A 57671-nucleotide genomic window follows, 5' to 3' on the forward strand; every position below is an offset into this window, starting at 1 on the left:
CCGGGATTTAATCATTTCATCGTTTAATTCGGTGCTGAAACGGAAGTTGAACTGGATAAACAGTTCGCCTGGAATGACATTGTTGCTGCCGGTTCCCGCCTGAATATTGGCAATCTGCATGCTGGTAGCGGGGAAAAACTCATTGCCCTGATCCCATTCGATAGTCACCAGTTCATTCAGCATTGGCGCGGCGCGGTGTACCGGGTTATCGGCCAGATGCGGGTAGGCGACGTGACCCTGCACGCCGTGAATGGTCAGGTTGCAGGTCAGTGAACCCCGACGCCCATTTTTAACCACGTCACCAACGATTTCCGTACTGGACGGCTCGCCGACCAGACAATAGTCCAGCCGCTCGTTGCGGGCCATCAGCGCTTCGACCACCTTAACGGTACCATTTTTAGCGCTGGCTTCTTCGTCTGAGGTGATTAAAAACGCCAGACGGCCTTTGTGGTTAGGATGCTGGGCGACGAAGCGCTCGGCTGCGACAACCATCGCCGCCAGCGAGCCTTTCATATCGGCAGCGCCACGCCCGAACAGCAGGCCGTCGCGGATCGTCGGTTCAAATGGCGGATTAATCCAACGATCAACATCGCCGGCAGGCACTACGTCAGTGTGACCGGCAAATGCCAGCGTCTCACCTTGTCCGCGCCATGCCCAAAAATTCTGTGTGTCACCAAAATCCATACGCTCAACGGTAAAACCTACCGCGCGCAGGCGTTCAATCATTAACGCCTGGCACCCGGCATCATCCGGGCTCAGGGAAGGACGGCGAATAAGCTGCTGTGTCAGCTCAATAACCGGGCACGACATAGACTACACCTCATTAAAAAACTGCATATAACTGGATTCACTGAAACCAAGCAGCATAGGCTTACCCGGCGCGCAGAGCAATGGGCGTTTGATAATTGCTGGCATTTCAATCATCAACGCAGCGGCGGAAGCTGCATCGGTGATTTGGCTGCGCGTGGATTCATCCAGTTTACGCCAGGTTGTTCCGCGCGTATTGAGCAGCGGCTCCCAGCCTAACTCGTTGATAAAGGACTGTATGAGCGCGTTGTCCAGACCGTCAACGCGATAATCATGGAAGCGGTAGTCAATACCGCGTCCCTCCAGCCAGCGTCGGGCCTTTTTAATAGTATCGCAGTTTTTAATGCCGTAGAGGGTGATCATTTGAATCCTTATTGACGTAAATTGAATATTTATTCTTGATGTGTGTTATTCCAGATAATACATATTGTCACGCAAGCGTTATAGAAAAATATAACATTGTTGAACAACAGTGAATAATGATTCCTGAAGGTTCCAAAACTTCCGCATAAATGAAAATCAGAATTTACCTGCTTGCATCAGCCTGTTTTTCCTTCAAAATTGCAAAAGTACTAGATGATGTATGAATATTTCAAAATATTGCCGTAAGTCACATAAAATTTATGGGTATAGCGCATAGTAATCACATTGACCCCACACACTAGAGGATGCAATCACAACCATCGGTTAAATGATCTTCTTTTAATGATGATGATTTCGTAGAATACCCATAATAATAAGAGAGGTTGTTATGATTGAACGTGAACTGGGGAACTGGAAAGACTTTATCGAAGTGATGCTTCGTAAATAAATTTCTGGCAGATATCCTGATCCCGCAAGGGATAATAAAAAGGCGACTCATTGAAAGTCGCCTTTTTTGTTCCTTTTTTGTGCCTTATTCAGGCTTCGGCTTCAACGGGAAGCGCCTGCGCACCAGCACAAAGAACAGTGGAACGAAGTAAATTGCCAGAATGGTGGCGGATATCATCCCACCCATTACGCCGGTCCCTACCGCATGCTGACCGCCGGAGCCTGCACCGCTGCTGATGGTCATCGGCAACACCCCGAAGATAAATGCCAGTGACGTCATCAAAATCGGACGTAAACGCTGGCGACAGGCATGTAGCGTAGCATCGAGCAGATCGTGCCCTTTCTCGTTCATCTCATTGGCGAATTCAACAATCAATATCGCGTTTTTGGCTGAAAGCCCGATAACCGTTAATAACCCGACCTGGAAATAGACGTCGTTTTCCAGACCGCGCATCCAGGTCGCCAGCAGCGCGCCAATGACCCCCAGCGGCACGACCAGCATAACAGAGAAAGGAACCGACCAGCTTTCGTACAGCGCTGCCAGGCACAGGAACACCACCAGCAGCGAAATGGCGTACAGAGCAGGGGCCTGAGAGCCCGAGAGCCGTTCCTGATACGACATTGCCGTCCATTCGAGGCCAAACCCGGTCGGTAGCTGATGCACCAACGACTCCATCACGTCCATTGCCGTACCGGTACTGATGCCGGGCGCAGCTTCACCGACGATCTCGACGGCAGAGTAGCCGTTATAGCGTTCCAGACGCGGTGAACCGGTTTCCCAGCGCGAGGTGGCAAACGCGGAGAACGGCACCATACCGCCGCTATTATTGCGCACATACCACAGGTTGATATCGTCAGGGAGCATGCGATATTTCGCCGCCGCCTGCACGTAGACCTTCTTCACGCGACCCCGGTCCATAAAGTCATTGACGTAGCTGGAGCCCCAGGCCGTCTGCAGCGTGTCGTTGATATCATCAATAGACACACCCAGCGCCTGCGCTTTGCGCTGGTCGATATCGATTTGCAGCTGTGGGCTGTCGTCCAGACCGTTATGGCGCACGCGGGTCAGGGAACCGTCCTTTCCGGCAAGCTCTATTAGTTTGTCCCGTGCGGCCATTAACGCGTCATGGCCTGCACCGGCGTGATCCTGCAACTCCATATCAAAACCGGCAGAGCTACCCAGGCCGCTGATAGCCGGAGGACTACTGGCGAAGACGCGAGCCTCTTTAATCTGGTTAAAGGCTTTGGTGGCGCGTTCGATAATGGCAAATGAGGTGCCGGTGGTGGCGTCACGATCGTCCCAGTCTTTTAAGCGGACAAACATGCGCGCCACGTTCTGCCCGTTCCCGCCAGGGCCGGAGCCGACAGTCGAGAAGACCGACATGATGTTGTCTTTTTCATGGGTGAAGTAATACTTCTCGACTTCTTCCACCACTTTTAACGTCTGCTGCTGGGTTGAACCGCTGGGCAACTGTACCGAGGTGGTGAACATGCCGCGGTCTTCCAGCGGCAGGAAGGAGGTTGGCAGTCGCAGGAACAGGAACACCATGCCGCCGAGCAGCAGGCCGTAGATCAGGATCCAGCGCAGGCTGCGATGCAAAATTCGGGCAACGCCTTTTTCGTAACGTTCAGCGTTGCGGTTGAACATCCGGTTAAACCAGCCAAAGAACCCGGTCTGACCGTGATGTTCGCCCTTATGCAGCGGCTTGAGTAGCGTGGCGCACAGGGCCGGGGTCAGGATCATCGCCACCAGTACCGAAAGCACCATTGCCGAGACAATGGTAATCGAGAACTGGCGGTAAATGGCCCCGGTGGTGCCGCCGAAGAAGGCCATCGGGATAAACACCGCCGACAGTACCATGGCGATACCCACCAACGCGCCTTGGATCTGCCCCATTGATTTACGCGTGGCTTCACGCGGCGAGAGCCCTTCCTCGCTCATGATGCGCTCGACGTTCTCCACCACCACAATGGCGTCATCAACCAGCAGGCCGATTGCCAACACCATCGCAAACATCGTTAGCGTGTTGACGCTGTAGCCAAAGGCGTAGAGCACGGAGAAGGTGCCCATTAACACCACCGGTACGGCGATGGTCGGGATAAGCGTGGCACGGAAGTTTTGCAGGAACAGGTACATCACGAGGAAGACCAGCGCGATGGCTTCCAGCAGCGTTTTTACCACGTCGATAATCGACGCTTTGACGAAGGAGGTAGTTTCATACGCTACCTTGTATTCCAGCCCGTGCGGGAAATATTGCGACAACTCATTCAGGCGATTAATAACCAGATTTGCCGTCGCCATTTCGTTGGCGCCAGAGGCTAATTTAACCCCCAGTCCGGAGGCAGGATTGCCGTTAAAGCGGCTGAGGTAATCATATTTCTCCGCGCCCATTTCGACCGTGGCGACGTCACCCAGTTTGACTTCGGAACCGTCCTGATTAACGCGCAGGGTAATCGCTCGGAATTCATCTGGCGTTTGCAGCAATGACTGAGCATTGATCGTCGCATTCAGCGCCTGTTTGTCTACTGAAGGCGTGCCGCCGAGTTGGCCAACCGCAATTTGCGCATTCTGTGACTCGATAGCGTCGGTCACATCTTTGGCGGTCATCTGGAAGCTGTTCAGCTTGGCCGGATCGAGCCAGATACGCATGGAGTATTGGGAACCGTAGGCGTCAATATCCCCGACGCCGTTAATCCGACTGAGCGGGTCCTGAATATTACTTGCTACGTAGTCGGCAATGTCCTGCTTGTCCATGGAGCCGTCGGTGGAGACAAAGGCGATGGTCAGGATATTGGTGTCCCCGGTTTTACGTACCGTCACCCCCTGATCCTGTACCGCCTGCGGCAGCTTACGCATTGCCGATTGCAACTGGTTTTGCACCTGTTGCACGGCTTCGTCAGGATCGGTTCCGGCCACAAAGCTCAACGTAACTGTCGCCTGGCCGGTCCCGCTGCTTTGCGAGGACATATACATCAGATTATCGAGGCCGGTCATGTTTTGTTCGATAACCTGGGTCACGGTGTTTTCCAGGGTTTGTGCCGATGCACCAGGATAGTTCGCGGTGACACGGACGTTTGGCGGTGCCAGGTCGGGATATTGCTCAACGGGCAGCGAAAAAATAGCCAGGGTGCCTGTGAGACACAACAGGATAGCTAACACCCAGGCAAAAATGGGGCGATCGATAAAAAAATTCGCCATTAAAAGGGGACCTCGTGTTTCTGCATATATTTATGGGTATGACCTGCTTCACTGTAGCGGCAAGGTACGAGCCAAACGTGGAGAAAAAAAGAAGATAATGTAAATTATCATACGCAGTTACAGCGTACCTTTCGTGCCAACCCTGTCTGGCCTGGATACATGCTCTCCGGCACTTCACCGTTCTTTACGTTAGCTGACTTTCTGTCTCTGCCGATCGAAAGCTGATGCTTACCAGCGTTCCGCCGCCGGAAGGTTGGGAGAAAGTCAGCGTACCACTGAGTCTTTCCGCACGCTCACGCATAATATTTAAACCATAGTGCCCAGCGGGTTCTTGCGGTTCACCTATACCGACGCCGTTATCGCGGATATACACAGTATGGTTACCGTCCGGCGCGGTCACGCAACTGACGGCAATTTCGCTCGCACTGGCGTGTTTGATGGCGTTCAACACCGCTTCACGGATGATCTGCAACAGATGTACCTGCATTTGTGCATCCAGCGCCAGCGTCGGTAATCGGCAATCGAGCGTCAGTTTAGCCGATGTTTGATTTTGCAGTGTTTCCAGCATTTCATGCAGAGCAGAAGGCAGATCTGCCTGCTGTAAGGTCAGGCGAAAGGTAGTGAGCAATTCGCGCAACTGACGGTAAGCATCGTTCAACGCCTGGGAAAAATCGGTCATGATGCGTTGTGCCGGAGTGTTATCTTCGGGAATCGAACGTTTCAGCAGCGTTAACTGAATGCGTAAATAGGAAAGCACCTGCGCCAGCGAGTCATGGAGCTCACGCGCGATGGTCGCCCGCTCTTCCATTAACAACAGCTGCTGAAAATGTTTTTGCGCCTGATTGAAGTACAGGCCGCGTCCCAGCATGGACGACACGCTATTGAGCAGCGGCGTGGAAGCACCCACGTTGGGGCTTTGCCAGTGTAGTTCACCATAAACGGTCTCCTGCATCGTGACCGGCAGGATCTGCATGGGCAGGTCGGAACTTTTCGTCCCTTCGCTGATGCGCCAGTTATCGCCGACGGTAAGCTCCAGAAACCAGGCGGCGTCATGTTCGCGGACGATTTGTAAAATATGGCGGAAGCAGTGCACGTCAATCTGGCTGGTATTCAACGCCTGAGAGCACTGATAAAGCACCTCCAGGCGACGATTGGCTTCGTGGAGATCGTGCGTTTTTTCCGCAACGGAGGCTTCCAGCGATCGGTACAGTTTATGCAACTCACTCGACATCTGGCTAAACGTCTTCGCCAACAGCCCCAGTTCATTGGGCAAGCCGGTATCCAACGCCGGGATATCAAACTGACCGTGTTCAATTTGCTGGCTGGCCATCACCAGCTTATTGAGTGGACGTACCACCTGCTGGCGAATACGCCGCAGAGTAAAGAAGACCAGGGTGAATATACCAATCCCGCCTGCCAGAGAGATGCCAAACACCAGCATCACCTTGCGTTCAGCATAATGCTGTAGCGCCAGCACGAAGAGGTCAATTTGGTCGACATAATTGTTGATATTGGCCTGATACCATTGCAAATCGCCGCTTATCAGTCGGAAGTTCATTTCCAGCCAGTTCGCATGCAGTTGCCCATAGCGGCTTTTGACCGCTTCTGGAACATACCAGGCGTTCAGATTTTGTAATGCTGGTGCGTTTAACGCCTGCTGGAAAAGCTGGCGGTGGGCGTTGAGCTGCGGGCTTTGGCTTTGCAGGTCATAACCCAGCCGATAGCTTTGCATACGCAAGGAACCGGCAATATTAATCGCCTCAGCGTCGCGCAAACTGCTGGTTAGTGTAAGCAGCGCAATACCCGTAGAGAGAATTGACAGCAGCACGATGTAGAAAAAAGCTTTGGCTAAACTGGCCGAGACAGGACGCTTTACCGTCACTCGCACATCCTCACACAATACGCGTCGCGCCTGAATGCAGCCCGAACGACTCAGTGTAGTTGATAAATGTTAATAAAATCGCCATGAAACAGGATGGTAACTGAAACGCAATTTCATATGCGATGAAATAAATTGATCTGCCACAGGTTCTGGATAAATAGTTGTGCTTCCTGGGCAAATGGACATTGCCGCTCTCTTCAGGGTCGGTTAATAACAACAGTCATATAAAGAATAAGGTTTTTGCAACCAAAAAAGAAGGAAGCCATGAATCGTTTTATTATGGTCAATAGCCAACAGTGCCTGGGATGCCACGCCTGTGAGGTCGCCTGCGTCATGGCCCACAATGGCGAGCAACATGTCCTGAGCCAACGGCATTTTCAGCCCCGAATTACCGTCATCAAGCATCAACAACAGCGCAGTGCGGTGACCTGCCACCACTGTGAGGATGCACCCTGCGCCAGAAGCTGCCCGAATGGTGCAATCAGTCATGACAATGACAGCGTACAGGTGAACGCGCAAAAGTGTATTGGATGTAAATCCTGTGTCGTTGCCTGTCCTTTTGGCACGATGCAAATCGTACTCACTCCTGTGGCGAAAGGAAAGGTGAAAGCGACCGCGCATAAATGCGATCTATGCCAGGGGCGGGAAGCGGGACCGGCCTGCGTCGAGAATTGTCCGGCGCAGGCGCTACAACAGGTGACGGAAACGTCGCTTACCGGTCTGTCAAAAGCGCGCAGGCTGCGCGCAGCCAGTCAGGAGTGTCAACCCTGGCATGCTATTGCTACAGAAATGACGCCGCATATCACCAGCAAACGCGAACAAATGCAGGCCACTCCTCCGCGTGGTGAGCCAGATAAACTGGCAATTGAGGCGCGTAAAACCAGCTTTGATGAAATTTATTTGCCGTTTCGCACGCTACAGGCTGAACGGGAAGCTTCCCGTTGCCTGAAGTGCGGAGAACACAGTATTTGCGAATGGACGTGTCCGCTGCACAACCATATTCCGCAGTGGATCGAACTGGTGAAGGCCGGAAACATTGATGCGGCGGTCGAACTTTCCCACCAGACTAACTGCCTGCCGGAAGTTACCGGACGCGTCTGCCCACAGGACCGCCTCTGCGAGGGGGCCTGTACGGTGCGTGATGAACACGGTGCGGTCACGATTGGCAATATCGAACGTTACATCTCTGACCGGGCGCTGAGCAAAGGGTGGCGACCAGACCTAAGCCACGTACAGAAAGTCGATAAACGTGTTGCTATTATCGGTGCCGGTCCGGCGGGACTCGCCTGTGCGGATGTGCTAGCCCGCAACGGCGTCAGTGCCACCGTCTTCGATCGCCATCCTGAAATTGGCGGTTTACTGACATTTGGTATTCCGGCTTTCAAACTGGATAAATCATTACTTGCGCGCCGTCGCGAAATCTTCAGTGCTATGGGTATTCATTTCGAGCTGAACTGTGAGGTCGGCAAGGATGTTACGCTGGCAGCATTACTCGAAGATTACGATGCCGTGTTCGTCGGTGTCGGTACCTATCGTTCGATGAAAGCGGATCTGCCGAACGAAGATGCGCCCGGCGTGTATGACGCGCTGCCGTTCCTGATTGCCAACACTAAACAGGTGATGGGACTGGATGAACTGCCGGAGGAGCCGTTTGTTGATACTGCCGGACTGAACGTGGTGGTGCTCGGCGGGGGCGATACAGCCATGGACTGCGTGCGCACTGCGTTGCGCCACGGTGCAAGCCAGGTGACCTGCGCTTACCGGCGTGATGAAGCCAACATGCCCGGCTCGAAAAAAGAGGTAAAAAATGCCCGCGAAGAGGGGGCAAACTTTGAATTTAACGTTCAGCCGGTGGAGTTGGTGCTGAATGCCGAAGGTCGCGTCAGCGGCGTACGTTTCTTACGTACACAGCTTGGTGAGCCTGACGCACAAGGGCGTCGTCGTCCGGTTCCCATCGCCGGGAGTGAATTTGTGATGCCAGCAGATGCGGTAATTATGGCGTTTGGTTTTCATCCCCACGGAATGCCGTGGCTGGAGACTCACGGCGTGAAGGTCGATAGCTGGGGGCGTATCGCTGCTGATGTTGAGAGCGCTTACCGTTATCAAACCACTAACCCGAAGATTTTTGCCGGAGGAGATGCGGTGCGCGGTGCCGATCTGGTGGTGACTGCCATGGCGGAAGGGCGTCATGCTGCGCAGGGGATCATCGACTGGCTGGGCATAAAATCAGTCAAATCTCACTAACTAGGGATCAAGACAAACCCGGTTTCACGGCGTAGTATTATTGCTCACTTCTCGCCGTGGAGCCGGTATGTCGCAAAAATTTACCCTCATCAAAGACAAAATCCTTTCCGATAACTACTTCATCCTGCGCAATATCACCTATGAACTGACCCGTAGCAATGGCGAGGTTATTCGCCATAAACGCGAGGTTTACGATCGCGGCAACGGCGCCACCATTCTGCTGTATAACCCGGACAAAAAGACCGTGGTGCTAATCCGTCAGTTTCGCGTCGCCACCTGGGTCAACGGTAACGAAAGTGGACAGCTGATAGAAACCTGTGCCGGACTGCTGGACAACGACGAACCGGAAGCCTGCATTCGCAAAGAGGCGATTGAAGAAACCGGTTATGAAGTGGGTGAAGTGCGTAAACTGTTTGAGCTGTACATGTCGCCGGGCGGCGTGACGGAATTAATCCACTTTTTTATCGCGCAGTACAGTGACAGCCAGCGCGCAAACGCGGGTGGTGGTGTGGAAGATGAAGATATTGAGGTTCTGGAGCTGCCGTTCACGCAGGCGCTGGAAATGATTAAAACGGGTGAGATTCGTGACGGTAAAACGGTGCTGTTGCTTAATTATCTGCAGTCGTCGCATCTGATGGATTAGATAGCGCAGTTTATATTTCTTTACAAATTTACGGCCAATCCGACGATTCTGATTGAGCCACATCAGTCGCGCAAGGAAGATACCGCTTAGGCTGTGTGTTTTGACTTCGGGGTTGTACCGTCCATGCGCTATCGCGTTATTTTCATCTTCCTGCTCGGTTTGCTGCCGGTTCGCTTTCTGTGGGCGGCTCCTGCGCAGCAGGCGTTTTCCGACTGGCAGGTGACCTGCAATAACCAGAACTTTTGCGTAGCGCGCAATACGGGCGAACATCACGGCCTGGTGATGACCCTGAGCCGCAGTGCCGGGGCGCATACCGACGCGGTATTGCGTATTGAGCTGGGCGGTCTGGATTCCCCTGATGCCAAAGAGGCGGAGATTGCACCGCGTCTGCAGCTCGACGGCGTGCCGCTGCCGCTGACCGGCGAGCACTGGCGCATTACGCCCTGGCATCTGATGACCGATGACCCAGCCACCATTAGTAACTTTTTACAGACCGTGCAAAACGCGCAGGCGATCACCCTGCAAAAAGGTGTGCAAACCCTGTCGCTGGTAGGACTGAAAGCCGCTCTGCTGTTCATTGACGCGCAGCAAAAACGCGTAGGCAGTGAAACCGCATGGATCGAAAAAGGTGACGAACCGCCGCTCAGCGTGCCTCCGGCGCCTGCCCTGAAAGGCGTAGTCATCGTTAACCCAACGCCAACGCCACTGTCTCAGCAAGAACGCAGCGATCTGCTGGATTACGGGAACTGGCGGATAAACGGTATGCGCTGTTCGCTCGACCCGATGCGCCGTGAGGTGCGGGTGTCTGCGTTGACGGACGACAAAGCGCTGCTGATGATCGGCTGTGAAGCCGGGGCGTATAACACCATCGATCTGGCATGGATTGTTTCTCGCAGTAAACCGCTGACCTCCCGCACCGTACGGTTAAGTCTGCCGTTTAAGACGGATGCAGAAAGCAATGATATGGAGTTGACCAATGCCGCGTTCGATGAAAAATCACGCGAGCTGATTACGCTCGCCAAAGGCCGTGGATTGTCGGACTGTGGGATCCAGACGCGCTGGCGTTTTGACGGCCAGCGTTTTCGTCTGGTGCGGTATGCGCAGGAGCCAAGCTGTGATAACTGGCATGGGCCAGATGCCTGGCCCACGCTGTGGATCACGCGTTAAGCACTTTATGCGCTTTTTCGACGATGTTCTCCACCGTAAAGCCGAAGAAAGGGAACAGCTTGTCCGCCGGGGCGGATTCCCCGTAGCCGGTCATGCCGACAATGGCCCCTTTCAGCCCGACGTATTTGTACCAGTAGTCGGCAATACCCGCTTCGACCGCCACCCGTGCGCTGACGTTTGCCGGCAGGACCGATTCCCGGTACGCCTCGTCCTGGGCATCGAAGATATCCGTTGAGGGCAGGGAAACCACGCGGACGTTACGACCTTCTCCCGTTAGTTTCTCCGCCGCCAGCAGCGTGATTTCCATTTCTGACCCGGTGGCAATCAGGATCACATCCGGCTTACCGCCGCTGTCTTTTAGCACGTAGCCGCCGCGGGCAATCTCTTTTACCTGCTCAGGCGTGCGTTCAACCTGCGCCAGATTCTGCCTGGAGAGGATCAGCGCCGTAGGGCCGTTATGACGCTCTACTGCTAGCTTCCAACCCACTGCCGCCTCAACTTGATCGCACGGACGCCAGGTGCTGAAATTTGGCGTCAGGCGCAGGCTGGCGAGCTGCTCAACCGCCTGATGGGTAGGGCCATCTTCCCCCAGTCCAATCGAGTCGTGGGTATAGACCATGATCTGTCGGGCCTTCATCAGCGCTGCCATGCGCGCGGCGTTACGGGCGTATTCGACAAACATCAGGAAGGTGGCGGTATACGGAACAAAACCGCCGTGGTGGGCGATACCGTTGGCAATGGCGGTCATGCCAAATTCGCGCACGCCGTAGTGAATATAGTTGCCTGCCGGGTCATCTTTCAGGGATGTTGATCCTTTCCAGATAGTCAGGTTGCTGGGGGCGAGATCGGCGGAGCCGCCAAGCAGTTCGGGCAGCATTGGGCCATAGATGTTGAGAGTGTTTTGCGATGCCTTACGGGTGGCAATTTTGGCCGGGTTGGCCTGCAATTCGCTAATGTATTTCTCGGTACTCTTTTCCCAGTCGCCAGGCAGTCCGCCGCTCATTCGGCGAGTAAATTCTGCTGCCAGCTCCGGGTACGCTTGTTGGTAAGCTGAGAATTTCGCTTTCCAGTCCTGCTGGGCTTTTTCTCCTTTTTCCCGCGCGTCCCAGGCCCGGTAAATGTCTTTGGGGATCTCAAAAGCCGGATGATGCCAGCCCAGCTTCTGGCGGGTCAGCGCCACTTCTTCTTCACCCAGCGCTGCGCCGTGTGCCTCTTCTTTTCCGGCCTTATTCGGTGAGCCAAAGCCAATCACCGTCCGACAGATAATCAGCGATGGCTTATCGGTTACGCTTTGGGCTTCAAGAATGGCTTTCTTCACCGCCTCAGGATCGTGGCCGTCTATTTCGTGCACCACATGCCAGTGATACGCTTCAAAGCGTTTCGCGGTATCGTCGGTAAACCAGCCTTTGGTCTCGCCATCAATAGAGATGCCGTTGTGATCGTAAAAACCTATCAGCTTGCCCAGTCCTAGCGTCCCCGCCAGCGAACAGACTTCGTGGGAAATCCCCTCCATCAGGCAGCCGTCGCCCATAAAAACATAGGTGAAATGGCTGACAATCTCATGGTCCGGCTGATTAAACTGCGCCGCCAGTGTGCGTTCGGCGACCGCCATCCCGACGGCGTTCGCCAGGCCTTGACCCAGCGGTCCGGTGGTGGTTTCCACGCCCGGCGTGTAGCCAAGTTCCGGGTGGCCGGGCGTTTTTGAATGCAACTGGCGGAAGTTCTTTAACTCCTCCAACGCCAGGTCATAGCCGGAAAGATGCAGCAGGCTGTAAAGCAGCATTGAGGCGTGGCCGTTGGACAAAATAAACCGATCGCGATCGTACCAGTGAGGATCGCTCGGATTATGGCGGAGAAAATCGTTCCACAGCACTTCGGCGATATCGGCCATGCCCATCGGTGCGCCGGGATGGCCTGAGTTGGCTTTTTGGACGGCATCCATACTCAGCGCACGAATTGCATTGGCAAGCTCTTTACGGGTCATAGGAAATACTCCTTGAAAAGTAAAGCGTTAGAGCGTGTGTTAATTCACACTTTTGGAGAATTTGCAGGCGTTGTCAGCAAAAAGCATAGCAGACAGGCATGGTATTGCTGGCTTAAGCAGGTAACATGGCTGTTATAAATTGATAACAAATTCTTTCTTTGAGTAGTGAGAGTTTGGGGACCTTCAAAGTTTGTGCTGCTGACTGAGGTGATAATGTGCGGCTCAATATACCCGTCATACTTCAAGTTGCATGTGCGTTGGCTACGCTCGCTCACCCCAGTCACATAGTTCACTATGCTCCTGGGGATTCACTCCCTTGCCGACTTCATGCAACTCGAATTATTTAGGGTAGAGAAGGGTTACCTGCGACACTTTTTGATCGACACGTGAAAGGAACAACAAGATGGATGACCAGTTAAAACAAAGCGCCCTCGATTTCCACGAATTTCCAGTACCAGGCAAAATTCAGGTTTCTCCGACCAAACCCCTTGCCACCCAACGTGACCTTGCGCTGGCCTATTCACCCGGTGTTGCAGCTCCGTGTCTGGAAATTGAAAAAGACCCGCTGGCGGCCTACAAATACACCGCGCGCGGTAATCTGGTTGCGGTTATTTCCAACGGTACTGCAGTGCTGGGGCTGGGCAACATTGGTGCGCTGGCTGGCAAGCCGGTGATGGAAGGGAAAGGCGTTCTGTTTAAGAAATTCGCCGGGATTGACGTGTTCGATATTGAAGTCGATGAACTCGATCCGGATAAATTCATCAACGTAGTAGCGGCCCTTGAGCCGACGTTTGGTGGTATCAACCTCGAAGATATCAAAGCGCCGGAATGCTTCTACATTGAGCAGAAGTTGCGTGAGCGCATGAATATTCCAGTCTTCCACGACGATCAGCACGGCACGGCAATCATCAGCACCGCCGCAATCCTCAACGGCCTGCGGGTGGTGGAAAAAAATATCTCTGATGTGCGTATGGTGGTGTCCGGTGCGGGTGCGGCAGCGATTGCCTGTATGAACCTGCTGGTGGCGCTGGGCATGCAGAAACACAACATTGTGGTCTGCGACTCCAAAGGCGTGATTTATAAAGATCGCGAACCGAACATGGCGGAAACCAAAGCCGCCTATGCGGTGGTGGATGACGGTAAGCGTACTCTTGATGACGTGATTGACGGCGCGGACATCTTCCTGGGCTGTTCCGGCCCGAAAGTGCTGACCCAGGAAATGGTCAAGAAAATGGCGCGTGCGCCGATGATTCTGGCGCTGGCGAACCCGGAACCGGAAATTCTGCCACCGCTGGCAAAAGAGGTGCGTTCCGACGCTATCATCTGTACCGGCCGCTCCGACTACCCGAACCAGGTCAACAACGTTCTGTGCTTCCCGTTCATCTTCCGCGGCGCGCTGGACGTTGGCGCAACCGCCATCAACGAAGAGATGAAACTGGCCGCAGTACATGCCATTGCGGAACTGGCGCATGCTGAGCAGAGCGAAGTTGTGGCCTCGGCCTATGGCGATCAGGACCTGAGCTTTGGCCCGGAATACATTATTCCTAAGCCGTTCGACCCGCGCCTGATTGTTAAAATTGCGCCTGCGGTGGCGAAGGCGGCGATGGACTCCGGCGTGGCGACGCGCCCGATTGCCGACTTTGATGCTTATATCGATAAGCTGAGTGAGTTCGTCTACAAAACCAACCTGTTCATGAAGCCGATTTTCTCGCTGGCACGCAAAGCGCCGAAGCGCGTGGTGCTGACGGAAGGGGAAGAGGCGCGTGTGCTGCACGCCACCCAGGAATTGATCACTTTAGGTCTGGCGAAACCGATCCTGATCGGTCGACCGAGCGTGATCGAAATGCGTATCCAGAAATTGGGGCTGCAGATCAAAGCTGGCGTTGATTTTGAGATCGTCAACAATGAATCCGATCCGCGCTTCAAAGAGTACTGGAGTGAGTATTATCAGATCATGAAGCGCCGTGGGATTACCCAGGAGCAGGCGCAGCGTGCGGTGATTGCTAATACCACGGTGATCGGTGCGATCATGGTGCAGCGCGGCGAAGCGGATGCGATGATCTGCGGCACGATTGGCGACTACCACGAGCACTTCAGCGTGGTGAACGCGGTATTTGGTCACCGCGAAGGCGTTCATACAGCAGGGGCGATGAACGCGCTGCTGCTGCCAAGCGGTAACACCTTTATCGCCGATACCTACGTTAACGACGACCCGACGCCGGACCAACTGGCAGAAATCGCCGTGATGGCGGCCGAAACCGTACGTCGTTTTGGTATCGAACCGAAGGTGGCATTGCTGTCGCATTCCAACTTTGGCTCCTCCAACTGCCCGTCAGCCAGCAAAATGCGTGCAGCGCTGGAGCTTATCAAGGCGCGTGCGCCAGAACTGATGATCGACGGTGAAATGCACGGTGACGCCGCGCTGGTAGAAAGTATTCGTAACGATCGGATGCCGGATAGTCCGTTAAAAGGATCAGCCAATATTCTGGTGATGCCAAATATGGAAGCCGCGCGTATTAGTTACAACTTACTGCGGGTATCCAGTTCTGAGGGCGTAACGGTCGGCCCGGTGCTGATGGGCGTGGCGAAGCCCGTACATGTATTAACGCCGATCGCCTCTGTTCGTCGTATCGTTAATATGGTGGCGCTGGCGGTTGTAGAAGCACAAACACAGCCGCTGTAATTTCACTTTAATTAATTCCGGCGCGGGTTTCTCCCGCGCCTTTTTATTTTCTTTTCTTAGTGATCTCCCTCACCTTTTAAACCTTGTTGCCGAATTTTGTTATTTACTCTGACGAAAAATTGCCACGATGGGGTCAGTTTTAGCAGAGGCGGTGAGCAATGGAAAAAGAACGCATCATCCAGGAATTTGTGCCGGGGAAACAGGTCACGCTGGCGCATTTGATTGCGCACCCCGGCGAAGAGTTGGCGAAAAAGATCGGTGTTCCCGAGGCAGGCGCTATCGGCATTATGACCTTAACGCCGGGTGAAACGGCGATGATTGCCGGTGATTTAGCCATGAAAGCGGCGGATGTACATATCGGTTTTCTCGATAGATTTAGCGGTGCGCTGGTGATCTACGGCTCCGTAGGCGCAGTGGAAGAGGCATTGCTCCAGACGGTGAGCGGCCTGGGTCGGTTATTAAATTTCACTTTGTGCAACCTGACAAAAAGTTAATCAGAGGCGGCGATGAAACGTATTGCGTTTGTCGGTACGGTGGGGGCGGGGAAAACAACGCTCTTTAATGCGCTCCAGGGGAATTATTCCCTCGCCAGAAAAACACAGGCTGTCGAGTTTAATGAAAACGGCGACATCGACACACCGGGAGAATATTTTAGCCATCCGCGCTGGTATCACGCCTTAATTACCACGCTGCAGGATGTCGATACGTTGATTTATATACACGCGGCAAATGATTTAGAAAGTCGCTTACCTGCCGGGCTGTTAGATATCGGCGCCAGTAAACGACAAATCGCCGTTATCAGCAAAACGGATGTGCCGGATGCCAATGTCGCCGCAACGCGACAATTACTTCGCGGGATAGGGTTTCAGGAGCCGATTTTTGAGCTTAATAGCCACGACCCAAGCAGTGTGCAGCACCTGGTGGATTATCTGACTGAGCTCAGCCAAAAGGAGGAAAGGGCAGGTGAAAAAACTCATCACAGCTAACGATATTCGTGCGGCCCACGCACGCGGTGAACAGGACGTCTCGGTTGTTCTGCGCGCCAGCATCATCACCCCGGAGGCGCGCGAAGTTGCGGCGCTGTTGGGCGTCACTATCACCGAATGCGATGAATCCAGTCCAGTAGCTGTATCGACCACTACGGCAGTTCCTGTTGCGGTGGATGACGGCAAAACGGAAAGCCAACGTATTCGCGAAACCATAATTGCGCAGCTGCCGGAAGGGCAGTTTACCGAAAGCCTGGTCGCGCAGTTGATGGACAAAGTGATGAAGGAGAAACAGTCGCTGGAGCAGGGCGGAATGCAACCGAGTTTTGCCTCGGTGACCGGCAAAGGCGGCGTCAAAGTCATCGATGGCAGCAGCGTGAAGTTTGGCCGTTTTGATGGTGCGCAACCACACTGCGTCGGCTTAACCGACTTAGTCACTGACCAGGACGGTAGCAGCATGGCCGCCGGGTTTATGCAGTGGGATAACGCATTTTTCCCATGGACGCTGAACTACGACGAAATCGACATGATTCTGGAAGGCGAGCTGCACGTTCGTCATGAAGGCGAAACCATGATTGCGAAGGCCGGGGATGTGATGTTTATCCCGAAAGGCTCCAGCATTGAATTTGGTACGCCATCAACAGTGAAGTTCCTGTATGTGGCCTGGCCTGCGAACTGGCAGTCCTGCTAAGGCGGATGTATGAAGGATTTCATTACCGAAGCATGGCTCAGAGCGAATCATACGCTCAGCGAAGGGGCTGAAATTCATCTCCCCGCTGATGCCCGCCTGACGCCGTCTGCCCGGGAGTTGCTGGAAAGCCGTCGTCTGCGCATTAAGTATATCGATGAGCAGGGAAGCTTGTTTGTTGACGACGAGGAACAGCAGCCGCAGCCGGTGCATGGTTTAACCAGCAGCGATACACATCAGCAGGCGAGCTGCGAGCTGTGTCATCAACCGGTGGCGAAGAAACCTGACACGCTGACGCATCTGACTGCGGACAAGATGGTCGCCAAAAGTGACCCGCGGCTGGGATTTCGCGCGGCACTGGACAGCACCATTGGCCTGGCTGTGTGGTTACAGATTGAACTCGCGGAACCGTGGCAGCCGTGGCTGGCGGATATTCGTTCGCGCTTAGGCAACATTATGCGCGCCGATGCCATAGATGAACCTCTTGATGCACAGGCCATCGTTGGCTTAAGCGACGAAGATTTACACCGGCTCTCGCACCAGCCGCTGCGTTACCTGGACCACGATCATCTGGTGCCGGAAGCCAGCCACGGTCGTGATGCTGCACTGCTTAATCTGCTGCGCACCAAAGTTCGCGAAACGGAAACGGTAGCGGCTCAGGTGTTTATCACCCGCAGTTTTGAAGTATTGCGGCCGGACATTCTGCAAGCGTTAAACCGTCTTTCAAGTACGGTTTACGTGATGATGATTCTGAGCGTGGCGAAGCATCCGCTGAGCGTCAGCCAAATCCAGCAGCGACTGGGGGAAAAGTCATGATCATTGAACGTGCTCGCCAACTCGCCAAACGAACTCCTGCTCGGGTGGTGTTCCCGGATGCGCTGGATGTACGGGTGCTGAAAGCCGCGAATTACCTGCACCAGCACGGTCTGGCACGTCCGATTCTCGTTGCCAGCCCATTTGCACTGCGCCAGTTTGCCCTCAGCCACCGCGTGGCAATGGACGGTATTCAGGTTGTTGATCCGCAAAGCAATGTGCAGATGCGTGAAGAGTTTGCCTTACGCTGGCTGGCGCGTGCGGGCGAAAAAACACCGCCGGATGCGCTGGAGAAACTCAACGACCCGTTGATGTTTGCCGCCGCGATGGTCAGTGCTGGTAAAGCCGATGTCTGTATTGCGGGCAACCTGTCGTCAACGGCAAACGTGCTGCGCGCAGGGTTGCGCATTATTGGATTACAGCCTGGCTGCAAAACGCTGTCGTCGATTTTCCTGATGCTTCCGCAGTATCTCGGACCGTCATTAGGGTTTGCAGACTGTAGCGTTGTGCCGCAGCCCACCGCCGCGCAACTGGCAGATATTGCCATCGCCAGCGCGGAAACCTGGCAGGCAATTACCGGTGAAGAGCCGCGTGTTGCCATGCTGTCGTTTTCCAGTAATGGCAGTGCCCGCCATCCCAACGTGGCTAACGTGCAGCAGGCGACGGAGATCGTTCGTGAACGCGCACCGCAGCTTACCGTAGACGGTGAATTGCAATTTGATGCCGCTTTTGTTCCGGATGTCGCCGCGCAAAAAGCGCCCGCCAGTCCGCTCCAGGGCAATGCCAATGTGATGGTTTTCCCATCGCTTGAGGCAGGTAATATTGGTTACAAAATCGCCCAGCGTCTGGGAGGGTATCGTGCCGTAGGTCCATTGATTCAGGGACTTGCTGCACCGCTTCATGACCTCTCTCGCGGCTGTAGCGTACAAGAAATTATCGAACTGGCGTTGGTGGCAGCTGTGCCGCGCCAGACTGACGTGAGCCGTGAAAACGCCTCGCACACACTGGTTGTATAAGGTCCCGTTCAGGACCCCTTTGATTAAGAGGAAAGCACAATGGAAGCATTAGGAATGATTGAAACCCGGGGCCTGGTTGCACTGATTGAGGCTTCTGACGCAATGGTTAAAGCGGCACGCGTGAAACTGGTTGGCGTGAAGCAGATCGGTGGCGGCCTGTGTACTGCCATGGTTCGTGGTGATGTGGCAGCGTGCAAAGCGGCTACAGATGCAGGTGCTGCTGCCGCACAGCGTATTGGTGAACTGGTTTCTGTACACGTTATCCCGCGTCCGCATGGCGATCTGGAAGAAGTGTTCCCGATCAGCTTCAAAGGCGACAGCAGCGACATGTAAGTCGTCCATGTGACGCCACTTGATTGTTAAGAGAAAGCTGGCGTCACCCTCTCTCCTTTTCACATTACCTTCTGCGGAGGGTAGGGGGAGGTTTTACCTGAAATATGCCACGGAGGCGGGTATGAAACTGGCAATCGTCACAGGACAAATTGTTTGTACCGTACGCCATCAGGGGCTCGCGCACGACAAGTTGCTGATGGTGGAAATGATTGATTCCTCTGGAAATCCCGACGGGCAGTGTGCTGTTGCGATCGACAGCATCGGGGCGGGAACCGGAGAGTGGGTGCTGCTGGTCAGTGGAAGCTCTGCCCGTCAGGCGCACCGTAACGAATCATCGCCTGTCGATTTGTGCGTGATTGGCATTGTCGATGAAGCGGTGGCAGGTGGTCAGGTGATCTTCCATAAATAAGGCAGAAAATCATGAATCAACAGGATATTGAACAGGTCGTGAAAGCGGTGCTGCTGAAAATGAAAGACAGCAGCCAACCCGTCAGTGCCGTTCAAGAAATGGGCGTCTTTGCCTCCCTGGATGACGCAGTGGCGGCAGCAAAACTGGCTCAGCAGGAGCTGAAAAGCGTCGCTATGCGCCAGTTAGCCATTCACGCCATTCGTGAAGCGGGCGAAAAACACGCCAGAGAATTAGCGGAATTTGCCGTCAGTGAAACCGGCATGGGACGCGTTGAAGATAAATTTGCCAAAAACGTGGCACAGGCACGCGGCACGCCGGGCGTGGAATGCCTGTCTCCACAGGTACTGACCGGTGATAACGGCCTGACGCTGATTGAAAACGCGCCATGGGGCGTGGTGGCGTCGGTAACACCGTCTACCAATCCGGCCGCGACCGTCATTAACAACGCCATCAGCCTGATTGCCGCTGGCAACAGTGTGGTTTTTGCGCCGCATCCGGCAGCGAAAGGTGTTTCTCAGCGCGCGATCGGCCTGCTTAACCAGGCTGTAGTGGCTGCGGGGGGGCCGGCAAACCTGCTGGTTACCGTTGCCAATCCGGATATCGAAACCGCTCAACGTCTGTTCAAGTACCCGGGCATTGGTCTGCTGGTGGTTACTGGCGGTGAGGCAGTGGTGGAATCTGCGCGTAAGCACACTAATAAACGTCTGATTGCCGCAGGTGCCGGTAACCCGCCGGTGGTGGTGGATGAAACCGCCGATCTGGCTCGCGCTGCACAATCCATCGTTAAAGGTGCGTCGTTTGATAACAACATTATCTGCGCCGATGAAAAAGTACTGATCGTCGTGGATAGCGTTGCCGATGAGCTGATGCGTCTGATGGAAGGCCAGCACGCGGTCAAACTCACGACCGCTCAGGCCGAACAGCTGCAGCCGGTACTGCTGAAAAACGTCGACGAACGCGGTAAAGGCACGGTCAGCCGTGACTGGGTCGGGCGCGACGCGGCAAAAATCGCCGCAGCGATTGGCCTGAACGTCCCGGAGCAAACTCGCTTGTTGTTCGTCGAAACCTCAGCCACGCATCCATTTGCGGTTACTGAATTGATGATGCCAGTGCTGCCGGTAGTGCGGGTGGCTAACGTTGACGAAGCCATTGCGCTGGCGGTCACGCTCGAAGGTGGTTGCCACCATACGGCGGCGATGCACTCACGCAATATCGACAACATGAACCGTATGGCTAATGCCATCGATACCAGCATTTTCGTCAAGAACGGACCGTGCATTGCCGGTCTTGGGCTGGGCGGTGAAGGCTGGACCACCATGACCATTACCACGCCAACCGGGGAAGGGGTGACCAGTGCGCGCACGTTTGTACGCCTACGTCGCTGTGTGTTGGTGGACGCCTTCAGAATTGTATAAGGAGTGAAAGAGATGGCGCACGACGAACAACTTTGGCTCACACCCAGACTGCAAAAAGCAGCCACGCTGTGTAACCAAACGCCCGCTGCGAGCGATTCACCGCTGTGGCTCGGCGTTGATTTGGGGACCTGCGATGTGGTGTCGATGGTTGTCGACAGCGAAGGGCAGCCAGTTGCGGTTTGTCTGGACTGGGCCGACGTCGTGCGTGACGGCATCGTCTGGGACTTCTTCGGTGCAGTGACCATTGTTCGTCGCCATCTCGATACGCTCGAACAACAACTGGGTTGCCGCTTTACCCATGCGGCAACCTCGTTCCCACCGGGAACGGACCCGCGTATTTCCATCAACGTGCTGGAGTCCGCCGGACTTGAGGTTAGCCATGTTCTTGATGAGCCAACCGCCGTGGCGGATCTGCTAAAGCTGGATAACGCCGGAGTCGTCGATATCGGCGGTGGTACGACCGGTATCGCCATTGTGAAGCAGGGCAAAGTGACCTATTCCGCCGACGAAGCGACTGGCGGGCACCACATTTCCCTCACTTTGGCCGGGAACCGTCGTATTCAACTGGAAGAAGCCGAGCAGTACAAGCGCAGCAACGGCAAAGAAATCTGGCCGGTAGTTAAGCCGGTTTACGAAAAAATGGCGGAAATTGTCGCCCAGCATATTGCCGGACATGGGGTCATGGATTTATGGCTGGCCGGTGGGTCCTGCATGCAGCCGGGGGTTGATGAGCTGTTTCGTAAGCGTTTCCCGGAGCTGCAGGTGCATTTACCGCAGCACAGTCTGTTTATGACTCCGCTGGCGATTGCCAATAGCGGAAAAGTAAAAGCGGAAGGAATCTATGCAAGCTGAATTGCAGACCGCGCTCTTTCAGGCATTCGATGCCCTGAATCTGCAACGCGTAAAAACGTTCAGCGTTCCACCGGTCACGCTATGCGGACTGGGAGCGCTCAGCACCTGCGGACAGGAAGCGCAAACGCGCGGGCTGACGCATATGTTCGTCATGGTTGATAGCTTCCTGCATCAAGCAGGAATGACCGCCGCACTGGAACGCAGCCTGGCAATGAAAGGCGTGGCGATGACGCTGTGGCCGTGTCCGGTCGGCGAGCCGTGCATCACTGACGTTTGCGCGGCGGTGGCACAACTGCGCGAGTCAAAATGTGACGGTGTTGTGGCCTTCGGCGGCGGCTCCGTACTGGATGCCGCCAAAGCGGTGGCGTTGCTGGTGACCAATCCGACGCAGACGCTGGCTGACATGACGGAGAACAGTGTGCTGCGTCCACGCTTGCCGCTGATCGCCGTGCCAACCACCGCCGGGACCGGGTCAGAAACCACCAACGTCACGGTGATTATCGACGCTGCCACCGGACTGAAAAAGGTGCTGGCCCATGCGACGTTGATGCCGGACGTCGCCATTCTGGATGCAGCGGTAACGGAAGGCGTTCCGGCGCACGTGACGGCAATGACCGGCATTGACGCGCTGACCCACGCCGTTGAAGCGTACAGCGCGCTGAACGCGACGCCGTTTACCGACAGCCTGGCGATTGGCGCGATTGCGATGATCGGCAAATCGCTGCCGAAAGCGGTGGGCTACGGCCATGATCTGGCGGCGCGTGAAAGCATGTTACTGGCATCCTGTATGGCCGGAATGGCGTTTTCAAGCGCGGGGCTGGGTTTGTGTCACGCGATGGCGCACCAGCCGGGTGCGACGCTGCACATTCCACACGGGCAAGCTAACGCCATGTTGTTACCCACGGTAATGGGGTTTAACCGCATGGTGTGTCGTGAACGCTTTAGCCACATCGGTAGAGCGTTAACCAATAAAAAATCAGACGATCGTGATGCCATCAGCGCGGTCATGGAGCTGATCGCCGAAGTGGGCCAGACCAAACGGCTCGCTGACGTTGGGGCAATGCCTGAGCATTACAGCGCATGGGCTCACGCCGCGCTGGAGGATATTTGTATCCGCAGTAACCCACGCACCGCCACGCAGGCCGAAATTATCGCGTTGTATGCGGCGGCACAATAAATACACATATGACAGGGAGTGAAGGCTATGGGAATTAACGAAATCATCATGTACATCATGATGTTCTTTATGCTGATTGCCGCCGTGGACAGGATCCTGTCGCAGTTCGGTGGTTCAGCGCGTTTCCTCGGTAAGTTTGGTAAGAGCATCGAGGGATCGGGCGGTCAGTTTGAAGAAGGTTTTATGGCGATGGGTGCGCTGGGTCTGGCGATGGTCGGTATGACCGCGCTGGCGCCGGTGCTGGCGCATGTGCTCGGGCCGGTGATTATTCCGCTGTATGAAATGCTGGGCGCGAACCCGTCGATGTTTGCCGGAACGCTGCTGGCGTGTGATATGGGCGGCTTCTTCCTGGCAAAAGAACTGGCGGGCGGCGACGTTGCGGCGTGGCTGTACTCTGGCCTGATCCTCGGGGCAATGATGGGGCCGACGCTGGTCTTCTCCATTCCGGTTGCGCTGGGGATTATTGAACCGTCTGACCGTCGTTATCTGGCGCTGGGCGTACTGGCCGGTATCGTGACTATTCCGGTTGGCTGTATTGCGGGCGGTCTGGTGGCGATGTATTCCGGGGTTGAAATCAACGGGCAACCGGTGGAATTCACCTTCGCGCTGATCCTGATGAACATGATCCCGGTGCTGATCGTTGCGGTACTGGTGGCGCTGGGGCTGAAATTTATCCCGGAAAAAATGATCAACGGCTTCCAGATCTTCGCCAAGTTCCTGGTGGCACTGATCACTATCGGCCTTGCAGCGGCAGTGATTAAGTTCCTGCTTGGCTGGGAGCTGATCCCAGGTCTCGACCCTATCTTTATGGCGGCGGGTGACAAACCGGGCGAAGTGATGCGCGCCATCGAAGTTATCGGTTCTATCTCCTGTGTACTGCTCGGGGCTTATCCGATGGTACTGCTGCTGACCCGCTGGTTTGAAAAACCGCTGATGCGCGTCGGTAATTTGCTGAAAATTAACAACATAGCCGCTGCTGGTATGGTGGCAACGCTGGCGAACAACATCCCGATGTTCGGCATGATGAAAAATATGGATACCCGCGGCAAAGTGATCAACTGCGCGTTTGCTGTCTCTGCAGCCTTCGCCTTGGGTGACCACTTAGGTTTCGCCGCCGCTAACATGAACGCCATGATCTTCCCGATGATTGTCGGCAAGCTGATCGGCGGTGTGACAGCGATTGGCGTAGCGATGCTGTTGGTACCGAAAGACGAAGACGTTCCGGCAGCCATTGAAGCTGAAACCAAAGTGGAGGCGCAATCGTGAAGACTCGCCAGCTACTGAGCGTCGGTATCGATATCGGCACCACCACCACTCAAGTGATCTTTTCCCGCCTTGAACTGGTTAACCGTGCGGCAGTGTCGCAGGTGCCGCGCTACGAATTCATCAAACGCGAAATTAGCTGGCAAAGCCCGGTCTTCTTTACTCCTGTCGATAAGCAGGGCGGGTTGAAAGAGGCCGAACTTAAAGCGCTGATCCTGGCCCAGTATCAGGCTGCGGGCATTGCGCCGGAAACGGTTGATTCCGGTGCGATCATCATCACCGGGGAAAGTGCGAAAACCCGCAACGCCCGTCCGGCGGTGATGACGCTCTCACAGTCGCTGGGTGACTTCGTGGTGGCCAGCGCCGGTCCACATCTGGAATCAGTGATTGCCGGTCATGGCGCGGGCGCGCAAACCCTGTCTGAGCAGCGATTGTGCAGTGTGCTGAATATCGATATCGGTGGTGGTACCTCGAACTACGTGCTGTTTGATGCCGGAAAAGTCAGCGGCTCTGCCTGCCTGAACGTTGGTGGGCGACTGCTGGAAACTGACAGTCAGGGGCGCGTGGTCCATGCGCACCAGCCTGGGCAAATGATCGTCGACGAGGTTTTTGGCGCCGGTACCGATGCCCGTTCGCTTAATGCCGCACAGCTGATTCAGGTCGCGCGGCGTATGGCGAATCTGATCGTGGAAGTGATTGATGGCACGCTGTCTGCACTGGCGCAGGCGTTGATGCAAACCGGTTTACTGCCAGCGGGCGTGAAGCCGGATGTGATTACGCTTTCCGGGGGAGTGGGCGAATGCTACCGCAACCAGCCTGCCGATCCGTTCTGTTTTGCTGACATTGGACCGCTGCTGGCGACGGCGTTGCATGAGCATCCGCGTCTGCGCGAGATGAACGTGCAGTTCCCGGCGCAAACCGTGCGCGCCACGGTGATTGGCGCCGGGGCGCATACGCTGTCGCTTTCGGGCAGCACCATCTGGCTGGAAGGCGTGGCGCTCCCGCTGCGCAACCTGCCGGTGGCGATTCCGGTCGATGAGGCTGATTTGGTGGCGGCCTGGCAGCAGGCGCTGATGCAACTCGACCTTGACCCGAAAACAGACGCCTATGTGCTGGCACTGCCCGGGTCGCTGCCGGTGCGTTACGCCGCGTTGCTAACGGTCATCGACGCGCTGCTGGCCTTTGTCGCACGCTATCCGAATCCGCATCCCCTGCTGGTGGTAGCCGAGCAGGATTTTGGTAAAGCCCTGGGCATGTTGTTACGCCCACAGTTACAGCAACACCCGCTGGCGGTCATCGATGAGGTGATTGTCCGGGCGGGGGACTATATCGACATTGGTACGCCTCTTTTTGGCGGATCGGTTGTGCCGGTGACGGTGAAATCACTCGCATTTCCTTCCTGAGGGAACGACTTATGAAACTAAAGACCACATTGTTCGGCAATGTTTATCAGTTTAAGGATGTAAAAGAGGTGCTGGCAAAAGCCAACGAACTGCGTTCGGGGGATGTGCTGGCAGGTGTCGCCGCAACAAGCTCACAGGAGCGCGTGGCGGCCAAACAGGTGTTGTCGGAAATGACGGTAGCGGATATCCGCAACAACCCGGTGATTTCCTATGAAGAGGACTGCGTTACACGTCTGATTCAGGATGACGTCAACGAAACGGCCTATAACCGCATCAAAAACTGGAGCATCAGTGAGCTGCGCGAGTACGTGTTGAGTGATGAAACCTCTGTCGATGACATTGCGTTTATGCGCAAAGGGTTAACGTCAGAAGTGGTCGCAGGCGTTGCTAAGATCTGCTCCAACGCGGATCTCATCTACGGCGGCAAAAAAATGCCGGTGATCAAAAAAGCCAACACCACCATTGGTTTACCGGGCACCTTTAGCTGCCGTTTGCAGCCGAACGATACCCGTGACGACGTGCAGAGTATTGCCGCTCAAATCTACGAAGGACTTTCCTTCGGTGCCGGCGATGCGGTGATTGGCGTTAACCCGGTAACGGATGACGTGGACAACTTAAGCCGCGTTCTCGATACCGTGTATGGCGTAATCGACAAATTCAATATTCCTACCCAGGGCTGCGTGCTGGCACACGTCACCACTCAGATCGAAGCGATTCGTCGCGGCGCGCCGGGTGGGCTGATTTTCCAGAGTATCTGCGGCAGCGAGAAGGGCTTGAAAGAGTTTGGTGTTGAGCTGGCGATGCTGGATGAGGCGCGTGCAGTGGGTGCTGAATTCAACCGTATTGCCGGGGAAAACTGCCTGTACTTTGAAACCGGGCAGGGTTCTGCGCTTTCTGCTGGCGCTAACTTTGGTGCCGATCAGGTGACGATGGAAGCGCGTAACTACGGGCTGGCACGCCACTACGATCCGTTCCTGGTGAATACCGTGGTGGGCTTTATCGGGCCGGAGTATCTCTACAACGACCGCCAGATTATTCGCGCCGGTTTAGAAGATCACTTCATGGGCAAGCTGAGCGGCATTTCGATGGGCTGTGACTGCTGTTACACCAACCATGCCGATGCTGACCAGAACCTCAACGAAAACCTGATGATTCTGCTCGCCACCGCTGGCTGCAACTACATCATGGGCATGCCGCTCGGTGACGACATCATGCTCAACTATCAGACCACCGCTTTCCACGACACCGCGACCGTGCGCCAACTGCTGAACCTGCGCCCGTCACCGGAGTTTGAACGCTGGCTGGAAACTATGGGCATTATGGCAAACGGTCGCCTGACCAAACGGGCGGGCGATCCGTCACTGTTCTTCTGATGATGCGGGGATGACACACGATGGATCAAAAACAGATTGAAGAAATTGTACGCAGCGTCATGGCGTCAATGGGAGAGTCACAGCCGCAGGCTCAAGCGCCGTCACCAGAAGTGAAATGCAGCACCACACAATGTGCCGCACCAACGGGTGAAAGCTGTGCGATGGACTTAGGTTCAGCCGAAGCAAAAGCGTGGATTGGTGTTGAAAACCCGCACCGCGCAGAAGTGCTGACAGAACTGCGCCGCAGCACCGCTGCGCGTGTATGTACCGGTCGTGCGGGTCCGCGTCCACGTACTCAGGCGCTGCTGCGCTTCCTGGCTGACCATTCACGTTCGAAAGATACGGTATTGAAAGAAGTGCCGGAAGAGTGGGTGAAAGCGCAAGGCTTACTGGAAGTGCGCTCGGAAATCAGTGACAAAAACCTGTATCTGACGCGCCCGGACCTGGGTCGTCGTCTGAGTGCAGAGGCGATTGAAGCACTGAAATCTCAGTGTGTGGCTAACCCGGATGTGCAGGTGATCGTCTCTGATGGCCTGTCTACCGACGCCATCACCGCCAACTACGAAGAAATCCTGCCGCCGCTATTGTCAGGCTTAAAGCAGGCCGGGCTGAAGGTCGGCACGCCGTTCTTTGTTCGCTATGGTCGGGTGAAAATCGAAGATCAGATTGGCGAGCTGCTCGGCGCGAAAGCGGTGATTCTGCTGGTGGGTGAGCGTCCGGGCCTGGGACAGTCGGAAAGTCTCTCCTGCTATGCCGTTTACTCACCGCGTGTGGCGACCACCGTTGAGGCTGACCGTACCTGTATTTCTAACATTCACCAGGGCGGTACGCCACCAGTTGAAGCGGCGGCGGTAATCGTGGATTTGGCCAAACGTATGCTGGAGCAAAAAGCGTCCGGCATCAACATGACCCGTTAAGGAGGCATCATGCCAGCATTAGATTTGATCAGACCTTCAGTCACCGCGATGCGCGTGATTGCCTCCGTTAACGCGGAGTTTGCACGTGAACTTAAATTACCGCCACATATACGTAGCCTCGGACTCATCACGGCAGACTCTGATGACGTGGCGTATATTGCCGCTGACGAAGCGACAAAACAGGCGATGGTAGAAGTGGTATATGGTCGCTCACTGTATGCGGGAGCCGCGCATGGACCGTCACCGACAGCCGGTGAAGTGATGATCATGCTGGGTGGTCCTAACCCGGCGGAAGTTCGAGCGGGCCTGGATGCAATGGTCGCTAACATTGAAAGTGGTGCAGCGTTCCAGTGGGCGAATGATGCAGAAAACACCGCGTTCCTGGCGCATGTGGTCTCGCGTACCGGTTCGTATCTTTCAGCCACGGCGGGATGCGCGCTTGGCGATCCGATGGCCTATCTGGTGGCGCCGCCGCTGGAAGCGACATTTGGTATTGATGCTGCGCTGAAATCTGCCGATGTACAACTGGTGACCTACGTTCCGCCGCCGTCAGAAACCAACTACTCAGCGGCATTTTTGACCGGTAGTCAGGCTGCCTGTAAAGCTGCCTGTAACGCCTTTGCTGATGCCGTTCTGGATATTGCCCGTAATCCTGTCCAGCGCGCGTAAGAGAGGTTGTGATGATCAATGCACTGGGATTACTGGAAGTGGAAGGCATGGTGGCTGCTGTAGATGCGGCGGATGCCATGCTGAAAGCCGCGAACGTGCGTCTGCTCAGTCACCAGGTGCTCGATCCTGGCAGGCTGACGCTAGTGGTGGAAGGCGATTTAGCCGCGTGTCGTGCAGCGCTGGATGCCGGTTGCGCTGCAGCACAGCGTACAGGACGTGTTGTCAGCCGCAAGGAGATAGGGCGACCGGATGATGACACCCAGTGGCTGATCGGCGGTTTTACGCGCCAGCCGAAGAAACCAGAGCAGAAGCCAGAAGTGAAATCAGACGTTAAATCAGAGAAGACACAGGAAGCGTCTGTGTCATCTGAATCCTCTGATGAATTGCTGGCGCTGTTAACATCGGTCCGTCAGGGAATGACGGCAGGGGAAGTGGCCGCGCACTTTGGCTGGTCACTTGATAAAGCCAGAAATGCGCTGGAACAGCTCTTTTCTGCCGGAGCGTTGCGTAAACGCAGTAGTCGCTATCGCTTAAAAAATTAACCTGTCGGAGGGCCGGGGGCTTCAATGAAGCTTCCGGCTTTAAAAGTCATGAAAAAGAAACGTACTGCAAACCTGCACCATCTTTATCATGAAGCATTACCCGAAGACGTTAAACTTACGCCGAAAGTGGAAGTGGACAACGTTCATCAGCGGCGAACGACGGATGTGTATGAGCACGCGCTGACCATTACTGCCTGGCAGCAGATCTACGACCAACTGCATCCTGGTAAATTTCATGGCGAGTTCACGGAAATCCTGCTTGATGATATTCAGGTGTTCCGTGAATACACCGGTCTGGCACTGCGCCAGTCCTGTCTGGTCTGGCCAAATTCATTCTGGTTTGGCATTCCGGCTACACGCGGTGAGCAGGGGTTTATTGGTACCCAATGCCTGGGCAGCGCGGAAATTGCCACCCGTCCGGGCGGGACGGAGTTTGAACTGAGTACGCCGGATGACTACACCATTCTTGGCGTCGTTATCTCCGAAGAGGCGATTGCCCGTCAGGCTAACTTCTTGCATAACCCGGAAAGGGTGCTGCATATGCTGCGCAACCAGTCGGCGCTGGAAGTGAAAGAACAACATAAAGCGGCGCTGTGGGGATTTGTGCAACAGGCGCTGGCAACGTTCAGCGAGAATCCTGAGAATCTTCGTCAGCCTGCGGTGCGCAAAGTGTTAGGGGATAACCTGCTGCTGGCGATGGGCACCATGCTGGAAGAAGCGCAGCCGATCATGACCGCCGAGAGTATTAGCCATCAGAGTTACCGTCGGCTGCTGTCGCGTGCGCGCGAATATGTGCTGGAAAACATGTCGGAACCGCTGACCGTGCTCGACCTGTGCAATCAACTGCATGTCAGTCGCCGGACGTTGCAAAACGCTTTTCATGCCATTCTGGGGATTGGCCCGAACGCGTGGCTTAAACGGATCCGCCTGAATGCGGTGCGTAGAGAGTTGATTAGCCCGTGGTCACAAAGTACCACGGTAAAAGACGCCGCCATGCAGTGGGGGTTTTGGCATTTAGGGCAGTTTGCCACCGATTATCAGCAACTGTTTGCCGAGAAACCGTCGTTGACGCTGCATCAACGTATGCGCCAGTGGGCGTGATGATATGAATCTTGTGCCGTGCCGGATGCGACGCTAACGCGTCTTCTCCGGCCTGGGGATTTATACCCAGTCGCGTACCTGTATAAAGTCGCTAAGGGCAGCTTCCGGGCTGTTCACTTCCGGCTGCCAGTCGTACTCCCAGCGCACCAGCGGCGGCATCGACATTAAAATGGATTCCGTACGCCCGCCGGTCTGCAGACCAAACAGCGTGCCGCGATCCCACACCAGGTTGAACTCCACGTAGCGCCCACGACGATAAAGCTGGAAGTTGCGCTCGCGCTCACCCCACACCATCGCTTTGCGCCGCTCAACAATAGGTAAATACGCGTTGGCATAGCCTGCGCCAACCGCCTGCATAAAGTCGAAACAGTGATCAAAGTCTGGGGTATTTAAATCGTCGAAGAACAGTCCGCCGATACCGCGCTGTTCGTTACGGTGCTTGAGAAAAAAGTAGTCATCGCACCACTTTTTATAGCGTGGGTAAACATCGTCGCCAAACGGCTGGCACAGTTCAAGCGCTGTGCGGTGCCAGTGAACGGCGTCTTCTTCAAAACCGTAATAGGGCGTTAAATCAAAGCCACCGCCAAACCACCACACCGGATCGGCACCCGGTTTTTCGGCGATAAAAAACCGCACATTGGCATGGCTGGTGGGAATATACGGATTGAGCGGATGCACCACCAGTGATACGCCCATTGCTTCAAAACTGCGACCGGCCAGTTCCGGCCGATGTGCTGTCGCCGATGCTGGCATTGCGTCGCCATGGACATGGGAAAAATTCACGCCCGCTTGTTCAAAAATACCGCCGTTACGCAGCACCCGGCTACGCCCGCCGCCGCCCGCTTCGCGCTGCCAGCTATCTTCAACAAACTCAGCGCCGTCAACGTTGGATAACTGCTGGCAAATATCATCCTGCAGGCTGAGCAGGAACTGTTTTACGCGTTGGGCATCAGGCTTCATGATTAGCGTTTCTTCGAATGGGCTTTTTGGTTATCAAACCAGTGGAAATAGCTGATAACGCCGTTGGCGATGGCGGTGGCAATTTTCTGACGAAATGCCGTCGTGCCTAGCAGACGCTCTTCTTCCGGATTGGTAATAAACGAGGTCTCAACCAGCACTGAAGGAATGGACGGAGATTTTAGCACCACGAAGGCGGCCTGTTCCGTGCTGCGGCTGTGCAGACGGTGTACCGGTTTGATCTTCTTCAGAATGTGCGAACCTAAGGTCAGGCTGTTTTTAATGGTGTCGGTTTGGACCAGATCGAACAGCACCTGCTGCAATAAATGATCTTTGGCGGTGGCTTTTTTCCCGGCGACTTCATCGGCACGGTTTTCACGATCGGACAGATACTTCGCCATGGCGCTACTGGCGCCGCGGTTAGACAAAGCAAAGACCGACGCGCCTGCCGCGCTGGGATTGGTAAAACCGTCGGCGTGGATCGACATAAACAGATCGGCACCGTGCTTGTGGGCGATTTCGACGCGGTCGTACAACGGAATAAAGGTATCGCCGGAACGAGTCAGTCGCGCATCGATCCCTTGGCTACGCAGGATGGAACGCACGTTTTTGGCAATCGCCAGCACCACGTGTTTTTCCTTCGAACCGTTGCGACCAATTGCGCCAGTATCGATCCCTCCATGACCTGGATCGAGTACCACAACGCGCTTCGCGCCAGATTTTTTCGCTTTCGGTTTGCTGTGTCCATTGCTGGTCTTTAGCGCTTCTTCTTTAGCGATGGCTTGCGACATACCTGACAACGTCAGGGCAGCCAGCCCGGCTTTCAGCACCTGGCGGCGCGATGTGAGAGTTTTTAGTGGTTTAAAAGTGCTCATACGGCCTGAGTTGTAATAAATAAGTTCCAGATGTTATATCGTATCGCGTAGTCCGTTGCGACGGATCGGGATAATAATTGTTTTATTTTTCATTTCAATACGTGACAGTTCCATATTATGCCATTTTTTCCGCCGCTTCGCGTCAGATATTGGCTAAATCAGTTGTTCGCGCCATAATCACTATTTTTAGGGCTAAAAAAGGTCTCAATACCATGGAGATACGCGTATTTCGCCAGGAAGATTTCGAAGAGGTCGTCACCCTCTGGGAGCGCTGCGACCTGCTGCGTCCATGGAACGATCCGGAAATGGACATTGAGCGCAAAGTGAATCACGACGTCAGCTTATTCCTGGTTGCTGAGGTGAACGGTGAGGTGGTTGGCACGGTGATGGGCGGTTACGACGGTCATCGTGGGTCAGCGTACTATCTCGGAGTACACCCTGAGTTTCGCGGTCGCGGTATTGCTAATGCGTTGCTCAATCGGCTGGAAAAAAAGCTCATTGCCCGCGGCTGCCCGAAGATTCAAATCATGGTACGTGACGATAACGACGTCGTGCTGGGCATGTATGAACGTCTGGGATATGAACATGCTGACGTACTCAATCTGGGTAAGCGCTTGATCGAAGATGAAGAGTACTGAGTTTCATTCCGCCGACTATGACGCTCATGGTCGTTTACGCCTGCCTGTCTTGTTTTGGTGCCTACTGCTACTTCAGGCGCGTACTTGGGTGTTGTTTGTGATTGCGGGATCTTCGCGCGAGCAGGGCAACACCTTACTGAATTTGTTTTACCCCGATCATGATGCGTTCTGGCTAGGGTTACTTCCCGGCGTTCCGGCGGTGCTGGCGTTTTTGCTTAGCGGCAGGCGTTTTGCCTTTCCTGGGTTATGGCGCTGGCTGCGCGGATTACTGATCCTCGCTCAACTGGTGTTGCTCTGCTGGCAGCCTGTCTTGTGGCTGGGCGGCGATCCTGTTAATGGCGTCGGGCTGGCGCTGCTGGTGGCAGACGCTGTCGCACTGATCTGGCTACTGACGAACCCGCGTTTACGTGCCTGTTTTTCCATCGAAAAAGAATAACGGCACTTTTTTATGAAGTCGGACTCCAAGCAACGTAAATTAATTAAGAAAGGATGTGAGATGAAATCGCTGCGTTTGATGTTATGCGCGATGCCGCTGGTGCTGACCGGCTGCTCGACGCTCTCGTCGGTGAACTGGTCCGCCGCAAATCCGTGGAACTGGTTTGGTTCTTCGACGGAAGTTACCGAGCAGGGTGTGGGACAACTCACCGCTGCGACGCCGCTGGATGAGAAAGCCATTGCCGATGCACTGGACGGGGATTATCGCCTGCGCAGCGGGATGAAGACCGATAATGGCAATGTGGTGCGTTTTTTTGAAGCGATGAAAGATGACAAGCTGGCGATGGTTATCAATGGCGATCGGGGAACCATCAGTCGTATTGATGTGCTGGACAGCGAGATTTCGTCAGCATCCGGTGCAGAAATCGGTACACCGTTTAGCGAGCTTTACACCAAAGCGTTCGGTAATTGCCAGAAAGCAACCGGCGATGACAGCACGGGTGTTGAGTGTAAAGCTGAAGGAAGTCAACATATTAGCTATATTTTTTCCGGCGAGTGGAGCGGGCCTGAAGGCATAATGCCGTCTGACGATACGTTGAAAGACTGGAAAGTGAGCAAAATTATCTGGCGGCGTTAATTTGCGTCTGAACAAATCGACGGACTAAAAAAACAGGTAGAATAACGCCCATCAATGCCACGATGTCGTGGCATCTTTTATTCAGGAGGAACAATGTCTCAGGTTCAGAGTGGCATTTTGCCAGAACATTGCCGTGCGGCGATTTGGATTGAAGCCAATGTTAAGGGCGACGTTGAGGCTTTGCGTGCGGCCAGCAAAACCTTTGCGGATAAACTGGCGACCTTTGAAGCGAAATTCCCGGATGCGCACCTTGGCGCGGTCGTTGCTTTCGGCAACAACACCTGGCGCACACTGAGCGGCGGCGTGGGCGCTGAAGAGCTGAAAGACTTTATTCCTTACGGTAAAGGTCTGGCACCGGCGACCCAGTATGACGTGCTGATCCATATTCTTTCCCTGCGTCATGACGTGAATTTCTCCGTTGCGCAGGCGGCGATGGAAGCCTTTGGCGACTGCATCGAAGTGAAAGAAGAGATCCACGGTTTCCGTTGGGTTGAAGAGCGCGATCTCAGCGGCTTTGTTGACGGTACGGAAAACCCGGCAGGCGAAGAAACTCGTCGTGAAGTTGCGGTTATTAAAGATGGCGTGGATGCCGGCGGCAGTTATGTGTTCGTGCAGCGTTGGGAACACAACCTGAAGCAACTGAACCGCATGAGCATTCATGACCAGGAAATGATGTTTGGTCGTACTAAAGAAGCCAACGAAGAGATCGACGGCGACGACCGCCCGGCCACCTCTCACCTGAGCCGTGTGGATCTCAAAGAAGACGGGAAAGGGCTGAAAATTGTGCGCCAGAGCCTGCCGTATGGCACCGCCAGCGGTACGCACGGCCTCTATTTCTGCGCTTATTGCGCCCGACTGCACAACATTGAACAGCAACTGCTGAGCATGTTTGGTGATACCGACGGTAAGCGTGACGCCATGCTGCGTTTCACCAAGCCGGTGACCGGCGGCTATTACTTTGCTCCGTCTCTGGATCGATTAATGGCGCTGTGATGGCGAGTTGCCGGATGGCGGAGTAAACGCTTTATCCGGCCTATATGCTGATTCACAATCCTATCCCCGCACCGTCGGGGATTTTTTTTGCCTGAGATAAACCTGATTTAGTGAGCTATTCCTCAGCACTGATTTGTTATTGCTGTATCTTCTGCGTGAATGAAGCGGATGCTTCATATTCAAAAGGAGAATATTGAAATGGGAAAACTCACGGGCAAAACAGCATTAATTACGGGCGCATCTCAGGGCATTGGCGAAGGGATCGCCAGAACGTTTGCCCGCCATGGCGCGAACCTAATATTGCTGGATATCTCCGATGAGATTGAAAAACTGGCAGATGAGCTGAGTGGACGCGGTCACCGTTGCACGGCAGTTCATGCGGACGTCAGAGATTTTGCTTCTGTCACGGCGGCGGTAAAACGCGCGAAACAGGTTGAAGGCAAAATCGATATTCTGGTCAATAATGCGGGCGTGTGTCGCCTCGGCAGCTTCCTTGATATGAGCGATGAAGATCGCGACTTCCATATTGATATCAATATAAAAGGTGTCTGGAACGTGACGAAAGCCGTTCTGCCAGAGATGATTGCTCGTAAAGACGGACGCATTGTGATGATGTCATCCGTAACCGGCGATATGGTGGCCGATCCGGGTGAAACGGCTTATGCGCTGTCGAAAGCAGCAATTATCGGCTTAACCAAATCACTGGCGGTGGAATACGCGCAGTCTGGTATTCGCGTTAATGCCATTTGCCCTGGCTACGTCCGTACACCAATGGCAGAAAATATTGCGCGTCAGTCTAACCCGGACGATCCAGAATCGGTGTTAACTGAAATGGCGAAAGCGATTCCGATGCGCCGTTTAGCCTGCCCGCTTGAAGTCGGTGAACTGGCGGCGTTCCTGGCGTGTGATGAATCCAGCTATTTAACCGGCACGCAAAACGTAATTGATGGCGGCAGCACCCTGCCAGAAAGCGTTAGCGTCGGCGTCTGATTGATGCCTGTCTCCTCCCCGTGCAATGGGGAGGAGGTACCTCTTATTCTCTTTTCAACTTTCAAATCATCAAACGGTATATAAAACCGTTACTCCTTTTACTCCCGTTATAAATATGATGACCATAAGAAAGTCATTAAATTTATAAGGGTGCGCAATGGCCGTTAACTTACTGAAAAAAAGAACCCTGACGCTGGCGGCGCTGCTGCTGGTTGGTCAGGCGCAGGCAACGGAACTGCTGAACAGTTCCTATGATGTGTCTCGCGAGCTGTTTGCCGCCCTTAACCCGTCGTTTGAACAGCAATGGGCAAAGGATAACGGCGGTGACAAGCTGACGATTAAACAATCTCATGCCGGGTCATCAAAACAGGCGCTGGCGATTCTGCAAGGGCTGAAAGCCGACGTTGTGACCTATAACCAGGTTACCGATGTGCAGATCCTGCATGACAAAGGCAAACTGATCCCCGCCGACTGGCAAAGCCGTTTGCCGAATAACAGCTCGCCGTTCTATTCCACAATGGGCTTCCTGGTACGCAAAGGGAACCCGAAGAATATTCACGACTGGAATGACCTCGTGCGTTCAGACGTCAAACTGATTTTCCCGAACCCGAAAACCTCCGGTAACGCGCGCTATACCTATCTGGCGGCGTGGGGCGCAGCGGATAAAGCTGACGGTGGCGATAAAGCCAAAACCGAACAGTTCATGACCCAGTTCCTGAAAAACGTCGAAGTGTTTGATACTGGCGGTCGTGGTGCCACTACCACCTTTGCAGAGCGCGGTCTGGGCGATGTGCTGATCAGCTTCGAGTCAGAAGTTAACAACATTCGTAAACAGTATGAAGCGCAGGGTTTTGAAGTGGTTATCCCGAAAACCAATATCCTCGCCGAGTTCCCGGTGGCCTGGGTAGATAAAAACGTGCAGGCCAACGGTACCGAGAAAGCAGCAAAAGCGTACCTGAACTGGCTGTACAGTCCGCAGGCGCAGACCATCATCACGGATTACTACTATCGCGTGAATAATCCGCAGGTGATGGACAAGCTGAAAGATAAATTCCCGCAGACTGAGTTGTTCCGTGTGGAAGACCAGTTTGGCGCGTGGCCTGAAGTGATGAAAACGCACTTTGTCAGCGGCGGCGAGCTGGACAAACTGTTGGCGGCGGGGCGTAAGTAAATGTTTGCTGTTTCCTCCCGACGCGTGCTGCCCGGTTTTACCTTAAGCCTGGGCACCAGCTTACTGTTTGTTTGCCTGATATTGCTGCTGCCGCTCAGTGCGCTGGTGATGCAACTGGCGCAAATGAGCTGGGCACAATACTGGGAAGTGATCACCAATCCGCAGGTGGTGGCAGCCTATAAGGTGACGCTGCTGTCCGCGTTTGTGGCATCAATTTTTAACGGTGTGTTTGGCCTGCTGATGGCGTGGATCTTAACCCGTTATCGCTTTCCTGGTCGTACGCTGCTGGATGCGTTAATGGACCTGCCGTTTGCACTGCCCACGGCGGTGGCGGGCTTGACTCTGGCATCGCTGTTTTCGGTGAACGGTTTTTACGGCGAGTGGCTAGCGAAGCTTGATATTAAGGTGACCTACACATGGCTCGGTATTGCGGTAGCTATGGCGTTCACCAGCATTCCGTTCGTGGTACGCACCGTACAACCGGTGCTGGAAGAGTTAGGCCCGGAGTATGAAGAGGCCGCAGAAACGTTGGGTGCTACGCGGTTACAGAGCTTTCGTAAAGTGGTGCTGCCGGAATTATCTCCAGCGCTGGTTGCGGGTATCGCGCTCTCCTTCACCCGCAGTCTGGGGGAGTTTGGCGCCGTTATTTTCATCGCCGGGAACATTGCGTGGAAAACGGAAGTCACCTCGCTGATGATTTTTGTCCGCTTGCAGGAGTTTGACTACCCGGCCGCCAGCGCGATTGCGTCGGTGATCCTCGGGGCATCGCTGTTGCTGCTGTTTTCGATTAACACCCTGCAAAGTCGCTTTGGTCGACGCGTGGTAGGTCACTGATGGCAGAGATTACCCAATTGAAACGCTATGGCGCGCCCCGCATCAACTGGGGGAAATGGTTTCTGATTGGCACGGGTATGCTGGTATCCGCGTTTATTTTGCTGGTGCCGATGATTTACATTTTCGTGCAGGCGTTCAGCAAGGGATTAATGCCAGTACTACAGAACCTGGCCGACCCGGACATGCTGCACGCCATCTGGCTGACGGTGCTGATCGCGCTGATTGCCGTGCCAGTGAATCTGGTGTTTGGCGTGCTGCTGGCGTGGCTGGTGACCCGTTTTAATTTCCCAGGTCGTCAGTTATTGCTGACGTTGCTGGATATCCCGTTTGCTGTCTCTCCGGTGGTTGCCGGTCTGGTGTATCTGCTGTTTTACGGCTCCAACGGCCCGCTCGGCGGCTGGCTGGATGAGCACAACCTGCAGATTATGTTCGCCTGGCCGGGAATGGTGCTGGTCACTGTTTTCGTCACCTGTCCGTTTGTGGTGCGCGAACTGGTGCCGGTTATGTTAAGCCAGGGTAGCAATGAAGACGAAGCGGCTGTTCTGCTTGGCGCATCCGGCTGGCAGATGTTCCGCCGCGTGACGCTGCCGAATATTCGCTGGGCGCTGCTGTACGGCGTGGTGTTGACCAATGCCCGCGCGATTGGCGAGTTCGGTGCGGTGTCGGTGGTATCCGGCTCGATTCGCGGCGAAACGCTGTCGCTGCCGTTACAGATTGAATTACTGGAGCAGGACTACAACACCGTCGGCTCCTTTACCGCTGCGGCCTTATTAACGCTGATGGCGATTGTTACCCTGTTTTTGAAGAGCATGTTGCAATGGCGTCTGGAGAACCAGGAAAAACGCGCGCAACAGGAGGAAAATCATGAGCATTGAGATTGCCAATATTAAGAAGTCTTTTGGTCGCACCCAGGTGCTGAACGATATCTCGCTGGATATTCCTTCGGGTCAGATGGTCGCACTGCTGGGGCCATCCGGCTCGGGTAAAACGACTCTGTTGCGCATTATTGCCGGGCTGGAGCATCAGTCCAGCGGGCATATCCGTTTTCACGGTACGGACGTCAGTCGTCTGCACGCGCGCGACCGTAAGGTGGGGTTCGTATTTCAACACTACGCGCTGTTTCGTCATATGACCGTTTTCGACAATATCGCTTTTGGCCTGACGGTTCTGCCACGTCGCGAACGTCCAAATACCGCCGCCATCAAAGCAAAAGTCACCAAGTTGCTGGAAATGGTGCAGCTGGCTCACCTGGCAGATCGCTTCCCGGCGCAGCTTTCCGGTGGGCAAAAACAGCGTGTGGCGCTGGCGCGTGCGCTGGCGGTGGAGCCGCAGATCCTGCTGCTCGACGAACCATTTGGCGCGCTTGACGCCCAGGTGCGTAAAGAACTGCGTCGCTGGTTGCGCCAACTGCACGAAGAGCTGAAATTCACCAGCGTGTTTGTTACCCACGATCAGGAAGAGGCGACGGAAGTGGCGGATCGCGTGGTGGTGATGAGCCAGGGCCATATCGAGCAGGCCGATGCGCCGGATCAGGTATGGCGCGAACCGGCAACCCGCTTTGTGCTGGAGTTTATGGGTGAAGTTAACCGTCTGCAGGGCACGGTTCGCGGCGGTCAGTTCCACGTAGGCGCACATCGCTGGCCGCTGGGGTATACGCCCGCGTATCAGGGACCGGTCGATCTGTTCCTGCGTCCGTGGGAAGTGGACGTGAGCCGCCGTACCAGCCTCGATTCACCGCTGCCGGTTCAGGTGCTGGAAGCCAGCCCGAAAGGTCACTACACCCAATTAGTTGTGCAGCCGCTGGGGTGGTATAACGAGCCGCTGACAGTGGTCATGCAGGGCGACAATCCCCCAAGTCGCGGTGAGCGCCTGTTTGTTGGGCTGCAAAATGCGCGTCTGTATAACGGCGAACAGCGCATTGAAACGCGCGAAGCGGAGCTTGCTCTGGCACAATCCGCCTGATAGGTTAATTCGTATGTTTATCGCCCGGTGGCGCGACGCTTACCGGGCTTTTTTACGAGCAGAAAACGTGAACACATTAGAACAAACAATAGGCAATACGCCTCTGGTCAAACTGCAACGTCTGACGCCGGATAACGGCAGTGAAATTTGGGTCAAACTGGAAGGGAATAATCCTGCGGGGTCAGTGAAAGATCGGGCCGCGCTGTCGATGATTGTCGAAGCAGAAAAGCGTGGAGAAATTAAGCCTGGTGATGTGCTGATCGAAGCGACCAGCGGCAACACCGGGATTGCGCTGGCGATGATTGCCGCGCTAAAGGGCTATCGCATGAAGCTGTTAATGCCGGATAACATGAGTCAGGAGCGCCGCGCCGCGATGCGTGCTTATGGTGCCGAACTGATTCTGGTGACTAAAGAGCAGGGCATGGAAGGGGCGCGTGATTTAGCCCTTGAGATGGCTCAGCGCGGTGAGGGTACGCTGCTCGATCAGTTTAACAATCCTGATAATCCGTATGCGCATTACACCACGACCGGACCGGAAATCTGGCAACAGACGTCAGGACGTATCACCCATTTTGTCTCCAGCATGGGGACCACCGGCACCATTACTGGCGTGTCGCGTTTTCTGCGTGAGCAGGAAAAAACGGTAACTATTGTGGGCCTGCAGCCGGAAGAAGGCAGCAGTATTCCGGGTATTCGCCGCTGGCCTGCAGAGTATATGCCGGGGATTTTTAACGCTTCGCTGGTCGATGAGGTGCTGGATATTCATCAGGATGACGCCGAGAAAACAATGCGTGAGCTGGCGGTTCGCGAGGGTATTTTCTGCGGCGTGAGTTCCGGCGGCGCGGTGGCGGGGGCCATTCGGATTGCTGAACAAACCCCGGGTTCAGTGGTGGTGGCGATCATCTGCGATCGCGGCGATCGCTATCTCTCGACGGGTGTCTTTGGTGAAGAGCATTTCAACCAGGGGGCTGGGATTTAAAGTCGGTGGGCCTGTAGGCGCTGACAAGCGCAGCGCCATCAGGTATCTCTGTACATTATCCGCCGTGTTTCTCGACCAGTAGATCAAGGAACTGCCACAGTTTCTCATTCATCTGCTGGTAATCCCACGCACGCATCTCTTCAACAGAGCGAATAAAGCGCTTTCCTTCAGCTTCAGCAAGTTCTTGCTCAGAGTGTTGGATCAGCCCTTCTATCGCCTCGGCGGTAAACTCCATGTGGCACTGAAAACCATAGACAAAATTACCGTATTGCACAATTTGTCGCGGACATCCCTCGCTTGCTGCAAGAACCGTAGCCTGATCGGTTAATCCCGGCATATCGTTATGCCAGTGTCCGACCACCAGCGGCGAACCAAAGTGAGCGATCAGCGGATGTGTTTTACCTGCATCGGTTAGGGTGATGGGGTAGTGACCAATCTCTTTTTCCGGGCTTTGGCATACCTTCGCGCCCAGCGCCTCGCCAATCAGCTGTGAACCCAGGCAGATACCGACCACAATTTTACGTGCCGCAATCGCCTGGTTGATCAGATGCTGCTCGGCCTGAGAGTCAAAATATGGGCACTCTGCCAGCGTGGTACGCGGTGACTGCGGGCCACCAAACACCACCAGCATATCAAAGCCATCCGCATTGGCGGGGACAGATTCTCCAGCATATACGTGCGACCAGGTGACGGTATAGCCACGCTGTTCGGCCCACGGCAGATATGCGCCAGCAGATTCAAAAGACTCATGAATAACAAAATGAACTCGCACGTTTTTTCTCCTGTTAGCGCTTCAGCGCCTGATGAATATCAGCCGCCAGCCTGGTAATGTCGTTGTCCTCTAACATTGACAGCGTAATGCGCAGGCCGTGTGACGGCGCATCGATGCCAAATACTTCGCCTTCACGTACCAGCCAGCCGACCTTCGCCAGCGCAAAAGCGAGTGGCTGGCTGTGGGTTTCCAGCGGTAGCCACAGATTCAAACCATCGCCTGCGGCAAGCGTAATGTCGTGCTGTCGGAGGGCATAGGTCAGTTTTTGTTGCTGTGTGGCATAAAATTGCTGAGTCTGCGCCAGTGTGTGTTGATAAGCCTCGTCATTCAGACAGGCGCAGGCTAAATCCTGTAGCAGATGGCTGACCCACTGGCTGCCGGAGTTGAGCCGCAGACGCAGTCTCGCAGAAGTGTCTGGATCGCTGGCGACGATAGCAAGGCGCAAGTCCGGGCCTAATGTTTTCGACATCGAACGGACAATGGCCCAGTGCTTTGTTTGTGCAGCAATCACCGGATGCCACTGGGAAGCAGACAGCAGGGCAAAGTGATCGTCGATAATCACCAGCGTTTGCGGGTAGTGGGCCAGGATTTCCTGCAACCGGGCGGCACGGGCAGCGCTCAGGCTACAGCCTGTTGGATTGTGCGCGCGCGGAGTGAGGATCACCGCCCGCGCCCCTTTTTGTAGCGCGAGTTCCAGCATGTCTGGCTGCATGCCTTCGATATCCACACTAACCGGGGTTGCTGAGAACCCGGCATAACGCAACATATTAATGCTGCTTAAAAAACAGGGATCTTCGACGGCGACGCTATCGCCCGGCAGCAAATGGGCGCACAGTAGTCGTTCGATGGCATCAATGGCGCCACTGGTAATATCAATTTCACCTGCGCCGGGCAGGGCATCCTGCATCCATTGCGTCGCCCACGCTTTAAGTCCAGGTGAGACTGCGGCGTCGCCATACAAGCGTGGATTCTTATTTATCTTCGCGAAATAACGCCTCAGATCGGGCAGTCGGTGAGGCGCAGGGTTGCCGCCGGAAAGGTCGGTTAGGGGAGTATCCGGGCTACTGCCTTCGAGCGCGATGGGTGAGGGCACGCCTTTGATAACCGTGCCGTTACGCCCCTGACTCAGCGCCAGTCCGGTGGTGACCAGCCGTTTATATGCCGCCGCGACAGTATTGCGGTTAACGTTTAATGCCGTTGCCAGCTCCCTGACCGGCGGCAGTGTGTCCCCCGGTACTAGCGTACCTGTAGCGACATGTTGACGAATACTGTCAAAAATTTCGTTAGCGGTTTTTCCGTCGATCATTATTGACCTATGACAAAATGAATTTTAGCATATGACGATAATAGTGAGGCGTCAGCCCGCTGTCCAGCGAGAGGAGAGGTTTATGGAGCAGGAGAGTGAAATACAGTCAGTGCTCTTCGACGACAAGCATCGGGCGTTGCAAACCGATATCGTCGCCGTCCAGTCACAGGTGGTGTATGGCAGCGTAGGCAACAGCATTGCCGTACCGGCCATTAAAGCGCATGGGTTACGGGTGACGGCGGTACCGACGGTGCTGTTCAGTAACACCCCGCATTATGAGACTTTTTACGGCGGGATTATCCCTGGCGACTGGTTTAACGGTTACCTCACCGCCTTACATGAACGCGATGCTTTGCGTGAGCTAAAGGCGGTAACCACCGGCTATATGGGGAGCGCGGAGCAGATAGAACTGCTTGCGCAGTGGCTGGAAACTGTTCGCGCCACGCATCCGGAACTGTGTATTCTGGTCGATCCGGTGATTGGCGATACCGACAGCGGGATGTACGTGAAGGCTGAAATCCCGGAGGCGTATCGCAAGCACCTGCTCCCGCTGGCGCAGGGAGTGACACCGAACGTGTTTGAACTACAAATGCTGAGCGGGAAACCGTGTCGCACGCTTGATGAGGCGATTCTGGCTGCTAAATCACTGCTCACTGATACGCTAAAATGGGTGGTGATTACCAGCGCGCCGGGGGATGCCGAGGAGGTTATCAACGTGGCGGTAGTGACGGCACAGACGGTGGAAGTGTTAGCTCATCCACGAGTGAAAACGGATCTCAAGGGAACGGGCGATCTGTTTTGTGCCGAGCTGGTGAGCGGTATTGTGTCAGGGAAACCCCTTACTACCGCCACGCATGATGCCGCACAGCGCGTACTGGAAGTGATGATGTGGACGCACCAGTGCGGTTGTGATGAATTAATTCTGCCACCGGCAGGGGAGGCGCGATGAAGAGTTATCGGCTGGTGGTTCGCCAGCATGGAAGGATGGTAGGGCATTTTGATACCAGCGGTACTGAAGCGCTGGAGGATATCTGCGTGGCGCGCGCCATGTTTAGCATTGCCGGCGGGTATGACTGTGAGCTGCTGGTGGCGGATTCAGAAAGACGGATGCTGGAAAGCGGGCCAGAAGGGATGAAAATCCTGATGCGCGAAGCGTGTTATCGTCCGGTGACTGCACACATTTAATGCCGGATAAAGTGTATAAAAAAATGGCGCCATCAGGCGCCATTCTTCTCTGCGGCAAGAATTACTTCTTGATGCGGATAACCGGGGTTTCACCCACGGTCACGCTACCGGACAGTTTGATCAGTTCTTTGATTTCGTCCATGTTGGAGATAACAACCGGAGTCAGGGTAGACTTGGCTTTTTCTTCCAGCAGCGGCAGATCGAATTCAATAACCGGGTCGCCCACTTTAACGCGTTGACCTTCTTCAGCGATACGCTTGAAGCCTTCGCCTTTCAGTTCAACGGTATCAATACCGAAGTGAACGAACAGCTCAATGCCGCTATCAGATTCGATAGAGAACGCATGGTTGGTTTCAAAGATTTTGCCGATGGTGCCGTCTACAGGGGCAACCATTTTGTTACCGGTTGGTTTAATAGCGATGCCATCACCAACGATTTTTTCAGCAAAAACTACATCCGGCACGTCTTCGATGTTGACGATCTCGCCAGAGAGCGGAGCTATAATCTCAATAGTTCCGGTGTCTTTCTTATCATCAGAAACCAGAGATTTCAGTTTATCGAACAAACCCATGATCTTCTCCTAAGCAGTAAATTGGGCCGCATCTCGTGGATTAGCAGATTGTTTTTTCTTCAATGAACTTGTTAACCAGCGTCATTAACTCGTCCGTTGTCGGTTGAGCAAGAGCCTGCTCTGCTAACACCTTCGCATCTTCGAAGTTCGTGTTACGGATAATCTTCTTAATGCGCGGGATAGAAATGGCGCTCATAGAGAATTCGTCCAGACCCATCCCCAGCAACAGAAGTGTAGCACGTTCGTCGCCTGCAAGCTCACCACACATGCCGGTCCATTTGCCTTCGGCATGAGAAGCATCAATAACTTGCTTAATCAGCGTCAGAACAGATGGTGACATCGGTTGGTAAAGGTGGGAAATCATATCATTACCACGGTCAACTGCCAGGGTGTACTGCGTTAAATCATTGGTGCCGATACTAAAAAAGTCGACTTCTTTGGCTAAATGACGCGCAATGGTTGCCGCAGCCGGTGTTTCCACCATCACGCCAATCTCAATGGTTTCGTCAAATGCTTTACCTTCGTCGCGCAGTTCCTGTTTGTAGATTTCGATCTCTTTGCGCAGTGCGCGTACTTCTTCAACAGAGATAATCATCGGGAACATGATGCGCAGTTTGCCGAAAGCAGAGGCACGCAGGATGGCGCGAACCTGGTCACGCAGGATCTCTTTACGATCCAGCGCGATACGAATAGCACGCCAGCCCAGGAACGGGTTCTCTTCTTTCGGGAAGTTCATGTACGGCAGTTCTTTATCGCCGCCGATGTCCATGGTACGGACAATGACCGCCTGCGAGCCACAGGCTTCAGCAACGGCTTTATACGCAGCAAACTGTTCTTCTTCAGTTGGTAGCGATTCACGGTCCATGAACAGGAATTCAGTACGATACAGACCAACGCCTTCAGCGCCATTACGCTCAGCGCCTTCAACGTCACGAACGGTACCGATGTTGGCGCAAACTTCGACCTGATGACCGTCCAGCGTGATGGCTGGCAGATCTTTCAGCTTAGCGAGTTCCGCTTTCTCGGTGGCAACTTGTTCCTGAACGGCACGCAGTTGCTCAATAACGTCGTTGGTTGGATTGACGTAAACCAGATTGTTTACGGCATCCAGAATCAGATAGTCGTCGTTTTTCACCTGAGAGGTGACGCTACCGGTACCCACGATGGCAGGCAGCTCCAGAGAACGCGCCATGATTGAGGTGTGGGAGGTACGTCCGCCCGCGTCAGTGATGAAACCCAGCACCTTATTCAGGTTCAGCTGTGCGGTTTCTGACGGCGTCAGATCGGCGGCAACCAGGATGACTTCATCCTGAATAGCGCTCAGATCGATAATTGCCAGACCCAGGATGTTACGCAGCAGGCGTTTACCGATGTCACGTACGTCAGCCGCACGTTCTTTCAGGTATTCATCATCCAGCTCTTCCAGAGCGGTGGCCTGACCTTCGATAATTTCATGCGCAGCTGCATCAGCCGTCATGTGCTTATCTTTAATCAGGGCTATGATTTCCTGCTCCAGCTCCTCATCTTCGAGCAGCATGATATGCCCTTCAAAGATGGCTTCTTTTTCTTCACCGAATGTTTCACCAGCTTTGGTTTTGATCGCTTCCAGTTGCGCAGATGCCTTGGCACGACCGCTCAGAAAACGTTCAACTTCCTGATCAACCTTGTCGGCAGAAATTTTTTTCCGGTCAATGACGATTTCGTCTTCTTTCAGCAGCAGTGCCTTGCCGAAAGCGATACCCGGGGATGCTAAAATGCCTGAAATCATAACCCTACCTTACTTGTGACTGATATTAAAAAGAACTCGTTGAACTTACTCGAGTTCAGCCATCAGTTTAACCAGATGCTCAACTGCTTTCTGCTCGTCTTCGCCTTCTGCGGAAAGGGTTACAACAGTGCCCTGAGTCAGACCCAGAGTCTGCAGTTTAAACAGGCTTTTGGCGCTGGCGCTTTTGCCGTTGGAAGTCACAGTGATTTCAGACGTAAAGCCTTTTGCTTCTTTAACGAACTGAGCAGCAGGGCGAGTATGCAGACCGTTCGGAGCGGTAATGGTAACTTCTTGCTGGAACATTATATTTCCCCAACTTATAGGTTTAGTGTTGTGGAACTAAAGTCTAGCCTGGCGGTTCAACTTTAGCCTGTATTGTTAGCGTCGACGTAAACAGGACGCGACACAAAAGGAGTTCGGTGCAATCCGTTGCGGGCAACTTCTTGCCGCTGACGTTTCTTTCGTCATTAAACATTATGCCGCGAAAGGAAGAGTTGAACCAAATCATAAAATCGATTCAGCTTGCGCTTTTCCTGTAACGATTAATTTCGCGCATCAAAATAATTAGTTTGGTTAAATACCAGTTCCGGCGGGTTGAATCAATGCCAGGTGGGTTGAAACTTTGAAGCAGGCCACAAAAAAGCACCCGAAAGGGTGCTTTTTTACGCGTTTTTAACATGCTGGCATTACTGTTGCAGTTCTTTCTCAGTGAAGAGATCGGCAAACAGTGCAGTGCTCAGATAACGCTCACCCGATGACGGTAGAATAACCACTATATTCTTATTGGTAAAGGATTCATCTTCCTGGAGCTTAAGCGCGGCAGCAACCGCAGCCCCCGAAGAGATACCTGCCAGAATACCTTCTTCTTCCATCAATCGACGCGCGGTAGAGATTGCTTCGTCATTGGTGATGGCGACCACTTTATCAATCAGCTTCAGATCGAGGTTGCCAGGAATGAAACCGGCACCAATCCCCTGAATTTTGTGCGGGCCTGGCTTAAGCTCAACGCCTGCCAGCGCCTGAGCGATAACCGGAGAATCTGTCGGCTCTACGGCAACGGTGATCAAATCCGTTTTGCCTTTGGTTCCTTTAATGTAGCGGGTTACGCCGGTCAGCGTACCGCCGGTTCCGACGCCGGAAATAAACACATCCACCTGACCATCGGTATCTTCCCAGATTTCCGGACCGGTGGTTTTTTCGTGGATTTCCGGGTTGGCCGGGTTGCTGAACTGCTGAAGCAGCAGGAATTTTTCCGGATCGCTGGCGACGATTTCTTCCGCTTTTTGAATCGCGCCCTTCATGCCTTTTGCGCCTTCGGTCAGCACCAGATTTGCGCCCAGCGCTTTCAGCAGCTTACGACGCTCAATGCTCATGGTTTCCGGCATCGTCAGCGTCAGTTTGTAGCCACGCGCGGCGGCCACATAGGCCAGCGCAATACCGGTGTTGCCGCTGGTCGGTTCAACCAGTTCAACGCCCGGTTTCAGTACTCCACGTTTTTCGGCATCCCAAATCATGTTGGCACCGATACGGCATTTGACGCTAAAGCTCGGGTTGCGTGATTCTACCTTCGCCAGAATGCGTCCGTTACCGATACGGTTCAGTCGAACCAGCGGCGTATGACCGATAGTCAGCGAGTTGTCTTCAAAAATCTTACTCATGGCCTGTCCTTAACTGTATGAAATTGGGATACCACTTCAGCATACCTGTTGAGAAAGTATGGGGAAGTAAGGAATTCGCATATCTATATGCTGATGAGAAATAATGCGTTGCAGTATGGAATAAGAGCGGGCATAAGACTGCCCGCTTTTACACAATTTTGCATTACTTCCATAACGCGTGATTAGCACGATAGCAATCTACCCACATCGCGGTGGCACCGCATACGGCAACCGGCATAATAAACATGTTGAGCACTGGGATCAGAGTGAACAGGCTGGTCAGCGCCCCAAACTGCATATTGGTGACTTTGCGCGTGCGCAGGGCGCTGCGCATTTCTTTGAAGGGCACTTTATGGTTATCAAACGGGTAATCGCAATATTGAATAGCCAGCATCCACGCGCTGAACAGGAACCACAATACCGGTGCGACGGTCTGTCCAATACCGGGGATAAAATAGAGGAGCAGCAACACGAAGGCGCGCGGAAGGTACCATGCCAGCTTTTGCCATTCGCGTTTCATAATGCGCGGAACATCTTTCATGATGCCAAGCACGCCGGTGTCGGGCGGGGTTGCGCCAGTCAGGCGAGCTTCCAGTTGTTCTGCCAGCAAGCCGTTAAACGGTGCGGCAATCCAGTTTGCGATGGTGGAGAAAAAGTAGCCAAACACTAACAGTACGGAAAGGGTCACAATGGGCCACAGCAAATAGCTGAGCCACTGTAGCCAGTCCGGAACATAACTCATCAGGGCAGGGATCCAGCTATCCAGTTGGGTGAATAACCACCAAAATGCGCCGCCCATCAGCAGAATGTTCACCAGTAAAGGCAGGAGAACAAAGCGACGGATCCCCGGTTGGCTGATGAGCTTCCATCCCTGAGAAAAGTAATAAAAACCGCTGCGTGGTACAATTGCAGATAATGAAACCATAGTCGGGACGTGCTCCTTGTAATCTAAGTCCGGGTCAACTTTGTGTATCTTACCGGGTTGTTGAGCCTTAGGCTGTTCGGAAATGTTCGAAAAAACAGCAAAAAGCACGATTTTATTCATCTTTATGCTGTGAAAGCCAAGAGTACACTTGCACTAGACGTAATCGGCAAATACTCTTAGTGAGTAAATGTTTGCCGTGGTGGCAAGGTGTTAGAACAACAGAGAATATAATGATGCAGGATTTGCGTCTGATATTAATCATTGTTGGCGCGATCGCCATAATCGCTTTACTGGTACATGGTTTCTGGACTAGCCGTAAAGAACGGTCTTCTATATTCCGCGATCGCCCACTGAAACGCATGAAGTCTAAACGTGATGACGAGGATTCTATCGACGACAACGTCGAGGAAGACGAAGGCGTGGGCGAAGTTCGCGTGCATCGCGTGAATCATGCTCCCGGCAACGTGCAGGAACATGGTGTTCCTCCTCAGCCGCCGCAGCACCAGTACCAGCCGCCTTATGCGTCTGCTCAGCCGCGCCAACCCGCGCAGCAACCTGCTGAAACGCAGGTGCCGCCGCAGCATGTTCAGCCTGTGCAGCAGCCTGTACAACAGCATCAGCCTGTACAGCAGCCGATGCAACATCAACCCGTTGCTCCGCAGGTTCAGCAGCCAGTACAGCCAGCACCGCAGCCAGTGCCGCAGACCTTCCAGCCAGCGGAGCCTGTCGCTGAACAGCAACCGCAGCCTGAGCCGGTCGTTGAGCCTGCGCCCGTTGCCGAAAAACCGCAGCCTAAAGAGACGGTCATTATTATGAACGTTGCGGCCCATCATGGCAGCGAGCTCAACGGTGAAGTGCTGCTCAACAGTATTCAGCAGGCGGGCTTTAAATTTGGCGACATGAATATTTTCCATCGTCATTTGAGCCCCGATGGTAGCGGTCCGTCACTGTTCAGCCTGGCAAACATGGTTAATCCGGGGACGTTTGACCCTGAGATGACCGGTGATTTCACCACCCCAGGCGTCACTATCTTTATGCAGGTGCCGTCCTACGGCGACGAGCTGCAAAACTTTAAGCTGATGCTGCAGTCCGCACAGCACATCGCTGATGAAGTGGGTGGTGTGGTGCTCGACGATCAACGTCGTATGATGACGCCGCAGAAACTGCGCGAGTATCAGGATCGCATCCGCGACGTTAAAGAATCTCACGCCTGATTTTCCTCTGGTGTGACATCCCCTTTCTGAACCCCCGCCTGTCGGGGGTTTTTTATCATTGATGGTGCGATATGGAATCAATCGAACAACAACTGACAGAACTGCGAACCACGCTTCGCCATCATGAGTATCTTTACCATGTGATGGATGCGCCGGAAATTCCCGATGCGGAATATGACCGCCTGATGCGTGAACTGCGCGAACTAGAAGCGCAGTATCCGGAGTTGGTTACGCCCGACTCGCCGACGCAACGTGTAGGTGCGGCTCCGCTGGCGTCCTTCAGCCAGATACGCCATGAAGTACCTATGCTGTCGCTGGATAACGTGTTTGATGAAGAGAGTTTTCTCGCCTTCAATAAACGCGTGCAGGACCGGCTGAAGAGTACGGACAAACTGACCTGGTGCTGTGAACTGAAGCTGGATGGTTTGGCCGTCAGCATTCTGTATGAAAATGGTGTACTGGTTAGCGCGGCAACGCGCGGTGACGGCACAACCGGTGAGGACATTACCTCTAATGTGCGTACCATTCGCGCGATCCCACTAAAACTGCGTGGCAACAATATCCCAACGCGTCTGGAAGTGCGTGGCGAAGTCTTTCTGCCGCAGGCTGGTTTTGAAAAAATAAATGAAGACGCGCGTCGTACCGGCAATAAAGTGTTTGCTAACCCGCGTAACGCGGCGGCCGGGTCATTACGCCAGCTCGATCCGCGTATCACGGCGAAGCGACCGCTTACTTTCTTCTGCTATGGCGTCGGTGTGTTGGAAGGCGGTGTGCTGCCTGATACCCACCTGGGTCGCCTGTTGCAATTTAAAGAGTGGGGACTGCCAGTGAGCGACAGGGTGGCGCTGTGCGACTCCCCGGAGGAAGTCCTTGCTTACTATCATAAGGTTGAAGAAGACCGACCAACGCTGGGATTCGATATCGACGGCGTGGTGATCAAAGTCAACTCCATGTCGTTGCAGGAGCAGTTGGGCTTCGTGGCCCGTGCGCCGCGCTGGGCGGTGGCGTTTAAGTTCCCCGCTCAGGAGCAAATGACCTTTGTCCGCGATGTTGAGTTTCAGGTCGGACGCACCGGGGCGATTACGCCCGTCGCCCGTCTTGAGCCGGTACAGGTGGCAGGAGTGCTGGTCAGTAACGCCACGTTGCACAATGCGGATGAAATCGATCGTCTGGGTTTGCGCATTGGCGATAAGGTGGTGATTCGCCGCGCGGGCGATGTGATCCCGCAGGTGGTGAACGTTGTGCTTTCCGAACGTCCGGAGGAGACGCGTGAAATAGTCTTCCCGAGCCATTGTCCGGTGTGTGGGTCTGACGTTGAGCGCGTTGAAGGTGAAGTCGTCACCCGCTGCACAGGCGGCCTAATTTGCGGCGCGCAGCGTAAAGAATCCCTCAAACATTTTGTCTCGCGTCGGGCGCTGGACGTTGACGGCATGGGCGATAAGATTATCGATCAGTTGGTAGATAAAGAGTATGTCCATACGCCTGCCGACCTGTTTCAGTTAACCGCCGGAAAGCTAACCGGGCTGGATCGCATGGGGCCAAAGTCGGCGCAAAATGTGGTTAATGCTTTGGAAAAAGCGAAAGAAACCACCTTTGCCCGTTTCCTCTACGCGCTGGGTATTCGCGAAGTTGGTGAGGCCACTGCTGCGGGACTGGCAAGCTATTTCGGTACGCTGGAGGCACTGGAAGCAGCCTCCATTGAGGAGCTGCAAAAAGTGCCGGATGTTGGCATTGTGGTAGCCACTCACGTGTTTAATTTCTTCGCCGAAGAGAGTAACCGTGAGGTGATCGGGCAGCTACTGGCGCAAGGCATTCGCTGGCCCGCACCGGTGGTCATCAATGTCGAAGAAATCGACAGTCCGTTTGCCGGGAAAACAGTGGTACTGACTGGGAGTCTGAGCCAGATGTCGCGCGATGACGCCAAAGCACGATTGACCGAACTCGGCGCGAAAGTGGCTGGCAGCGTGTCGAAGAAAACCGATCTGGTAATTGCCGGTGAAGCCGCAGGTTCGAAACTGGCAAAAGCGCAGGAGCTGGGTATTGCTGTGATCGATGAAGCTGAAATGATCCGCTTACTGGGTGCCTGAGATGGAAAAAGAGCAGCTGGTTGACATCGCCAATACCGTGATGCCTTTTGGTAAATATAAAGGGCGTCGGCTGATTGATGTGCCGGAAGAGTATCTGTTGTGGTTTGCCCGTAAGGATGAATTTCCACCGGGCAAACTGGGCGAGCTGATGCAAATCACGCTGCTGATTAAAACCGAGGGACTGACGCAGCTGGTCCAGCCCCTGAAACGCCCACTTTAAGCCTTTGCGGCGCGGCCTTCTCGCTGCGCCTGCAATGCGTCAGTCTGTCGCTTATAGCGACGTGCCAGCACCGCACAGACCATCAGCTGAATTTGATGGAAGATCATCAACGGCAGCACCATCATGCCGATCACCGACGTTGGGAACAGAATGTTTGCCATGGGGATCCCGTTCGCCAGGCTCTTTTTCGACCCGCAGAATACAATGGTGATTTCATCGGCTTTATTGAAGCCGCATTTACGCGCCACAAAGACGTTAATTCCGATCACGATGGCCAGCAGCACGATGCTGACTACCACGATGAACAGCAGTGAACCGACTCCCACTTTGTGCCAGATCCCATTCACAACGGCTTCGCTGAAGGCGGAGTAAACTACCAGCAGAATCGAAGACTGGTCCGTTTTGGCGATCCATTTTTTATGGCGTGCTACCCAGTTACCAATCCATGGACGTGAAAGATGCCCCAGCACGAACGGTAGCAGTAGCTGTAGCATGATTTTACCGACCTGCTCGAGGCTGCCTTCTGCGCCATGCATATTCATCACCAGCCCAACCAGCAGCGGTGAGAGAAAAATACCCAGCAGGCTGGAGGCCGAGGCGGAGCATACAGCGGCGGCAACGTTACCGCCTGCCAGCGACGTAAAGGCGATAGCTGACTGCACCGTAGCCGGCAAAATGCACAGGTACAGGAAACCGGTGTACAGCATGGGATCCACGTTAACCGGTGCCCACCAGGCAAACAGCACGCCCAGCACCGGGAATACAACAAAGGTGCTGCACATGACCCACAGATGCAAACGCCAGTGGCTGCCACCGGCAATAATGGCTTCTCGTGAGAGCTTTGCCCCGTGCATAAAAAACAGCAGGGCAATCGCGGCGGTGGTTAAACCTTCAAAGAAAGGGACAAATCCGCCCTCGGCGGGAAAAAAGGATGCCAGCAATACGACGGTAATCAGCGTTAGCGTGAACGGATCGAGGATACGAAAAAGTTTCATAAATGCTCCTGGAATTCGGTCGCAATAGTTTGCGTTTTTCCATTTGAGAAATAAAATTGATTTATTGCATCTATATATGAATTAAATCGATGAATTATTCTCTGCGTCAGCTACGTATCTTTGTCACCGTCGCTCAGGCCAAAAGCTTTAGCCGGGCTGGGGATATCATCGGCTTAAGCCAGTCGGCGGTCAGCCACAGCATAAAAGAGCTGGAAGGACAAACGGGCGTGCGTTTGTTGGATCGTACCACGCGAGAAGTAGTGCTGACCGAAGCCGGGCAACAGCTGGCAGCACGACTGGAGCGTATTCTGGATGAACTGCACAGCACGCTACGCGAAGCCGGGCAGGTGGGTACGCAGCTCACTGGTACGGTGCGTGTGGCGGCCAGTCAGACGATTTCCGCGCATCTCATTCCACAATGTATTGCGCAGAGCAATGCGTTTTATCCGGCTATCGATTTCGTCCTGCACGACAGGCCGCAGCAGTGGGTGCTGGAAAGCATTCGTCAGGGGGAAGTGGATTTCGGCATTGTTATTGATCCTGGCGCTGCGACGGACCTGCAGTGTGAAGCGGTGTTGTCGGAACCCTTCCTGCTGCTATGCCGGGAGGATCATCCCTTAGCCGGACGGGAGTGGGTTAACTGGCAGGATCTCCTGCATGAACGCCTGGTGTTGCAGGATTACGCTTCCGGTAGCCGACCGCTGATTGATGCCGCGCTGGCCCATTTCTCCATTGATGCCAACATTGTGCAGGAGATAGGTCACCCGGCGACGCTGTTTCCGATGGTGGAGGCGGGGATTGGTATCAGCGTGCTGCCTGCACTGGCGCTACCGTTGCCACAGGGAAGTCATTTACAGGTCAAGCGATTGACGCCGGTGGTGGAACGGCAGTTGATGCTGGCGCGACGCAAAAACCGATCGTTATCGACCGCCGCTCAGGCGCTGTGGGATGTAGTGCGTACGCAGGCCAGTGAATTAACTGCTGGCCGCGCACGCGATCCGCTCTATCAAATCTAACTATCTGGCTGGCATAATGCGTTAAAACAGGTATTTGATGGAGTAAATAATGCCGTCCTGCAGGAAGGATTCTCCCAGTTTATTATCGGCGTAGCGGTATTGAATCCCGGCTGTCAGATGAGGGGTAGCATTCCACCAGAATGCGATCGCGCCATTAATGCCGTCTTTACCACCATTACCTGCAGCGTAGGTTGTGTCACGGTCAAATTCGTACTCATTCCAGTTAGTCACACTGAATTTCTCACTGCCCAGCAAGAAGCTATATCCGGCCACCCAACCCATTACATAACCGTTATCCCCTGTGTAATAGGTCTGGTCGGTATAGCGTTTGGCAAAGAAGGGTTTAAACCAGTAGCCGTTACCTGTGAAGTTATAGCCCAAACCATAGAGAAACATATCATCATGAAAGTTAGCGCGATTCGGTGAGCCGTAAGTCCCATAGGCGTGGAGATAGAGGTTTAGCCCCGTATCCCCCAGATAGATGCGGTTGGTATTTTTGAAGGTGTAGCGCTGTTCGCTACCGGGTTTTGCGTGACGGGCGTTGTAGAAATTCTCCCAGTCGAAGAATCCGTACATTTCCCCCCAGCTAAAGTTTGCACCACCTTCAAGTTCAAGATAGCCAAAATCATCTTTATGGGATTTCTTACTGGTTCTTTCCGTGGTGTCTGATGTCCAGTCGAGGTAATGCAGACCAATATCGGCGAAACCGCCTTTAAATTCCGCATGGGATAGCGCGGGAATAATCAGTAAAGAAGAGAGTGCCAGAGTGAGAAGCTGTTTTTTCATCGCATATTTTCCTATGCCGATTTTTATTAATGGTTTAACGAATAAACGGGAAATTTATAAGAATAAAATCGGCATATTGTTAATACGAAAAACAAACAACCACCAATACTGTTTTGTCCAGGCATTAATACAGAATGAATCTAAATCCACCGATATCGAATGACTATTGATAGGGCATGAAAAGTGTATTGGTCAGCATGGTATGAACGTCGTTATAAAAAGGAGTCAAATTTAACCTGATAGAAAAAGGATATTTATGCCTCACGCTCTCTTTTCTCATAATCCTGAGTATTGTGTTGATATTATTCGTGCGCACAAACCGGAGTTTACCCCGCGAGTTGCGTTTATTTTAGGTTCCGGGCTTGGTGCGCTGGCAGAGCAAATTGAGAATGCGGTCGCCATTTCCTATGAAAAACTACCCGGTTTTCCTGTCAGCACCATCCACGGACACGCAGGGGAACTGGTGCTCGGTCATCTGGCAGGTGTGCCTGTCGCCTGCATGAAAGGGCGTGGTCATTTCTATGAAGGCCGGGGTATGACCATCATGACTGACGCGATTCGTACTCTAAAATTATTGGGTTGTGAATTGCTGTTCTGCACCAATGCTGCGGGGTCTTTGCGCCCAGAAGTCGGCCCGGGAAGTCTGGTGGCGTTACGCGATCATATCAACACGATGCCAGGTACGCCGATGGTAGGTGCGAATGATGATCGTTTTGGCGATCGCTTCTTCTCGCTGGCAAATGCTTATGATGCAAATTACCGCTCTATTCTCCAGACCGTTGCGGCAGAAGAGGGGTTCCCTCTCACCGAAGGCGTATTTGTTTCTTATCCGGGGCCGAACTTCGAAACGGCGGCAGAAATTCGTATGATGCAGATTATTGGCGGCGACGTGGTAGGGATGTCCGTTGTGCCGGAAGTGATAACCGCTCGTCATTGCGGTCTCAACGTTGTTGCAGTATCCGCGATTACCAATCTGGCGGAGGGGCTGGGCGATGTAAAACTCTCCCATGCGCAAACCCTGGCTGCGGCGGAACTTTCGCGACAGAACTTTATCAATCTTATTTGCGGCTTTCTGCGCAAAATTGCCTGATAAAAACAACATAAAAAGACCTCGGATATGAGGTCTATTGATGCGATAAGGAAACGATGATGAGCATCACTTCTCGTTTAAAGGTAATGTCCTTTTTGCAATATTTTATCTGGGGGAGTTGGCTGACGACCCTCGGATCTTACATGATTAATACCCTGAGTTTTACCGGTGCAGACGTTGGTATGGTGTATAGCTCCAAAGGTATCGCGGCGATTATTATGCCTGGTATTATGGGGATTATTGCCGATAAATGGCTTAGAGCGGAGCGCGCTTATATGCTCTGCCATTTGGTTTGTGCTGGCGTACTTTTCTATTCCGCCTTAGTAACCGACGCCGATATGATGTTTTGGGTGATGCTTATCAACGCGATGGCCTTTATGCCAACCATTGCCTTATCCAATAGCATCTCCTACTCCTGCCTCGCGCAGGCGGGCCTCGACCCGGTAACTAGCTTCCCGCCTATCCGCGTGTTTGGTACGGTAGGTTTTATTATTGCTATGTGGTCGGTCAGTCTGCTGCATTTTGAGCTGAGTAACCTGCAACTTTATATTGCCTCCGGGGCCTCGTTGGTGTTGGCGGGTTATGCGTTGACGTTACCGAAAATCCCGGTAGCAGAGAAAAAAGCCACAGCAACGCTTGCCAGTAAACTCGGGCTGGATGCGTTTGTATTATTTAAAAATCCGCGTATGGCCATTTTCTTTCTCTTTGCCATGATGCTGGGCGCGGTATTGCAAATCACGAATGTTTTTGGCAATCCGTTCCTGCATGATTTTGCCCGCAACCCGGAATTTGCTGACAGTTTTGTGGTGAAATATCCGTCTATTTTGTTGTCCGTTTCGCAAATGGCTGAGGTCGGATTTATTCTTACCATCCCATTCTTCCTGAAGCGATTTGGTATTAAAACGGTGATGCTGATGAGCATGCTGGCATGGACGCTGCGCTTTGGTTTCTTTGCTTTTGGCGATCCGTCACCAACCGGTTTCATCCTGCTGCTTATGTCGATGATCGTTTACGGCTGTGCATTCGACTTTTTCAATATCTCGGGGTCGGTGTTTGTAGAGCAGGAAGTGGACTCCAGCATTCGCGCCAGCGCTCAGGGGCTGTTTATGACCATGGTTAATGGTGTGGGAGCTTGGGTGGGGTCGATTCTCAGCGGCATGGCAGTGGATTATTTCTCCCTCGATGGCGTTAAAGATTGGCAAACAATATGGCTGGTGTTTGCAGGATACGC

The 57671-nt window shown here is 54.0% G+C and carries 56 protein-coding genes (2 of these 56 only partly in view); 40 read left to right on the top strand and 16 right to left on the bottom strand.

The window, feature by feature from the left end; genetic code table 11:
- Both dapE and E4Z61_RS23430 read right to left on the bottom strand, forming a co-directional pair.
- Positions 1–810 carry the 5' portion of a succinyl-diaminopimelate desuccinylase gene (dapE, locus tag E4Z61_RS23425; RefSeq protein ID WP_135324792.1) on the bottom strand. 318 nt of this gene lie to the left of the window's left edge, so 810 of the gene's 1128 nt are visible here — the first part of the coding sequence; its start codon is at positions 808–810; the stop codon falls past the left edge of the window.
- Between the two features lie 3 nt (positions 811–813).
- On the bottom strand, positions 814–1170 hold the full coding sequence (locus tag E4Z61_RS23430) for an ArsC family reductase (protein WP_135324793.1): 357 nt from the start codon (positions 1168–1170) through the stop codon (positions 814–816).
- A 388-nt stretch (positions 1171–1558) separates the two neighbouring features.
- Here E4Z61_RS23430 and ypfM point away from each other — a divergent pair, with 388 nt between their 5' ends.
- Positions 1559–1618: a protein YpfM gene (ypfM, locus tag E4Z61_RS23435; RefSeq protein ID WP_001386977.1), complete on the top strand. Its 60-nt coding sequence runs from the start codon at positions 1559–1561 to the stop codon at positions 1616–1618.
- An 84-nt stretch (positions 1619–1702) separates the two neighbouring features.
- Here ypfM and acrD read toward each other — a convergent pair whose 3' ends face one another.
- Positions 1703–4816 carry a multidrug efflux RND transporter permease AcrD gene (acrD, locus tag E4Z61_RS23440; RefSeq protein WP_135324794.1) on the bottom strand — a complete coding sequence of 1038 codons (3114 nt, stop codon included), beginning with the start codon at positions 4814–4816 and terminating at the stop codon, positions 1703–1705.
- A gap of 184 nt (positions 4817–5000) precedes the next feature.
- Positions 5001–6698 carry a nitrate/nitrite two-component system sensor histidine kinase NarQ gene (narQ, locus tag E4Z61_RS23445; RefSeq protein WP_135324795.1) on the bottom strand — a complete coding sequence of 566 codons (1698 nt, stop codon included), beginning with the start codon at positions 6696–6698 and terminating at the stop codon, positions 5001–5003.
- A gap of 264 nt (positions 6699–6962) precedes the next feature.
- Between narQ and aegA the strand changes: the two genes are divergently transcribed.
- The 3 genes from aegA (at position 6963) to E4Z61_RS23460 (ending at position 10752) form a co-directional block, all read left to right on the top strand.
- Complete coding sequence (gene aegA / locus E4Z61_RS23450) at positions 6963–8942, top strand: formate-dependent uric acid utilization protein AegA (RefSeq protein ID WP_135324796.1); 1980 nt, start codon at positions 6963–6965, stop codon at positions 8940–8942.
- Between the two features lie 67 nt (positions 8943–9009).
- On the top strand, positions 9010–9585 hold the full coding sequence (gene nudK, locus E4Z61_RS23455; RefSeq protein WP_135324797.1) for a GDP-mannose pyrophosphatase NudK: 576 nt from the start codon (positions 9010–9012) through the stop codon (positions 9583–9585).
- 123 nt (positions 9586–9708) lie between these two features.
- Complete coding sequence (locus E4Z61_RS23460) at positions 9709–10752, top strand: DUF1176 domain-containing protein (protein ID WP_135324798.1); 1044 nt, start codon at positions 9709–9711, stop codon at positions 10750–10752.
- Here E4Z61_RS23460 and tkt read toward each other — a convergent pair.
- Positions 10742–12736, bottom strand: coding sequence for a transketolase (tkt, locus tag E4Z61_RS23465; RefSeq protein WP_135324799.1), 1995 nt, complete (start codon positions 12734–12736; stop codon positions 10742–10744). The two genes, E4Z61_RS23460 and tkt, sit on opposite strands and share 11 nt — an antisense overlap.
- 403 nt (positions 12737–13139) lie before the next feature.
- Between tkt and maeB the strand changes: the two genes are divergently transcribed.
- The 18 genes from maeB to eutR all read left to right on the top strand — a co-directional run bounded on the left by maeB (position 13140) and on the right by eutR (position 30376).
- Positions 13140–15419 carry an NADP-dependent oxaloacetate-decarboxylating malate dehydrogenase gene (gene maeB, locus E4Z61_RS23475; protein ID WP_135324800.1) on the top strand — a complete coding sequence of 760 codons (2280 nt, stop codon included), beginning with the start codon at positions 13140–13142 and terminating at the stop codon, positions 15417–15419.
- A 158-nt stretch (positions 15420–15577) separates the two neighbouring features.
- A complete protein-coding gene (gene eutS / locus E4Z61_RS23480) occupies positions 15578–15913 on the top strand; it encodes an ethanolamine utilization microcompartment protein EutS (RefSeq protein ID WP_003037995.1) in 336 nt (111 codons plus the stop codon).
- Between the two features lie 12 nt (positions 15914–15925).
- Complete coding sequence (gene eutP / locus E4Z61_RS23485; RefSeq protein WP_096756223.1) at positions 15926–16405, top strand: ethanolamine utilization acetate kinase EutP; 480 nt, start codon at positions 15926–15928, stop codon at positions 16403–16405.
- Positions 16383–17096, top strand: a complete 714-nt coding sequence (gene eutQ, locus E4Z61_RS23490) for an ethanolamine utilization acetate kinase EutQ (protein WP_135324801.1) — start codon at positions 16383–16385, stop codon at positions 17094–17096. Before eutP ends, eutQ begins: the two co-directional genes overlap by 23 nt.
- 9 nt (positions 17097–17105) lie before the next feature.
- Positions 17106–17909: an ethanolamine utilization cob(I)yrinic acid a,c-diamide adenosyltransferase EutT gene (gene eutT / locus E4Z61_RS23495; RefSeq protein WP_135324802.1), complete on the top strand. Its 804-nt coding sequence runs from the start codon at positions 17106–17108 to the stop codon at positions 17907–17909.
- Positions 17906–18922: a phosphate acetyltransferase gene (gene pta / locus E4Z61_RS23500; RefSeq protein ID WP_135324803.1), complete on the top strand. Its 1017-nt coding sequence runs from the start codon at positions 17906–17908 to the stop codon at positions 18920–18922. The genes eutT and pta overlap by 4 nt, the downstream gene beginning before the upstream one ends.
- 39 nt (positions 18923–18961) lie before the next feature.
- Complete coding sequence (gene eutM / locus E4Z61_RS23505; protein WP_135324804.1) at positions 18962–19255, top strand: ethanolamine utilization microcompartment protein EutM; 294 nt, start codon at positions 18962–18964, stop codon at positions 19253–19255.
- Positions 19256–19376: 121 nt separating this feature from the next.
- A complete protein-coding gene (eutN, locus tag E4Z61_RS23510) occupies positions 19377–19664 on the top strand; it encodes an ethanolamine utilization microcompartment protein EutN (RefSeq protein WP_135324805.1) in 288 nt (95 codons plus the stop codon).
- 11 nt (positions 19665–19675) lie between these two features.
- Positions 19676–21079, top strand: a complete 1404-nt coding sequence (locus E4Z61_RS23515; protein ID WP_135324806.1) for an aldehyde dehydrogenase family protein — start codon at positions 19676–19678, stop codon at positions 21077–21079.
- 12 nt (positions 21080–21091) lie between these two features.
- Positions 21092–21931, top strand: a complete 840-nt coding sequence (eutJ, locus tag E4Z61_RS23520; RefSeq protein ID WP_135324807.1) for an ethanolamine utilization protein EutJ — start codon at positions 21092–21094, stop codon at positions 21929–21931.
- Positions 21921–23108, top strand: coding sequence for an ethanolamine utilization ethanol dehydrogenase EutG (eutG, locus tag E4Z61_RS23525; RefSeq protein ID WP_135324808.1), 1188 nt, complete (start codon positions 21921–21923; stop codon positions 23106–23108). The genes eutJ and eutG overlap by 11 nt, the downstream gene beginning before the upstream one ends.
- 27 nt (positions 23109–23135) lie before the next feature.
- Complete coding sequence (gene eutH, locus E4Z61_RS23530) at positions 23136–24374, top strand: ethanolamine utilization protein EutH (RefSeq protein WP_135324809.1); 1239 nt, start codon at positions 23136–23138, stop codon at positions 24372–24374.
- Positions 24371–25774, top strand: coding sequence for an ethanolamine ammonia-lyase reactivating factor EutA (eutA, locus tag E4Z61_RS23535; protein ID WP_135324810.1), 1404 nt, complete (start codon positions 24371–24373; stop codon positions 25772–25774). Before eutH ends, eutA begins: the two co-directional genes overlap by 4 nt.
- Positions 25775–25785: 11 nt before the next feature.
- Entirely contained in the window at positions 25786–27147 is a 1362-nt protein-coding gene (gene eutB, locus E4Z61_RS23540) for an ethanolamine ammonia-lyase subunit alpha (protein WP_135324811.1), read from the top strand.
- A 20-nt stretch (positions 27148–27167) separates the two neighbouring features.
- Positions 27168–28064, top strand: a complete 897-nt coding sequence (eutC, locus tag E4Z61_RS23545) for an ethanolamine ammonia-lyase subunit EutC (RefSeq protein WP_135324812.1) — start codon at positions 27168–27170, stop codon at positions 28062–28064.
- 9 nt (positions 28065–28073) lie between these two features.
- Positions 28074–28733, top strand: a complete 660-nt coding sequence (gene eutL, locus E4Z61_RS23550; protein ID WP_045445968.1) for an ethanolamine utilization microcompartment protein EutL — start codon at positions 28074–28076, stop codon at positions 28731–28733.
- 11 nt (positions 28734–28744) lie between these two features.
- Positions 28745–29275: an ethanolamine utilization microcompartment protein EutK gene (gene eutK, locus E4Z61_RS23555; protein WP_135324990.1), complete on the top strand. Its 531-nt coding sequence runs from the start codon at positions 28745–28747 to the stop codon at positions 29273–29275.
- Between the two features lie 48 nt (positions 29276–29323).
- Complete coding sequence (eutR, locus tag E4Z61_RS23560; protein ID WP_135324991.1) at positions 29324–30376, top strand: HTH-type transcriptional regulator EutR; 1053 nt, start codon at positions 29324–29326, stop codon at positions 30374–30376.
- 60 nt (positions 30377–30436) lie between these two features.
- On the opposite strand, the gene hemF is transcribed toward eutR, so the two are convergent.
- Together hemF and amiA are read right to left on the bottom strand one after the other, a co-directional pair.
- A complete protein-coding gene (hemF, locus tag E4Z61_RS23565) occupies positions 30437–31336 on the bottom strand; it encodes an oxygen-dependent coproporphyrinogen oxidase (protein WP_135324813.1) in 900 nt (299 codons plus the stop codon).
- A gap of 2 nt (positions 31337–31338) precedes the next feature.
- On the bottom strand, positions 31339–32208 hold the full coding sequence (amiA, locus tag E4Z61_RS23570; RefSeq protein WP_135324814.1) for an N-acetylmuramoyl-L-alanine amidase AmiA: 870 nt from the start codon (positions 32206–32208) through the stop codon (positions 31339–31341).
- Between the two features lie 212 nt (positions 32209–32420).
- Here amiA and E4Z61_RS23575 point away from each other — a divergent pair, with 212 nt between their 5' ends.
- The 10 genes from E4Z61_RS23575 (at position 32421) to cysM (ending at position 40847) form a co-directional block, all read left to right on the top strand.
- Complete coding sequence (locus E4Z61_RS23575; RefSeq protein ID WP_135324815.1) at positions 32421–32846, top strand: GNAT family acetyltransferase; 426 nt, start codon at positions 32421–32423, stop codon at positions 32844–32846.
- Entirely contained in the window at positions 32833–33282 is a 450-nt protein-coding gene (locus E4Z61_RS23580) for a DUF2919 domain-containing protein (protein WP_135324816.1), read from the top strand. Before E4Z61_RS23575 ends, E4Z61_RS23580 begins: the two co-directional genes overlap by 14 nt.
- 60 nt (positions 33283–33342) lie before the next feature.
- Positions 33343–33918: an RpoE-regulated lipoprotein gene (locus E4Z61_RS23585; protein ID WP_135324817.1), complete on the top strand. Its 576-nt coding sequence runs from the start codon at positions 33343–33345 to the stop codon at positions 33916–33918.
- A 93-nt stretch (positions 33919–34011) separates the two neighbouring features.
- A complete protein-coding gene (gene yfeX, locus E4Z61_RS23590) occupies positions 34012–34911 on the top strand; it encodes a porphyrinogen peroxidase (protein ID WP_135324818.1) in 900 nt (299 codons plus the stop codon).
- A gap of 198 nt (positions 34912–35109) precedes the next feature.
- On the top strand, positions 35110–35901 hold the full coding sequence (ucpA, locus tag E4Z61_RS23595) for an SDR family oxidoreductase UcpA (protein ID WP_135324819.1): 792 nt from the start codon (positions 35110–35112) through the stop codon (positions 35899–35901).
- A 157-nt stretch (positions 35902–36058) separates the two neighbouring features.
- Positions 36059–37072 (top strand): thiosulfate/sulfate ABC transporter substrate-binding protein CysP, encoded by a 1014-nt coding sequence (gene cysP, locus E4Z61_RS23600; protein ID WP_135324820.1) that lies wholly within the window; start codon positions 36059–36061, stop codon positions 37070–37072.
- On the top strand, positions 37073–37906 hold the full coding sequence (cysT, locus tag E4Z61_RS23605; protein ID WP_096756246.1) for a sulfate/thiosulfate ABC transporter permease CysT: 834 nt from the start codon (positions 37073–37075) through the stop codon (positions 37904–37906). It abuts the gene before it with no gap.
- Positions 37906–38781: a sulfate/thiosulfate ABC transporter permease CysW gene (cysW, locus tag E4Z61_RS23610; protein ID WP_135324821.1), complete on the top strand. Its 876-nt coding sequence runs from the start codon at positions 37906–37908 to the stop codon at positions 38779–38781. The genes cysT and cysW overlap by 1 nt, the downstream gene beginning before the upstream one ends.
- Positions 38771–39868 (top strand): sulfate/thiosulfate ABC transporter ATP-binding protein CysA, encoded by a 1098-nt coding sequence (gene cysA / locus E4Z61_RS23615; RefSeq protein WP_135324822.1) that lies wholly within the window; start codon positions 38771–38773, stop codon positions 39866–39868. The genes cysW and cysA overlap by 11 nt, the downstream gene beginning before the upstream one ends.
- A 67-nt stretch (positions 39869–39935) precedes the next feature.
- Positions 39936–40847 (top strand): cysteine synthase CysM, encoded by a 912-nt coding sequence (gene cysM, locus E4Z61_RS23620; RefSeq protein ID WP_135324823.1) that lies wholly within the window; start codon positions 39936–39938, stop codon positions 40845–40847.
- 55 nt (positions 40848–40902) lie between these two features.
- Here the strand turns inward: cysM and E4Z61_RS23625 are convergent, their stop codons facing one another.
- Positions 40903–41619 (bottom strand): type 1 glutamine amidotransferase, encoded by a 717-nt coding sequence (locus E4Z61_RS23625; protein ID WP_135324824.1) that lies wholly within the window; start codon positions 41617–41619, stop codon positions 40903–40905.
- Positions 41620–41632: 13 nt separating this feature from the next.
- Positions 41633–42925: a MocR-like B6 salvage transcription factor PtsJ gene (gene ptsJ, locus E4Z61_RS23630; RefSeq protein ID WP_135324825.1), complete on the bottom strand. Its 1293-nt coding sequence runs from the start codon at positions 42923–42925 to the stop codon at positions 41633–41635.
- 82 nt (positions 42926–43007) lie between these two features.
- Here ptsJ and pdxK point away from each other — a divergent pair, with 82 nt between their 5' ends.
- Both pdxK and E4Z61_RS23640 read left to right on the top strand, forming a co-directional pair.
- Positions 43008–43874: a pyridoxine/pyridoxal/pyridoxamine kinase gene (pdxK, locus tag E4Z61_RS23635; protein ID WP_135324826.1), complete on the top strand. Its 867-nt coding sequence runs from the start codon at positions 43008–43010 to the stop codon at positions 43872–43874.
- Positions 43871–44110, top strand: a complete 240-nt coding sequence (locus tag E4Z61_RS23640; protein ID WP_135324827.1) for a cytoplasmic protein — start codon at positions 43871–43873, stop codon at positions 44108–44110. Before pdxK ends, E4Z61_RS23640 begins: the two co-directional genes overlap by 4 nt.
- A 61-nt stretch (positions 44111–44171) precedes the next feature.
- Here E4Z61_RS23640 and crr read toward each other — a convergent pair whose 3' ends face one another.
- The 5 genes from crr to cysZ all read right to left on the bottom strand — a co-directional run bounded on the left by crr (position 44172) and on the right by cysZ (position 49032).
- Positions 44172–44681: a PTS glucose transporter subunit IIA gene (gene crr, locus E4Z61_RS23645; RefSeq protein ID WP_008803873.1), complete on the bottom strand. Its 510-nt coding sequence runs from the start codon at positions 44679–44681 to the stop codon at positions 44172–44174.
- 40 nt (positions 44682–44721) lie between these two features.
- A complete protein-coding gene (ptsI, locus tag E4Z61_RS23650; protein ID WP_135324828.1) occupies positions 44722–46449 on the bottom strand; it encodes a phosphoenolpyruvate-protein phosphotransferase PtsI in 1728 nt (575 codons plus the stop codon).
- Between the two features lie 45 nt (positions 46450–46494).
- Positions 46495–46752 (bottom strand): phosphocarrier protein Hpr, encoded by a 258-nt coding sequence (gene ptsH / locus E4Z61_RS23655; RefSeq protein WP_002913505.1) that lies wholly within the window; start codon positions 46750–46752, stop codon positions 46495–46497.
- A 383-nt stretch (positions 46753–47135) separates the two neighbouring features.
- Positions 47136–48107, bottom strand: coding sequence for a cysteine synthase A (gene cysK, locus E4Z61_RS23660; RefSeq protein WP_135324829.1), 972 nt, complete (start codon positions 48105–48107; stop codon positions 47136–47138).
- Between the two features lie 163 nt (positions 48108–48270).
- Complete coding sequence (gene cysZ / locus E4Z61_RS23665; RefSeq protein WP_135324830.1) at positions 48271–49032, bottom strand: sulfate transporter CysZ; 762 nt, start codon at positions 49030–49032, stop codon at positions 48271–48273.
- Positions 49033–49262: 230 nt separating this feature from the next.
- On the opposite strand from cysZ, the gene zipA reads away from it, so the two are divergent.
- The 3 genes from zipA to E4Z61_RS23680 all read left to right on the top strand — a co-directional run bounded on the left by zipA (position 49263) and on the right by E4Z61_RS23680 (position 52553).
- Entirely contained in the window at positions 49263–50246 is a 984-nt protein-coding gene (zipA, locus tag E4Z61_RS23670) for a cell division protein ZipA (RefSeq protein ID WP_135324831.1), read from the top strand.
- A 71-nt stretch (positions 50247–50317) separates the two neighbouring features.
- Positions 50318–52333 carry an NAD-dependent DNA ligase LigA gene (gene ligA, locus E4Z61_RS23675; protein WP_135324832.1) on the top strand — a complete coding sequence of 672 codons (2016 nt, stop codon included), beginning with the start codon at positions 50318–50320 and terminating at the stop codon, positions 52331–52333.
- A 1-nt stretch (position 52334) separates the two neighbouring features.
- Entirely contained in the window at positions 52335–52553 is a 219-nt protein-coding gene (locus E4Z61_RS23680; protein WP_016153921.1) for a DUF3820 family protein, read from the top strand.
- On the opposite strand, the gene E4Z61_RS23685 is transcribed toward E4Z61_RS23680, so the two are convergent.
- Positions 52550–53548, bottom strand: a complete 999-nt coding sequence (locus E4Z61_RS23685; protein WP_135324833.1) for a bile acid:sodium symporter family protein — start codon at positions 53546–53548, stop codon at positions 52550–52552. The genes E4Z61_RS23680 and E4Z61_RS23685 overlap by 4 nt on opposite strands.
- Positions 53549–53637: 89 nt before the next feature.
- Between E4Z61_RS23685 and E4Z61_RS23690 the strand changes: the two genes are divergently transcribed.
- Complete coding sequence (locus E4Z61_RS23690; protein WP_135324834.1) at positions 53638–54564, top strand: LysR family transcriptional regulator; 927 nt, start codon at positions 53638–53640, stop codon at positions 54562–54564.
- Positions 54565–54585: 21 nt separating this feature from the next.
- Here the strand turns inward: E4Z61_RS23690 and E4Z61_RS23695 are convergent, their stop codons facing one another.
- Entirely contained in the window at positions 54586–55350 is a 765-nt protein-coding gene (locus tag E4Z61_RS23695) for a nucleoside-specific channel-forming Tsx family protein (protein ID WP_135324835.1), read from the bottom strand.
- 256 nt (positions 55351–55606) lie between these two features.
- On the opposite strand from E4Z61_RS23695, the gene xapA reads away from it, so the two are divergent.
- Both xapA and E4Z61_RS23705 read left to right on the top strand, forming a co-directional pair.
- On the top strand, positions 55607–56440 hold the full coding sequence (gene xapA, locus E4Z61_RS23700) for a xanthosine phosphorylase (RefSeq protein WP_135324836.1): 834 nt from the start codon (positions 55607–55609) through the stop codon (positions 56438–56440).
- 59 nt (positions 56441–56499) lie between these two features.
- Positions 56500–57671, top strand: partial view of a nucleoside permease gene (locus tag E4Z61_RS23705; protein WP_135324837.1) — the 5' portion only. The gene runs 85 nt beyond the window's last position; only the first 1172 of its 1257 coding nucleotides appear in the window; it begins with the start codon at positions 56500–56502; its stop codon lies off the right edge, out of view.

It is taken from the genome of Citrobacter tructae, assembly GCF_004684345.1.
GTDB classification, from domain to species: Bacteria; Pseudomonadota; Gammaproteobacteria; order Enterobacterales; family Enterobacteriaceae; genus Citrobacter; species Citrobacter tructae.

Bases quoted from the DNA above. Each gene is read 5' to 3' on its own strand.
- eutH (WP_135324809.1), top strand. From the start codon at position 23,136: ATGGGAATTAACGAAATCATCATGTACATCATGATGTTCTTTATGCTG.
- eutK (WP_135324990.1), top strand. From the start codon at position 28,745: ATGATCAATGCACTGGGATTACTGGAAGTGGAAGGCATGGTGGCTGCT.
- E4Z61_RS23580 (WP_135324816.1), top strand. From the start codon at position 32,833: ATGAAGAGTACTGAGTTTCATTCCGCCGACTATGACGCTCATGGTCGT.
- E4Z61_RS23690 (WP_135324834.1), top strand. From the start codon at position 53,638: ATGAATTATTCTCTGCGTCAGCTACGTATCTTTGTCACCGTCGCTCAG.
- cysZ (WP_135324830.1), bottom strand. From the start codon at position 49,032: ATGGTTTCATTATCTGCAATTGTACCACGCAGCGGTTTTTATTACTTT.
- E4Z61_RS23430 (WP_135324793.1), bottom strand. From the start codon at position 1,170: ATGATCACCCTCTACGGCATTAAAAACTGCGATACTATTAAAAAGGCC.
- eutC (WP_135324812.1), top strand. From the start codon at position 27,168: ATGGATCAAAAACAGATTGAAGAAATTGTACGCAGCGTCATGGCGTCA.
- nudK (WP_135324797.1), top strand. From the start codon at position 9,010: ATGTCGCAAAAATTTACCCTCATCAAAGACAAAATCCTTTCCGATAAC.
- cysA (WP_135324822.1), top strand. From the start codon at position 38,771: ATGAGCATTGAGATTGCCAATATTAAGAAGTCTTTTGGTCGCACCCAG.
- cysK (WP_135324829.1), bottom strand. From the start codon at position 48,107: ATGAGTAAGATTTTTGAAGACAACTCGCTGACTATCGGTCATACGCCG.
- aegA (WP_135324796.1), top strand. From the start codon at position 6,963: ATGAATCGTTTTATTATGGTCAATAGCCAACAGTGCCTGGGATGCCAC.
- acrD (WP_135324794.1), bottom strand. From the start codon at position 4,816: ATGGCGAATTTTTTTATCGATCGCCCCATTTTTGCCTGGGTGTTAGCT.
- eutS (WP_003037995.1), top strand. From the start codon at position 15,578: ATGGAAAAAGAACGCATCATCCAGGAATTTGTGCCGGGGAAACAGGTC.
- eutL (WP_045445968.1), top strand. From the start codon at position 28,074: ATGCCAGCATTAGATTTGATCAGACCTTCAGTCACCGCGATGCGCGTG.
- ucpA (WP_135324819.1), top strand. From the start codon at position 35,110: ATGGGAAAACTCACGGGCAAAACAGCATTAATTACGGGCGCATCTCAG.
- E4Z61_RS23575 (WP_135324815.1), top strand. From the start codon at position 32,421: ATGGAGATACGCGTATTTCGCCAGGAAGATTTCGAAGAGGTCGTCACC.
- pdxK (WP_135324826.1), top strand. From the start codon at position 43,008: ATGGAGCAGGAGAGTGAAATACAGTCAGTGCTCTTCGACGACAAGCAT.
- amiA (WP_135324814.1), bottom strand. From the start codon at position 32,208: ATGAGCACTTTTAAACCACTAAAAACTCTCACATCGCGCCGCCAGGTG.
- cysP (WP_135324820.1), top strand. From the start codon at position 36,059: ATGGCCGTTAACTTACTGAAAAAAAGAACCCTGACGCTGGCGGCGCTG.
- ptsJ (WP_135324825.1), bottom strand. From the start codon at position 42,925: ATGATCGACGGAAAAACCGCTAACGAAATTTTTGACAGTATTCGTCAA.
- zipA (WP_135324831.1), top strand. From the start codon at position 49,263: ATGATGCAGGATTTGCGTCTGATATTAATCATTGTTGGCGCGATCGCC.
- eutM (WP_135324804.1), top strand. From the start codon at position 18,962: ATGGAAGCATTAGGAATGATTGAAACCCGGGGCCTGGTTGCACTGATT.
- eutB (WP_135324811.1), top strand. From the start codon at position 25,786: ATGAAACTAAAGACCACATTGTTCGGCAATGTTTATCAGTTTAAGGAT.
- cysW (WP_135324821.1), top strand. From the start codon at position 37,906: ATGGCAGAGATTACCCAATTGAAACGCTATGGCGCGCCCCGCATCAAC.
- E4Z61_RS23460 (WP_135324798.1), top strand. From the start codon at position 9,709: ATGCGCTATCGCGTTATTTTCATCTTCCTGCTCGGTTTGCTGCCGGTT.
- ptsI (WP_135324828.1), bottom strand. From the start codon at position 46,449: ATGATTTCAGGCATTTTAGCATCCCCGGGTATCGCTTTCGGCAAGGCA.
- hemF (WP_135324813.1), bottom strand. From the start codon at position 31,336: ATGAAGCCTGATGCCCAACGCGTAAAACAGTTCCTGCTCAGCCTGCAG.
- xapA (WP_135324836.1), top strand. From the start codon at position 55,607: ATGCCTCACGCTCTCTTTTCTCATAATCCTGAGTATTGTGTTGATATT.
- eutP (WP_096756223.1), top strand. From the start codon at position 15,926: ATGAAACGTATTGCGTTTGTCGGTACGGTGGGGGCGGGGAAAACAACG.
- E4Z61_RS23685 (WP_135324833.1), bottom strand. From the start codon at position 53,548: ATGAAACTTTTTCGTATCCTCGATCCGTTCACGCTAACGCTGATTACC.
- ligA (WP_135324832.1), top strand. From the start codon at position 50,318: ATGGAATCAATCGAACAACAACTGACAGAACTGCGAACCACGCTTCGC.
- E4Z61_RS23585 (WP_135324817.1), top strand. From the start codon at position 33,343: ATGAAATCGCTGCGTTTGATGTTATGCGCGATGCCGCTGGTGCTGACC.
- E4Z61_RS23695 (WP_135324835.1), bottom strand. From the start codon at position 55,350: ATGAAAAAACAGCTTCTCACTCTGGCACTCTCTTCTTTACTGATTATT.
- eutT (WP_135324802.1), top strand. From the start codon at position 17,106: ATGAAGGATTTCATTACCGAAGCATGGCTCAGAGCGAATCATACGCTC.
- yfeX (WP_135324818.1), top strand. From the start codon at position 34,012: ATGTCTCAGGTTCAGAGTGGCATTTTGCCAGAACATTGCCGTGCGGCG.
- eutR (WP_135324991.1), top strand. From the start codon at position 29,324: ATGAAAAAGAAACGTACTGCAAACCTGCACCATCTTTATCATGAAGCA.
- eutJ (WP_135324807.1), top strand. From the start codon at position 21,092: ATGGCGCACGACGAACAACTTTGGCTCACACCCAGACTGCAAAAAGCA.
- maeB (WP_135324800.1), top strand. From the start codon at position 13,140: ATGGATGACCAGTTAAAACAAAGCGCCCTCGATTTCCACGAATTTCCA.
- E4Z61_RS23680 (WP_016153921.1), top strand. From the start codon at position 52,335: ATGGAAAAAGAGCAGCTGGTTGACATCGCCAATACCGTGATGCCTTTT.
- E4Z61_RS23640 (WP_135324827.1), top strand. From the start codon at position 43,871: ATGAAGAGTTATCGGCTGGTGGTTCGCCAGCATGGAAGGATGGTAGGG.
- eutN (WP_135324805.1), top strand. From the start codon at position 19,377: ATGAAACTGGCAATCGTCACAGGACAAATTGTTTGTACCGTACGCCAT.
- pta (WP_135324803.1), top strand. From the start codon at position 17,906: ATGATCATTGAACGTGCTCGCCAACTCGCCAAACGAACTCCTGCTCGG.
- eutG (WP_135324808.1), top strand. From the start codon at position 21,921: ATGCAAGCTGAATTGCAGACCGCGCTCTTTCAGGCATTCGATGCCCTG.
- crr (WP_008803873.1), bottom strand. From the start codon at position 44,681: ATGGGTTTGTTCGATAAACTGAAATCTCTGGTTTCTGATGATAAGAAA.
- tkt (WP_135324799.1), bottom strand. From the start codon at position 12,736: ATGACCCGTAAAGAGCTTGCCAATGCAATTCGTGCGCTGAGTATGGAT.
- cysT (WP_096756246.1), top strand. From the start codon at position 37,073: ATGTTTGCTGTTTCCTCCCGACGCGTGCTGCCCGGTTTTACCTTAAGC.
- ptsH (WP_002913505.1), bottom strand. From the start codon at position 46,752: ATGTTCCAGCAAGAAGTTACCATTACCGCTCCGAACGGTCTGCATACT.
- E4Z61_RS23515 (WP_135324806.1), top strand. From the start codon at position 19,676: ATGAATCAACAGGATATTGAACAGGTCGTGAAAGCGGTGCTGCTGAAA.